47 protein-coding genes, 1 tRNA gene and 1 pseudogene (2 of these 49 running past the window's edge) are annotated in these 57671 nt (G+C 65.8%); 16 read left to right on the forward strand and 33 right to left on the reverse strand.

Features of this window, described 5'->3' with window-relative positions:
• The 6 genes in view from tssE to WT26_RS20065 are tightly spaced (at most 50 nt apart) and all read left to right on the forward strand, a layout consistent with a single transcriptional unit that may run on beyond the window.
• A protein-coding gene (gene tssE / locus WT26_RS20040; RefSeq protein WP_059538683.1) for a type VI secretion system baseplate subunit TssE crosses the window boundary here: on the forward strand, positions 1-177 show its 3' end. It extends 345 nt beyond the left edge of the window; 177 of the gene's 522 nt are visible here — the last part of the coding sequence; its start codon lies beyond the left edge, outside the window; the stop codon is at positions 175-177.
• Position 178: 1 nt separating this feature from the next.
• The gene (gene tssF / locus WT26_RS20045; protein WP_069273641.1) at positions 179-2059 is read left to right on the forward strand and encodes a type VI secretion system baseplate subunit TssF; all 1881 of its coding nucleotides are present in this window, start codon (positions 179-181) and stop codon (positions 2057-2059) included.
• Positions 2060-2062: 3 nt separating this feature from the next.
• Positions 2063-3124, forward strand: a complete 1062-nt coding sequence (tssG, locus tag WT26_RS20050) for a type VI secretion system baseplate subunit TssG (RefSeq protein ID WP_059538665.1) — start codon at positions 2063-2065, stop codon at positions 3122-3124.
• Positions 3121-4179, forward strand: a complete 1059-nt coding sequence (gene tssA, locus WT26_RS20055) for a type VI secretion system protein TssA (protein WP_059855811.1) — start codon at positions 3121-3123, stop codon at positions 4177-4179. Before tssG ends, tssA begins: the two co-directional genes overlap by 4 nt.
• Positions 4180-4229: 50 nt before the next feature.
• A complete protein-coding gene (locus WT26_RS20060) occupies positions 4230-5261 on the forward strand; it encodes a fimbrial protein (RefSeq protein ID WP_059724107.1) in 1032 nt (343 codons plus the stop codon).
• 30 nt (positions 5262-5291) lie between these two features.
• The gene (locus tag WT26_RS20065) at positions 5292-6644 is read left to right on the forward strand and encodes a GlcNAc-transferase family protein (protein WP_069270616.1); all 1353 of its coding nucleotides are present in this window, start codon (positions 5292-5294) and stop codon (positions 6642-6644) included.
• A 52-nt stretch (positions 6645-6696) separates the two neighbouring features.
• Here the strand turns inward: WT26_RS20065 and WT26_RS20070 are convergent, their stop codons facing one another.
• From WT26_RS20070 to WT26_RS35995, 19 genes are all read right to left on the reverse strand, one after another.
• Positions 6697-10149 (reverse strand): RHS repeat-associated core domain-containing protein, encoded by a 3453-nt coding sequence (locus WT26_RS20070; protein WP_069270617.1) that lies wholly within the window; start codon positions 10147-10149, stop codon positions 6697-6699.
• Between the two features lie 11 nt (positions 10150-10160).
• Complete coding sequence (locus tag WT26_RS35990; RefSeq protein WP_071767332.1) at positions 10161-10427, reverse strand: PAAR domain-containing protein; 267 nt, start codon at positions 10425-10427, stop codon at positions 10161-10163.
• Between the two features lie 87 nt (positions 10428-10514).
• Positions 10515-13709, reverse strand: a complete 3195-nt coding sequence (locus WT26_RS20075; RefSeq protein ID WP_080485684.1) for a type VI secretion system Vgr family protein — start codon at positions 13707-13709, stop codon at positions 10515-10517.
• 100 nt (positions 13710-13809) lie between these two features.
• Positions 13810-14373, reverse strand: a complete 564-nt coding sequence (locus WT26_RS20080; protein ID WP_060093306.1) for a hypothetical protein — start codon at positions 14371-14373, stop codon at positions 13810-13812.
• Positions 14354-15154, reverse strand: a complete 801-nt coding sequence (gene tagF / locus WT26_RS20085; protein WP_069270618.1) for a type VI secretion system-associated protein TagF — start codon at positions 15152-15154, stop codon at positions 14354-14356. Before tagF ends, WT26_RS20080 begins: the two co-directional genes overlap by 20 nt.
• Positions 15151-19059, reverse strand: a complete 3909-nt coding sequence (tssM, locus tag WT26_RS20090) for a type VI secretion system membrane subunit TssM (protein WP_069270619.1) — start codon at positions 19057-19059, stop codon at positions 15151-15153. Before tssM ends, tagF begins: the two co-directional genes overlap by 4 nt.
• A 14-nt stretch (positions 19060-19073) precedes the next feature.
• Positions 19074-20378, reverse strand: coding sequence for a type VI secretion system protein TssL, long form (gene tssL, locus WT26_RS20095; protein ID WP_069270620.1), 1305 nt, complete (start codon positions 20376-20378; stop codon positions 19074-19076).
• Complete coding sequence (gene tssK / locus WT26_RS20100; protein ID WP_069270621.1) at positions 20375-21724, reverse strand: type VI secretion system baseplate subunit TssK; 1350 nt, start codon at positions 21722-21724, stop codon at positions 20375-20377. The genes tssL and tssK overlap by 4 nt, the downstream gene beginning before the upstream one ends.
• A gap of 3 nt (positions 21725-21727) precedes the next feature.
• Positions 21728-22276: a type VI secretion system lipoprotein TssJ gene (gene tssJ / locus WT26_RS20105; protein WP_080485685.1), complete on the reverse strand. Its 549-nt coding sequence runs from the start codon at positions 22274-22276 to the stop codon at positions 21728-21730.
• 126 nt (positions 22277-22402) lie between these two features.
• Complete coding sequence (locus tag WT26_RS20110) at positions 22403-22885, reverse strand: Hcp family type VI secretion system effector (RefSeq protein ID WP_059527216.1); 483 nt, start codon at positions 22883-22885, stop codon at positions 22403-22405.
• A gap of 198 nt (positions 22886-23083) precedes the next feature.
• On the reverse strand, positions 23084-24583 hold the full coding sequence (gene tssC, locus WT26_RS20115) for a type VI secretion system contractile sheath large subunit (RefSeq protein WP_069273642.1): 1500 nt from the start codon (positions 24581-24583) through the stop codon (positions 23084-23086).
• A 47-nt stretch (positions 24584-24630) separates the two neighbouring features.
• Positions 24631-25170 (reverse strand): type VI secretion system contractile sheath small subunit, encoded by a 540-nt coding sequence (gene tssB, locus WT26_RS20120; protein WP_069273643.1) that lies wholly within the window; start codon positions 25168-25170, stop codon positions 24631-24633.
• Between the two features lie 357 nt (positions 25171-25527).
• Positions 25528-27180, reverse strand: a complete 1653-nt coding sequence (locus WT26_RS20125; protein ID WP_230461638.1) for an OmpA family protein — start codon at positions 27178-27180, stop codon at positions 25528-25530.
• Positions 27181-27182: 2 nt separating this feature from the next.
• Positions 27183-27872, reverse strand: a complete 690-nt coding sequence (locus WT26_RS20130) for a DotU family type IV/VI secretion system protein (RefSeq protein WP_080406096.1) — start codon at positions 27870-27872, stop codon at positions 27183-27185.
• Between the two features lie 34 nt (positions 27873-27906).
• Positions 27907-28479 (reverse strand): fimbrial protein, encoded by a 573-nt coding sequence (locus WT26_RS20135; protein ID WP_155123148.1) that lies wholly within the window; start codon positions 28477-28479, stop codon positions 27907-27909.
• A 29-nt stretch (positions 28480-28508) separates the two neighbouring features.
• Positions 28509-31298: a fimbria/pilus outer membrane usher protein gene (locus WT26_RS20140; RefSeq protein ID WP_069273644.1), complete on the reverse strand. Its 2790-nt coding sequence runs from the start codon at positions 31296-31298 to the stop codon at positions 28509-28511.
• A gap of 36 nt (positions 31299-31334) precedes the next feature.
• Entirely contained in the window at positions 31335-32066 is a 732-nt protein-coding gene (locus WT26_RS20145) for a fimbria/pilus periplasmic chaperone (RefSeq protein WP_088501992.1), read from the reverse strand.
• 90 nt (positions 32067-32156) lie between these two features.
• The gene (locus tag WT26_RS20150; protein ID WP_080408034.1) at positions 32157-32708 is read right to left on the reverse strand and encodes a fimbrial protein; all 552 of its coding nucleotides are present in this window, start codon (positions 32706-32708) and stop codon (positions 32157-32159) included.
• Between the two features lie 263 nt (positions 32709-32971).
• Positions 32972-33391, reverse strand: coding sequence for a hypothetical protein (locus tag WT26_RS35995; protein WP_155774669.1), 420 nt, complete (start codon positions 33389-33391; stop codon positions 32972-32974).
• Here WT26_RS35995 and metX point away from each other — a divergent pair.
• The 4 genes from metX (at position 33375) to WT26_RS20170 (ending at position 37697) form a co-directional block, all read left to right on the forward strand.
• Positions 33375-34520 (forward strand): homoserine O-succinyltransferase MetX, encoded by a 1146-nt coding sequence (metX, locus tag WT26_RS20155; RefSeq protein ID WP_059521076.1) that lies wholly within the window; start codon positions 33375-33377, stop codon positions 34518-34520. The two genes, WT26_RS35995 and metX, sit on opposite strands and share 17 nt — an antisense overlap.
• The gene (gene metW / locus WT26_RS20160; protein ID WP_059521077.1) at positions 34517-35125 is read left to right on the forward strand and encodes a methionine biosynthesis protein MetW; all 609 of its coding nucleotides are present in this window, start codon (positions 34517-34519) and stop codon (positions 35123-35125) included. The genes metX and metW overlap by 4 nt, the downstream gene beginning before the upstream one ends.
• A gap of 117 nt (positions 35126-35242) precedes the next feature.
• Entirely contained in the window at positions 35243-36664 is a 1422-nt protein-coding gene (locus tag WT26_RS20165) for an AmpG family muropeptide MFS transporter (protein WP_059521078.1), read from the forward strand.
• Positions 36654-37697, forward strand: coding sequence for a M48 family metallopeptidase (locus WT26_RS20170; protein WP_069273645.1), 1044 nt, complete (start codon positions 36654-36656; stop codon positions 37695-37697). The genes WT26_RS20165 and WT26_RS20170 overlap by 11 nt, the downstream gene beginning before the upstream one ends.
• 9 nt (positions 37698-37706) lie before the next feature.
• Here WT26_RS20170 and WT26_RS20175 read toward each other — a convergent pair whose 3' ends face one another.
• Positions 37707-38651, reverse strand: coding sequence for an AraC family transcriptional regulator (locus tag WT26_RS20175; protein WP_069273646.1), 945 nt, complete (start codon positions 38649-38651; stop codon positions 37707-37709).
• Between the two features lie 216 nt (positions 38652-38867).
• On the opposite strand from WT26_RS20175, the gene WT26_RS20180 reads away from it, so the two are divergent.
• The gene (locus WT26_RS20180; RefSeq protein WP_069273647.1) at positions 38868-39920 is read left to right on the forward strand and encodes an NAD(P)-dependent alcohol dehydrogenase; all 1053 of its coding nucleotides are present in this window, start codon (positions 38868-38870) and stop codon (positions 39918-39920) included.
• Positions 39921-39997: 77 nt separating this feature from the next.
• On the opposite strand, the gene WT26_RS20185 is transcribed toward WT26_RS20180, so the two are convergent.
• The 5 genes from WT26_RS20185 to gatC form a co-directional block, all read right to left on the reverse strand.
• Positions 39998-40771: an exodeoxyribonuclease III gene (locus WT26_RS20185; RefSeq protein WP_059521082.1), complete on the reverse strand. Its 774-nt coding sequence runs from the start codon at positions 40769-40771 to the stop codon at positions 39998-40000.
• Positions 40772-40811: 40 nt separating this feature from the next.
• On the reverse strand, positions 40812-41651 hold the full coding sequence (locus WT26_RS20190; protein WP_059521083.1) for a polyphosphate kinase 2 family protein: 840 nt from the start codon (positions 41649-41651) through the stop codon (positions 40812-40814).
• 117 nt (positions 41652-41768) lie between these two features.
• The gene (gene gatB, locus WT26_RS20195) at positions 41769-43244 is read right to left on the reverse strand and encodes an Asp-tRNA(Asn)/Glu-tRNA(Gln) amidotransferase subunit GatB (protein ID WP_059731952.1); all 1476 of its coding nucleotides are present in this window, start codon (positions 43242-43244) and stop codon (positions 41769-41771) included.
• A gap of 4 nt (positions 43245-43248) precedes the next feature.
• Positions 43249-44739, reverse strand: coding sequence for an Asp-tRNA(Asn)/Glu-tRNA(Gln) amidotransferase subunit GatA (gene gatA, locus WT26_RS20200; RefSeq protein WP_059731953.1), 1491 nt, complete (start codon positions 44737-44739; stop codon positions 43249-43251).
• 65 nt (positions 44740-44804) lie between these two features.
• On the reverse strand, positions 44805-45104 hold the full coding sequence (gene gatC, locus WT26_RS20205) for an Asp-tRNA(Asn)/Glu-tRNA(Gln) amidotransferase subunit GatC (RefSeq protein ID WP_059667172.1): 300 nt from the start codon (positions 45102-45104) through the stop codon (positions 44805-44807).
• Positions 45105-45471: 367 nt separating this feature from the next.
• On the opposite strand from gatC, the gene WT26_RS20210 reads away from it, so the two are divergent.
• From WT26_RS20210 to rodA, 5 genes are all read left to right on the forward strand, one after another.
• On the forward strand, positions 45472-46515 hold the full coding sequence (locus WT26_RS20210; RefSeq protein WP_004189550.1) for a rod shape-determining protein: 1044 nt from the start codon (positions 45472-45474) through the stop codon (positions 46513-46515).
• Positions 46516-46642: 127 nt separating this feature from the next.
• Positions 46643-47746 carry a rod shape-determining protein MreC gene (gene mreC / locus WT26_RS20215; protein ID WP_069273648.1) on the forward strand — a complete coding sequence of 368 codons (1104 nt, stop codon included), beginning with the start codon at positions 46643-46645 and terminating at the stop codon, positions 47744-47746.
• A complete protein-coding gene (gene mreD / locus WT26_RS20220; protein WP_009687274.1) occupies positions 47743-48255 on the forward strand; it encodes a rod shape-determining protein MreD in 513 nt (170 codons plus the stop codon). Before mreC ends, mreD begins: the two co-directional genes overlap by 4 nt.
• 91 nt (positions 48256-48346) lie before the next feature.
• Positions 48347-50644 (forward strand): penicillin-binding protein 2, encoded by a 2298-nt coding sequence (gene mrdA, locus WT26_RS20225; protein WP_069273649.1) that lies wholly within the window; start codon positions 48347-48349, stop codon positions 50642-50644.
• Positions 50645-50655: 11 nt separating this feature from the next.
• Positions 50656-51804, forward strand: coding sequence for a rod shape-determining protein RodA (gene rodA, locus WT26_RS20230; RefSeq protein ID WP_059521089.1), 1149 nt, complete (start codon positions 50656-50658; stop codon positions 51802-51804).
• 77 nt (positions 51805-51881) lie between these two features.
• Here the strand turns inward: rodA and WT26_RS20235 are convergent, their stop codons facing one another.
• From WT26_RS20235 to esaS, 8 genes and pseudogenes are all read right to left on the reverse strand, one after another.
• Positions 51882-52634: a tetratricopeptide repeat protein gene (locus WT26_RS20235; protein ID WP_069273650.1), complete on the reverse strand. Its 753-nt coding sequence runs from the start codon at positions 52632-52634 to the stop codon at positions 51882-51884.
• The gene (locus WT26_RS20240) at positions 52631-53416 is read right to left on the reverse strand and encodes an HpcH/HpaI aldolase family protein (RefSeq protein WP_069273651.1); all 786 of its coding nucleotides are present in this window, start codon (positions 53414-53416) and stop codon (positions 52631-52633) included. The genes WT26_RS20235 and WT26_RS20240 overlap by 4 nt, the downstream gene beginning before the upstream one ends.
• Positions 53417-53964: 548 nt before the next feature.
• On the reverse strand, positions 53965-54417 hold the full coding sequence (queD, locus tag WT26_RS20245; RefSeq protein ID WP_021163975.1) for a 6-carboxytetrahydropterin synthase QueD: 453 nt from the start codon (positions 54415-54417) through the stop codon (positions 53965-53967).
• Between the two features lie 18 nt (positions 54418-54435).
• Positions 54436-55068, reverse strand: a complete 633-nt coding sequence (queE, locus tag WT26_RS20250; protein WP_021163976.1) for a 7-carboxy-7-deazaguanine synthase — start codon at positions 55066-55068, stop codon at positions 54436-54438.
• A gap of 69 nt (positions 55069-55137) precedes the next feature.
• Positions 55138-55872 carry a 7-cyano-7-deazaguanine synthase QueC gene (queC, locus tag WT26_RS20255; protein ID WP_059521092.1) on the reverse strand — a complete coding sequence of 245 codons (735 nt, stop codon included), beginning with the start codon at positions 55870-55872 and terminating at the stop codon, positions 55138-55140.
• A 358-nt stretch (positions 55873-56230) separates the two neighbouring features.
• Positions 56231-56306: transfer RNA gene (locus WT26_RS20260), tRNA-Phe, on the reverse strand.
• 60 nt (positions 56307-56366) lie between these two features.
• A complete protein-coding gene (gene esaR / locus WT26_RS20265) occupies positions 56367-57068 on the reverse strand; it encodes a response regulator transcription factor EsaR (protein WP_021163978.1) in 702 nt (233 codons plus the stop codon).
• A pseudogene (gene esaS, locus WT26_RS20270) lies at positions 57069-57671 on the reverse strand (sensor histidine kinase EsaS) (it continues 1825 nt past the right edge of the window). It abuts the gene before it with no gap.

Here is a 57671-nt window from a genome sequence, read left to right on the forward strand (position 1 = left end):
TCGCTCGCGATCCGGCCCGTCGTCGGACGCGAAGCCGCCAGTTACAACAAGCTGATGTTCGAGATTCGCGGGCTGATGCAATGGTCGCCGTACCCACTCGAATTCCTGATCCAGAGCACCTTCGACATCGAAACGAACCAGGTAACGCTCGATCCGGGCGCTCGCATCGGACACTGACATGGATCCCAGATTTCTCGACCACTACAACCGCGAACTGACCTACATGCGGGAGCTGTCCGCGGAATTCGCCGCGCAGCACCCGAAGATCGCCCGCCGGCTCGGCATGCAAGACATCGAAATCGCCGATCCCTACGTGGAACGGATGATCGAGGCGTTCTGCTTCATGTCGGCTCGTACCCAGCTCAAGCTCGACGCGGAATTCCCGCGTTTCACGCAGCGCCTGCTCGAGGTCATCTACCCGAACTATGTCGCGCCGACTCCGTCGATGGCGGTGGCACGGCTGCGCCCGAGCCTGCGTGAAGGCAATTTCAGCAAGGGCTTCACGGTGCCGCGTCATAGCGTGCTGCGTTCGTCGATCCCGCCGGGAGAACAGACGGCCTGCGAGTTCCGCAGCGGTCATGAAATCACGCTGTGGCCGATCGAGATCGTCGACGCGAAGCTGACCGCCGTGCCGCCCGATCTTCCCGACCTCGAGCGCAGCCTGCTGCCGCACATGCGGCTGCGCGGCGCGCTGCGGTTGCGGCTGCGCACGGTCGGCGAGGTCAAGTTCTCGCAGATCACCGGGCTCGACCGGCTGCCGCTCTATATCGGCGGCGACGAACAGGTCGCGTCGCATCTGTTCGAATTGATCCATGCCGGCGGCGTCGCGTCGGTCGTGCGCGCGTATGGCGCCGCGCGGAGCGACTGCGCGGTCGTTGCGAAGAACCCGGTCGACTTCGAAGGCCTCCGTCCCGATCAGAGCCTGCTGCCGCTGATGTGGAATACGTTCCATGGACACAACCTGCTGCACGAATACTTCACCTGCAGGCAGCGCTTCTATTTCTTCGCGCTGACGCAGTTGCAGGCCGGCCTGTCGGCGATCGACGGCAAGGAAGCGGAAATCGTGCTGCTGCTGGACCGGCTGCCCGACGAACTGGTGACGCACGTCGATGCGTCGAGCTTCCAGTTGTTCTGCACGCCGATCATCAACCTGTTTCCCAGGCGCACCGACCGGATCGAGATCAACCGTGCGCTGACCGCGTTTCACCTCATCCCGGATCGCAGCCGGCCGCTCGACTACGAGGTCTTCTCGGTATCGCGCGTGTTCGGCCAGAAGGCGGAGTCGTCGAACGAAATCGCGTTCAACCCGCTGTATCAGACATTGCACAGCGACATCGGCAATTACGGCCGTTACTTCTCCATTCTGCGCGAACCCCGCACGACGTCGGCCAATGCGCGCAAATACGGTACGCGCAGCCAATACGTCGGCACCGAGGTGTTCGTCTCGCTCGTCGATCAGGCCGAGGCGCCGTACGCCGACTCGATCCGCTATCTGTCCGTCGACGCGTGGCTGACCAATCGCGACCTGCCGCGCCTGATTCCCCGTAACGGATTCAACGACCTCACGATGCAGGACTCGGTGCCGATCGAGGGCGTGAGCCTCGTGCATCCGCCGAGCACGCCCCGCGAGCCGTATGCGACGGGCGAAACCGCGTGGCGGCTGATTCGTCAGCTGAGTTTCAACTACATGCCGCTCGCGGAACTCGACCATCGCGACGGCGGCCAGGCACTGCGCAACATGCTGCGGCTCTTCGTCGGCACGAGCGAGCGCGAGCAGTGCACGCAGATCGAGAGCCTGGTCGGCGCGCGCACCGAACCGGTCGTGCGGCGCCTGCCCGGCCACGGCCTGCTCGTATATGGGCGAGGCGTCCGCTGCGAACTGACGGTCGACGAGACAGGATTCTCGGGCGTGAGCCCCTATCTTTTCGGTCTCGTGCTCGAGCAGTACCTGTCGCGCCACGTGTCGATCAACGTCTTTACGGAAACGGAGCTTCGCTCGATGCAGCGTGGTCTCGTGACGCGCTGGAAGCCGCGCATGGGCGGACGGGGAGCGGTATAGCCAATGGACATGTTCGATCCCGCTCCGATCAAGGATGGCTCGCCGCTGCACCCCGATGCGCTGCACATGTGGTTCGACCAGCACACGCCGTGGCAGGCGGGCTTCCTCAGCCTGCTGCGCACGATCAGCGCACGCGACACGACCATGCCGCTTCCCGGCACGGCCCGCCTGCCCAGGGAAGAGCCGTTCCGCGTCGGCCAGCAGCCGTCGATGGCGTTCGCGCCGCGCGAGGTCGCGGCACTCGACGTGCGGGGCGGCCGGCTCGACGTCCGGCTCTTCGGGCTCGGAATCTGGGGCCCGCAGGGCCCGCTGCCGCTTCACATGACGGAACTGGCGTACAGCCGGGCGGAAAGCCATCAGGACCAGACGCTCATCGCGTTCGCCAACCTGTTTCATCACCGTGCGCTCACGCTGTTCTACCGCGCGTGGGCATCGGCGCAGGCAACCGTCTCGCTCGACCGGCCGGAGCACGAGACCTTCTCGTTCTATGTCGCCAGCCTGATGGGCACCGATCCCGCCGAAGCGGCACGCACGCACCCGCCGCCGCACGCACGCTATGCGGCATCGGCACACCTGGTGCGCGAAGCGCGCAATCCGGATGGCCTCGCGTCGACGCTGTCCCATTACTTCGGCGTGCCGGTGGCGGTCGACGAATACGTGCCGCACTGGATTCAGATCGCCGGCCCGGAACGCTGCCTGCTCGGCGCGCCCGCGCCGTCGACCATCATGGGCGAGGGCGCGCTGCTGGGCGACATGATTCCCGATTGCCAGCACAAGTTCCGTCTCGTGATCGGGCCGCTCGATCTCGACCAGTACCTGCGCCTCACGCCCCACGGCGACGACCTGCCCACGCTGGTCGACTGGGTCCGCGCGTTCGTTGGCCTGGAATATGCGTGGGAGATCAAGCTGCTGGTCAAGCCGCGCGCGGCACCACCCGCGCGCGCCGACAGCTCGCATCGGCTCGGCTACTCGACCTGGCTCGGCGAATCCATGGACGACGAACCCGTCGTCGGAATGGTGTTCGAGCCCGAGCAATACTGCGATCAACTGGAGCATTCCGCATGAACGCCAATACCCCCGGCGCGGTGCTGCGCTACGCCGATCTCCTCGAGCCCGTTTCGGCCGACGCGCCGTGCGGCCCCGATCTCGAATACGATCCGGCTTTCGTGATGCTGCAAGCAGCCGTCATGCCGAGGACGGACGCGCAATACGGCGATTTCGTCGACGCCCCGCAACAGGCGAACTGGGCCGAGGCCGAGCGCGACTGCCGCGCGCTGCTGCTGCGCACGAAGGACATCCGGCTGCTTACGATCCTGATCCGCTGCCGCATCCGTCAAAGCGGCGCCGAAGGTCTGCGCGACGGCATCGCGCTGTTGCAGCAGATGCTCGAGCGCTACGGCGAGACATTGCATCCGATGCCGGTGTTCGACGGCGAGCGCGATCCGATCGTCTACTCGAACGCGATTGCCGCGCTGGCGGATGCCGACGCGGCGCTGGCGGACGCCCGCGATATCCCGCTGCCGAAAACCGCCGGCCTGCAGCTGCAGTTGCGCGACATCGAGAAAGCGTTCGCGGTCCCGCGCGCCAAAGATGCGCTCGCGCCGGAATCGGCGAGCCGGCTGCTGAGTGAATTGTGGAACCGGCGCGACCCGACGATCGTCGCGCTGGCGGACGCGCAACGCGCCGTCGCCGAGATCGCCGCGCGGATGCGCGACGCGTTGCAGGCCGATGCGCCGGATCTCGATGGCATCGTGAAGCTGCTGCAGCCTTTCGCACAAACGGCTCTCGACGCGGGCCGCACACCGGCCGCCACCGGTCCGTCCGATGCGCCAGCGGAACCGGCATCGGCGCCGGATGCAGCCGAAGGCGCGCCCGCCGAAACGGCGACGCGCGAGGCCGGCGTCCCGGCCCGGACGGCGCCCGACACTCGGCCGACGGATCGCTGGAGCGCGCTCGCGACGATTCAGGAGACGCGCCGGTGGTTCGAGCAAAACGAGCCGAGCAGCCCCGTCATCGTGCTGCTCCGGCAATCCGAACGCATGGTCGGCAAGCGCTTTTCGGAGCTTGCGGGTGTGATCCCCGCCGAGCTTCTCGCGCAATGGGACGCCATCGACATCTGAGCGCCGCCGATACGCCCGACCACGTTTCATTGACTTCACCACAGGGCCACATGATGAAAAGATACCGAGTTTTCCTAACCGCTGCCTGCCTGCTTGCCGCGTCGCCGGCCGTGCTGGCGTCGTGTCGGCCCATTACGGATGAGGAATTGATCCTTTGGAAGGATTTAGCAATGCCGAGCCAGCAACTGACGACGTTCAACGTCAGCTTCCCCGCCGGAACAGTCGACGTCGACCCCGATCTGCCGATCGGCAGCACGATCGTCACCGGCGAGTCGGCTCCCACGCCTGCTTTGATATTCATCTCCTGCAATCCACCGAGCGGGACGATCAACGTAGACTTCATGTCCAGTCCCACACTCTCGTCGCTCGGCAAGAATATTTACAAGACCGACGTGCCGGGCGTCGGGTTCCGGCTCAGTTACGTGCGCGCCAGCGGCAGCACCAGTGTCGTGCCTTATACGAACAACTGGAAGGAAAGTGAGATTAAACCCGGCACGCAACCCGTCAACTTCGGTGAAGGTGCGAAATACCGAATCGACCTGTTCAAGACCAGCAACGACATCCCGAGTTTCTCGACGGTAAGCTTCGGCCATCTCGCGAAAACTTACGGAGATGGCAACACCGGCGTGTCCGTAGCCAACATCTATGCCGGCGACGTGTCGCTCCGGGTGTTGCCGAGTTGTCGCGTCGACAGCAGCACGCTGAACGTCGACTTCGGCCAGTTCGGCCCCTACGACGTCTCGCAGACGACCGGCCCGACGCGGCCCGTGAGCTTCCAGGTGCTCTGCTCGGGCCCGACGCCCCCCGCATCGATCACCGCCACGCTGAGCGCGCCTCGGGATACGGACGATCCCTCCCTGATCCAGAACACGGGTGCCCAGCACCTCGCGATTCGCCTGCGTGACAAGACGACCGGCACCATACTCAAGCCCGGCGACGCGAGCAGCACGCTCGTTCTGACGCCGAATGGCGCAATGGCGTCCGACTTCGATCTCGAAGCCACGGTGCTGCGGGTCGGCAACCAGCCGCCCACCACGGGCAAGATCGATGCGACCTCGGTCATCACGCTCAGCATCCTCTAACGCATCCGCAACACCCGAAATATCGACACCATGGAACGCACCATTTTCGTCCAGATCGCCAGCTATCGCGATCCTCAGCTGATCCCGACGCTGCTCGACCTGATCGAGCGGGCCGTCCACCCCGACCGGCTGCGAATCGTCGTGTGCTGGCAGCATGCGCTGGACGAGGCCATCGGCACCTTCTTCGCCCACGGTTTCTCGCGTTGGCACGCGCGCTACGATGGCAGGTTCGCAACGCATACGCTCTTCTATCGAGACGCAACGATCGAGCTGATCGACGTGCCTCATCAGCAGTCCCAAGGCGCCTGCTGGGCGCGCAACCTGATCCAGCAGCAGTACCGGAACGAACGCTACACGCTGCAACTCGACTCTCACCACTACTTCGTCGACGCATGGGACGAACAGGCCATCTCGATGCTCGAATCGCTGCGTTCGCGCAGCGCGAAACCGCTCCTCACCACCTACCTGCCCGGATTCCAGCCCGGCAGCGGACGCGAAATGCTCGAGCATGCCCCGACCGGCCTGTATTTCCAGCGCTTTATGCCGGAAGGCGTGGTAACGATTCGTTCGGGGCTGCTCGACAACTGGCAAGCGTTGGAGGAGCCTGTCCCGAGCGCGTTCTACAGCGCCCACTTCGCTTTTGCCGACGGGCATTTCGCCGTGGACGTCCGGCACGATCCGGACTACTTCTTTCTGGGCGAGGAAATCTCGATCGCCGTTCGTGCGTTCACGCACGGCTACGATCTGTACTGCCCGCATCGCGTGCTCGCCTGGCACGAATACACGCGCGCCAGCCGCGCGAAGATATGGAACGACCACACACCCGAAGCGCAGGCAAGCGGCCTCGTCACCGAGAATTGGCAGGAGCGCAACGCCCGTTCGTATGAACGGAACCGAGCGCTTCTCGGGGTGGACGGCACGTCATGTGACGGTGTCGATTTCGGCCCCTACGGCCTTGGAACCGAGCGCACGCTCACACAATACGAAGCCTACGCGGGCATCAGCTTCGCCCACCGCGGCGTACGCCGGGAAACGCTCGACGGCCAGCCGCCGATGCCTGATGCGCGCGCCTGGGAATCCGCGGAAGAATGCAAGGCGATGCTGCTGCGAGCCCATGACTTTCGCGTCTGGGCGCATCAAAGCCGGTTCACGGATATCCTGCCGCAACTCGATCATTTTCGAATGAGCGCACATGCGCAGGACGGGACGGTGATGCACGGCAAAACGCTCGATGCCGCCCAGTTTCAAAAGAACATCAAGAGCGAGTGGTTCGACATGCACCTGTACTTCGCATCCGAATTCGAACAAGTTCCCACCCGTTACAAGATCGAATTGTTCGACCGTGACGGGACGCTGCTGCGCGAATTCGAGCGATCGATCTAGCGCCGGCGCGAGATACCGGGGGCGACCCGCCCCCTTCAACACTTCGTCCTGTCTATCGGTCCAGCCATGCGAGCCATCCGCCGCAAGACATGACATCGAGTTCATCGACCTCGCCCGTCAACCGCCTCAACGGATCGATCGTGCCGCTTTTGCATGACGCGCCGTCGACGTCCGCCTTCGGCCGCGTCAGCGAAACGGCACGGCCGGTCGGATTCGCGACGCTCAACGGATTCGACACATAGCGATACGGACTCACGCCCGCGGGTGCGGAACGGTCCGGACTGAGATAACGGCCCGTGTCGGGGTCATAGTAGCGGCGGCCATTCAGGTGAAGCCCGGTCTCGTCGTCCAGGTACTGCCCCGCGAACCGCAACGGCTGCCGTACCTGCGTCGCCAACTGGGTCCACGGCATCACGTGCCCCCACACCTTGTAGCGCCCGCTCCAGACGAGCTTGCCCGACTCGTCGGTCAACGCGACCGCCGTGCCGGCAAGATCGGTCTGGAAGTGATACACATGCATCGCGTGAAACGTGCCGTCTTCCTTGCGTTGCTGATCGATGCACGCGAGCGGCGCGTAACCGACGACACCGTCCCGTGCCGGCTGGTACAGATAAGTCCGGACGCTCGCGTTCGTCGCTTCCTGCGCGAGACGCTCGCCTTGCCAGACGAATCGCGTAACCTCGGCGTTACCATCCGGCCACCGTGCCCCTCCCGTTTGCGGCTGCCCGACCGATTTACCGACACGGCGTCCCAGCGCATCGTAGCGGTAACGCACCACGCAACGCCGCCCCTGCACGCTCATCAGCCGGCCGTCTGCGTCCCACGTGAACGTCTGTTCGTCGGCCGCGCTGCGCTTGGCAACGACCTGCCCCCATGCGTCGTATTCGTAGCGATATCCTCGATATTCGCGCAGCCGATGGTCGGGATAGGTGGCGAGCTGCCATCCGACCTGCGGCGTATCGAGCAGGTTGCCTGCGGCATCCCACGTGAAGTACTCGATGCCGAGTTCGTCCGATACGGCCCTCAGCAGGCAGCCGCGACGATCGTAATCGTAATGGGTGCGGCCGCCATAGCGATCGTCGACCTGCACGAGATTGTCGGCCGGGCTGTAGCGAAACTCCCGCCAGAATTCAACTTCGCCTGGCAGCATCTCATTGTCGGGCGTCCGGATCACCGTCATTGAAAACCAGCGCTCGAGCCAGGCGCCCGCATAAACGGAACGCAGGTAAAGTTCCCCCTGGGAGCGCAACAGTTGACGCGTCGTCGCATCGTAACTGAACGCGGCGACGCCGCGAATCTCGTCGCCGCTGCTCAGCCCCGTGAGCACGACTGCGCCGGCATCGTCACGCTCCGTCTTCACGACGTGCCCGTCCGGCAGCGTCACGGCGACGAGCCGCCCTGCCGCATCGTACGCGTAGTGCAGGGCACCGTGCATGCCGTGCTCCGCCGTCAAATGCCCGGCTGAATCGTATTCGAAGCGGAGTGTGTCGGGCTCCACGCCGATCGCCGCCCCTGCTTCCGTCGGCAGGCAGTTGATCATCCCCAGCAGACCGTCTCGCACATACGTGTAGCGATAGCGCACATGCTCGGTGTCGCGGCCGACGATGCGTCCAAGCGCATCGCTGGCGAAGGTTTCAATGCGCGTCTGCTCGCCCGACGTCGACGTGATCTGCGCCAAATCACCCGATGCTGCATAGCTGAACGACCGCGTCACACCGTCCGCATCGACGATCGACGTCAACCGCGCGAGCGGGTCCCAGGTCAGGCGTTGAATCCCGCCGTTGCCGGCGACGGTGCGAATCCTCCGGCCGTGTGCATCGAATTCGTGCACGGTGGCGTTCCCTTCCTCGTCCACCGCGCGCACCACGCATCCGTACTGGTCGCGATGCCAGTGCCGCGCCTGCCCGTCGCAGCCGATCGACGTGGTCAACTGGCCCGCGGCGTTCCAGATTCGCCGCTCCTGCCTGCCGTCCGGCAGGGTGATGATCAACGGCTGCCCGAGCAAGTCCGGCTCGATACGCGTCACGGCCCCGAGTGGATCGGTGATTTCCACGACGTGCCCGTTGGAATCACGACGACATGTCACCGTGCGACCGGCGGCATCGGTCCGTTTCGACACAAGCCCGCGCCCGTCGCATTCAAGCGTGACGGCGCCACGCTGCTCGTGCGTGTCGGTCCGGACCTGTACGCCATCCTGTTCCGCATACGTAATCTGCGTGATGCCGTCGGACGGCGACTGGAACTGGGTCGGCCGCAACTCATCGTCCCGACGCCACAGCCACGACCGGCCGTCTTTCAGGCGAATGCTCATCGGCTCACGTGTCGCGAACGCGTAGGTCGTCGATCGCTCGCCGCCCAACGGCGCCTCCTCGCGGGTCGGCCGCCCCAGTTCGTCGTTGACGGCACGCACCCGACACTCACCCGGCAACGTCAGCTCGGTCGGCCATCCCGCACCGTCGTACTGGAACGCATACCGCCGTCCGTCGAAATCGACGCATGCGAGCACATTGCCGCGCGCATCGTACTGCCAGTGTGCCGTATGACCGAACACGTCGGTCGCCTGCGCGCTTCGTTCGGACAGTTCGTACGTGCAGCGCTCGCGCGCTCCGCGGCATGTCGTGCGTTCGATCACGCGCGACGTCCCGCCGATCGTCTGCCACGTGTAGCGCACGGTCTGCCGAAGCGGCCCGGTCTCCTCGACCATGCGACCGTTCTCGTCGTACGCAAAGCCTCGCACCAGGTCGCCGAGCCGGTTGCGCACCTCAGCGAGCCGGCCGCGCTCGTCATAGGCGTAGCGAACGAGAAAGCCCGTCGGTCCACCATCAACGCATTCGATGCCGGTCAAGCGCGCCCCGTCGCGATCGTAGTGCATCCGCAATTCATGGCCGCACGTTCCCCTCATGCGCAGCAGACGACCCGCGTCGTCCCAGATGCAGCCGACCCGGCGGCGGCCCAGATCCTCGACATACTTGACGCGTGCGACGCCATCTTCGTCGAATTCCCCGAACACGCTGTAATGCGGAACGAGATCGGCGACCACGATCCGGTCGTCCGCCAACCGGGCCACGTGAAGCTGCTCCGACGACACGATGCACTGGCTGCCGCGTTCAGGCATCGGCAGCGACACGATCCGGCCCTGCCCGTCGACGTAATCGAGCCGGCCGTCGTCCCGGCGCAGCAACGTCGCCTCCCAGCTGGTCCGCCAACCGATCCCGAGTATGCCCTCGACAGACAGCGCACTCGAATAAAACCTCGCCCAGCCGATCGGCAAGCGGCCGGGCAACATGAAATCCACCTCGTTTCGTGGCAGGCAGACCTTGCTGCCCGAGACCATGTCGACCGACTCGCACAGTAGGCCCGACAACGCCCGCACGACTCCGTAGCGGCCGGCCAGATCGCCCGGCTGCTCCCAATGACGATCGATGCGAGGCGGGGCATCGAGCGATTCCAGTACCGTGCCCTGCAACCCGGCAAGCACGCCGCCCAATCCTCCAATTCCACTCATTCCAACTCCCGTTACCCGCCGATGAACACGTCGCCCGATCCCGACGCGATCGGGGCGCCGCAGGACGTGCAGCATGCGACGAAAGCCGCCGCCGATCCGTTGATGAATACGGATCCCGAACCGACGACGACCGCTTGGGCCGAACAGTGAACGCCGCATACCGCGACGCAGCCGACATAGACGGCCGATATGCCGTTGGTGAAGACGTCACCCGAACCGGTCACGATCGCTCCGCCATGGCCTATCGCGTCACCGACTCTGGCTGCCGGATTGCTCATGGTGAATTTTCTCCCAGTAAAACCAATAACCCTGTTGCCGCCGCGCCCGTAAGGGGCGCGGCGGCACACGACTCAGGACCACCGAATCTAAAATTCCGACGGCTCCGGCGACTCGCTCGGCGGCGGCGGTTCGCTTGGCGGCGGCGGTTCGCTTGGCGGCGGTGCTTCGCTCGGCGGCGGCGCTTCGCTCGGCGGTGGCGCTTCGCTTGGCGGCGGCGCTTCGCTCGGCGGCGGCGCTTCGCTCGGCGGCGGCGCTTCGCTCGGCGGCGGTGCTTCGCTCGGCGGCGGTGCTTCGCTCGGCGGCGGCGCTTCGCTCGGCGGCGGCGCTTCGCTTGGCGGCGGCGCTTCGCTTGGCGGCGGCGCTTCGCTTGGCGGCGGCGCTTCGCTTGGCGGCGGCGCTTCGCTTGGCGGCGGCGCTTCGCTCGGCGGTGGCGCTTCGCTCGGCGGTGGCGCTTCGCTCGGCGGCGGCGCTTCGCTTGGCGGCGGCGCTTCGCTCGGCGGCGGTGCTTCGCTTGGCGGCGGCGCTTCGCTTGGCGGCGGTGCTTCGCTTGGCGGCGGCGTTTCGCTCGGCGGCGGTGCTTCGCTCGGCGGCGGCGCTTCGCTCGGCGGCGGTGCTTCGCTTGGCGGCGGTGCTTCGCTTGGCGGCGGTGCTTCGCTCGGCGGCGGCGCTTCGCTCGGCGGCGGCGTTTCGCTCGGCGGCGGTGCTTCGCTCGGCGGCGGCGCTTCGCTCGGCGGCGGCGCTTCGCTCGGCGGCGGCGCTTCGCTCGGCGGCGGTGCTTCGCTCGGCGGCGGCGCTTCGCTCGGCGGCGGCGGTTCGCTCGGCGGCGGCGTTTCGCTCGGCGGCGGCGCTTCGCTTGGCGGCGGCGTTTCGCTCGGCGGCGGCGCTTCGCTTGGCGGCGGCGTTTCGCTCGGCGGCGGTGCTTCACTTGGCGGCGGCGCTTCGCTCGGCGGCGGCGCTTCGCTTGGCGGCGGCGCTTCGCTTGGCGGCGGCGCTTCGCTCGGCGGCGGCGCTTCGCTCGGCGGCGGCGTTTCGCTCGGCGGCGGTGCTTCGCTCGGCGGTGGTGCTTCGCTCAACGGCGGCGGTTCGCTCAACGGCGGCGGTTCAACCGACGGCGGCGGCGGCTGAACGGTCGGCGGCGGCGGCGGCGGCGGCAAAATCGGCTTGGTGACCCTCAGGAAGAAAGACGGCAACGGAATCGGCGGAATTGCACCACCACCGCCACCGCCACCCGCACCTGCACCATCACCGCATCCGGGATTCAACTGCAGCGGCGAACCCTGAACCACGACCTCGTCACTGCCGACGATCCGGATCTTCGTACCGACCAGCTTGATCGTGCCGTCGGCCGTCATATTGATGGCCGATGCACCGCACACGATGGAGAGCGCGCCACCGACGTTCAACGCATACGCGCCGCCAACCGACGTCGACATCGCACCACCCACCGCGATCGCATATGCGCCGCCGACGTTCAGCGCGCACGCGCCACCGATCATCGTCGACTCGGCGCCGCCTACCGCGTAGCTGGCGGCTCCGCCCACGATGCTGCTGAACATGCCGCCCACCGCGCGGGTGTGCGTCAGCCCCACGCCGATCGAGAAATTCACGCCGACGGTATGCGACTCGTTGTTCTTCGTCAGGCGGTTCATGTCCCGCTCCGCCTGCATGTGGAATTCCTCGGCGCCCAGCTTGTCCTCGAAGCGAATGCCGCTGTAGTTTTCCCGACCACCCGTGATCGTCTTGCTCTTGAAGCCGCTCTTCGTCGCCTCCTTGGGCAGATCCCACGGCGGCGGCGTCATGGTGTTGTACAGGCTGCCGAGAATCAGCGGGCGATCGGGGTCGCCGTTCATGAAGCCGACGATCACTTCCTGCCCGATCCGCGGGATGTAGATGCCGCCGAAATTCACGCCGGCCCACGCCTGGCTGACGCGCACCCAGCACGAATCCGTCGCATCGTTGCGCGCGTACCGGTCCCACAGGAAGCGCACCTTCACGCGGCCGAACTCGTCGGTCCACACTTCGTGCCCGGGCGGGCCGACGACGATCGCCGACTGCGGGCCGCTCGTGGTCGGCTTCGGTGTCTCGCGCGGCATCCGGAACACTTCGCTCGTCGGCTGCACGATCAGCTCGTTATTGCACTCGTACCGATAACCGCTGCCGGATTCGTCGGCGATTTCGGTCAGCATCAACGCCGCTTCGATGATCAGGTACTCGCGATTGGCTTCCTCGTGCTTGTGTTTCGTCAGTGTGAAAGTCTGGCCGCACGCGACACCGCGCACATTGCCCTTGCCGAACGCACGCGTGCCGGGCGCGCGGCGCTCTTCCATCCGGACCCGGCTGATGAGGTCGCCATGCTTGCTGTCCGTGTAGTCGCCCGGCCACTCGAAAAGCTCGCCCTCACCCCAGTTCGTCTCGCGCGGCTGGTGATTCGACGTGACGAGCAACGCCCTGGGCCGCGTGAAATCGAAGTCGTCGACCACCACGCGCCCCGGCCGCAGCGATTCGTCCGTCGAGAAATAATTCAGATACTCGATGTCGATCTTGCCGCCTTCCGGGTGATGCCGGATTTCGTGATACGCGGCGCTGGGCGAGCGGCGATGCGCGCCGATGTGATCGCACAGCACGAGCCGGTGCTTGCCGTCGGAGTGCTCGAAGAACCAGTAGATCCCCCACTCCTCCATCAGACGCTGGATGAAATCGAAATCCGTCTCGCCGTACTGCACCTGAAACGCCCGCGGCTCGTTGCGCGTGCTCTCGCCTTGCACCGTGTACTTGTCGACGTCCAGCCGCTTGTCGACAGGGTACGGATAATCGCTCAGCACGGTATCGATGATCTCGACCACCGTCTTGTCCTGAAAGATCTTGTAGTCGCTCGTCAGCGTTGCAAGCCAGAGCCACGGCCGCAACACGATCCGGTAAACGTTGTAGCGCCCCTCGGTACGCAGGAACCCGGCTTTCACGACGAGACCGCTGATTTCCCGCCCACCGGCGCCGACGCCGCCCTCTGCTCCCGTACCGATGCCATCCAGCTGCACGCTGACGGTCATCTCCGTTCCGATCATCGCCTTCAGATCGAGATTCGCGCTGGTCGACAGCGGAACGTGAAAATCATCCGGCGTGCGCAACAGCAGCTCGTACGTATAGAGCTTCCCAAGGTGTTCGTCACCGCGAAGCGACAGGAACCGGAGCGCTGGCTGGCCGAGCAGCTGCGGCATCGCATCGCTGCGGATCGCCACCGTGCGCTCCTGATTGATCCGTCCTTCCGAAGAGTTCATTGACATGCGGTCCTTTCGCTCCTACTCACCCCAAACAAACAAGCGCGCCCCCGCGCTTCGCCCTCAACGTCGACGTTCGGCGTCGTCGTGACGCCCCCGACCGGGATCATGTGCCGGCCGCGCGCGCCGGATACCGTACGCGCACCGTCGCGCGCTTGAGCAGCACGTCGATCAGCAAGTCGGCGCCGATACTCGTCGCTGCATCGCGCAGATAGCTCGCGGCCAGCTCGAGATCGCTCGCCTCGCGCGCATCGATGACCTTCCGCCCGAATGCAACGACACGCCGCATGCCGTAGACGGCGCGAGCATCCGGAACCGGCGGCGCCCCGTCCACCGGATCGATGCCGACGACCCATCCGACCGGCGTGGCGTGCACGCCCAGCCACTCGCCCAGCATGCTCGCGATCGTCGCCAGATTGCCGCTGCCGCACAGCGCCGCCACCTTCGCGTCGTCCACGCCCCGCAGCTGCCATGCGGCCAGCCACAACGCGCGCTCGAGCTTCCTGATGTGCGGCATTCGGCGAAAAGCGACCAGCTCGCGGTATTCGCGATGCCGGCTGCGCAAGGTCGTGCAATTCGAAGCAATCGCCCGTTCGAGTGCCCGCGTGCACATTTCGTGCTCGCTCGGCAGCTTGTCGAACGTGTACGTATCAGCGTCCCGTATGTTCATGCATCTGCCCCTGCTCGAAATCGACGGTACGGCGGCGCCCGTCCGCATCCGATTTCAGTTCGTCGACATCGAAACCCGCGCCCGCTTCGCATCCCGGCGCGCCGGCGATCCGCAAGCAATCGACGTAGCCGCCGCGGTCGTCCTGCTGCCAGAACCATCCGCCGTCGCCACGCGCCGCGCATTGGGGCCATTCCGCCCATGGCGCGACGGGCACGCCGGTCAGCACCAGCGCCGGATCGGCGCCGCGCTCCGCCGGCAACGCGTCTTCGGTCGCCGGCAGCGCGGCCGCCTTCCGGCCGCGGCCGCTCAGGAGACGCCACGCGAACGCGTGATCTGCGCTCCATATCTCGTCCAGTTGCGCATGCAACGACACGACGGACGTATCCGCACCCGTTTGCCGCGCACGCGGCGGCACGTGCATCGCCAGCAGTCGAGCCATCCGGAACAGCACGCCGCGAGGCTCGCTCAGCCGGCGCCCCAGCCAGCGACGCGGCACGGTGCAGCAGACGATGCACGGATGCCGCCGTCCAGCCCGATCGCACGAACCGGCCATGACGCCGACGACGTGGCGCCCGTCGCCGAACGGCGAGCATGCGGGCGCAAGCACGAAGCTCCACGGCAACGCATGCGACTCGCGTTCGCCGGACAGCCGCGCGAGCAGATCGGGATGGCGCTCGAGCCAGTGCTGCCATTGAAGGACCTGCGTGACGGTCGTCCGGTGGCGAATCTGCTCGCCACACGCGGGGAGCCGTCCCCATAGCGCAGGCAGGCCAGGCGTCACGCAAGACCTCCCGGACAATGAAAGCCCGTCAGCAGGTTGCTCGTCAGCGGATTCAACTGACCGCTCGTCATCAACTCGAGCGCCGCGTGCCTGCCATCGAAATCGAAAGCCAATGTCAGGCGGCTGGCCGAAGCGGTACCGGTCAGCCGGCCTCGCTCGATCAAGCGGAACAGCGCCCACGGCCCCGTCGCGACGATCGTCGACGTATCCGGCCGGATTGCCGGCTTCGCCGCGACTTCGGCCATCGCGCCGCCGCGCGGCCCGGGCCAGCTCAGCGCGAACGGCGTGACGGGGCCATGCACGTAACGTTGCGTCTGACCGTCAACGTCGATCAGCAATTCGGTGATCTCGGGATCGATGGACGCCACCTTGGCGTCCATCTTCCAGGCCATCCGCTTGGCACCCTGATCGCGGAAGAACACTTCGCGGATCGCGGACGCGCGTTCGAACGGCTCGAGGCTCGGCCCCTTGATCGGCGGCATGCCGGGGCTCAGCGACTTGTAGCGCCACGGCTTGGCGTTCGTGTCGACGTAGCTCGCCAGCGATTTCTGGAAGAATTCGTCGAATACGCCGCCCGCCGCGAACATCCGGTTGAAGTCCTCGACGTCGACTTCCTGGCTGCTGCGCACGAACGGATATTTCCCGTCGATCGTGCGCCGGCAGCTTTGCCCGACGCTCGTATCGACCTGCATCGCGAGCAGCCCGCCGACCTCCTGCCCGACCTTGTCCGCGACCTGCGTCGCGATGCCGCCGAGCACGAGCCTCAACGGCGCCGGCAGCTTTTCTGCCTCCGTCTGCAACGTCGTGCCGATATCGAGCGCGGGCGGCATGCTGTTGGCCGACAACGCGTTGCTCGCGACGACCAGACGCGTGTACTGCTCGTTGATCAGCGTCAGGATCGCGTCGAGCTGCAATGCCTTGCCGCCCGCCGCGATGGGCGTATCCGTCATCGCCGGACCGCTGCCGGTGTCGGCCTGGCCGGTCGTGACCTCGCGCAGCGCCGCGAAGCGGTTGTCGACGAATTCCTTCTCGAGCCGCTGCTCCGGCCGCTGCGCGGCCATCTTCCGGGCCTCGAGCGCCGCGGTCCTCGCCGCGGAGGATTTGCGGCCCACCGCCGTCAGCGCGAGATCGTTCAGCGAGGACGGCTCCTGCACATCGACGACCGATAGCGACGTTTCCCGGACCACCGCGCGCGCCAGCCGCACCAGCGGCGAATCCGGCGCGGCGAGCGCGCGCAGCGTCGCCTGATCGAGCGCCAGCGTGCCGTCCCGGCCGTTCTCGCCGCTCGTGGCCGGTCGAATGTCCGCGAGAAACTGCTGCCAATAGTTTCCGTAATCGATCAGGTACTGGCGGCGAATGTCGTCGGCCAGCGACGATCTCGCCGCCACGACGCGCATGCCCTGTATCGATGCCGTCAGGTCGGAACGCTTGCCGGCGCGCCCCATGACCCAACCGTCGTCGTCCTGCGCACGCGCGAGGAATTCGGGCAGGCGCTGGTTGAACAACGCGTGGTACCCGTCATACGTGTAGAGTCCCGGCACGCCCTGCTCGAAGCGCGATCCGTCCACCAGCTTGAAAAGCGATGCGCCCTGCAGCCCGAGCGCCTGCGCAAGCGTGAAATTTTCCGGCGCCTCTTTCTCCATCGCGCCGATCGCCCGCTCGTAAAGCCGCTTCGGCGCCGGGTTCTGGCTCAGGAAGAGGCGCGCCCGCTGCACGAGTGCGGCGTCCTGGGCCACGGTCGGCTTGACGGGGCGATCTTCGATGAACAGCGCATCCAGATGCCGCACCATCAGGTTGCGCCCGCCCATCGCCGCCGCACTGTCGGAACGCTCCCAGTCGCGCAACACCCACGTTCTCACCGCCTTCGCATCGTAGCGATCATCGTCGTACAACATCAGGTAGATGGTCAGCGTCCGGTAGACATCGTCCGCGTTTTGCGCATTGATCTGCGTGCTCAATTCGCTTTCCGCGCGCCGCACGATCTGAGGCAGCAAGGTCTGCTTCAGCAGGCTCAAGTAGGTGGTATCCGATGCCTTGACGATAGCCGGAACGACATAGAGGCCGTAGCGGTACGCACCACCCGGCGCGTCGAGATCGAGGTCGCCGTATCGCGGCAGGTCCCGTGAGCCGTCCAGCAGACCGCCGATCGCGGCCGCCTTCGGCGACTTGTTGTAGGCGGCGGCCCGCGCGGCGAGCGCCGTCGTCTTGCCGGAGATCGCGGTCAGATAGTTCCGATTGTTGTCGTAGCTCACCGTGAGCGAGAACACGAGCCATACGAACAGGGTCGCGGTGAGCAGATGACCGGCCCAGCGCATCGCTCTGAAGCGAATCTCCCACTTCAGGTCTGCGCGGACCAGATGCGCTTCCGGCACGATCACATGCTGGAACACGTTGCGCAGGAAGAAACTGCGATGCCCCGATACCAGGCCCTCGCCGCGCACCTGCGCAGCCGCGTCGCTGTTCGTGCGCATGCGCGCCAGCTTGCGCCTCAGACGCTGCAGCACCGTCTCGCGATCCGCGGCAATCACCTGATCCGTCTGCTCGGCGCTCGTGAAATACACGCCTCGCAGCGTATTCTGCAACTGCACGTCGTCGTAGCGGGAGTCGAGGAATACGAGATCGAGCAGATCCGTGACCAGCGTCGACAGGCTGCGGAATTCCTGCGCCAGCGGGTACAGCCGCTTGCGGCGATCCCCTTCGTATTCCTCCAGAAAGCGGTTGTTCAGGCCGGCGTCGATCCGCGCTTCGAGCAGCGTCAGCTCGTGCGCGCAGTGGCGCCGCAGCCCGTCGACACTCGCCGCGCCGGACTCGTCGCAGGGCAACGTGAACCCCCATATCTGCGTACGCCCTTCCGCAGTCAGCGACTGGAAATACTCGGTGAAGCCCGGCAGCAAATCCAGTTTCGTCACGAACACGTATACCGGGAAGCGAATCCCGAGTTGCTGGCGCAGTTCGCCGAGCCGGGCACGCAAGCTCGCGGCGAGCACGGTGCGTTCGGCGTCCGACCGGTTGACCAGATCGGCGGCGCTGACCGCCAGGATCGCGCCGTTGAGCGGCGCCCGCGGCCGATGCTTGCGCAACTGGCCGAGCAGTTCCTTCCATTCCGCCGCGTTGACAGCCGTAGCCGACTCGTCCTGCGGATCGTCCTGCTCGACATAGCGGCCCGCGGTGTCGATCAGCACCGCTTCGTTCGCAAACCACCATTCGCAGTTCGCGGTGCTTGCGATGCCGTGCGCGGACACCGCGCCCATCTGCTCGGTCAGCGGGAATTGCAGGCCTGAACCCAGGATCGCGGTCGTCTTGCCGGCCCCCGGCGTGCCCACCATCATGTACCACGGCAACCCGTACAGATGCCGGTCGACCTCGAGCAGGCGACGCCACCCCAGCGTGCCGCCACGCAGGCGCTTCAACTGCGCGATCGCCTTGGACACCACCATGGCGACCGCGCGCACCTCGTCGCGACCGGCTTCGACCGGCCTGTCGCCTTTCGGCTGGAGGAAGCGCTTCAGCAGCGCATCGTTCGACCGCAGTGCCTGCCACAACGTGTAGAGGCCGTAGACCATGTAGCAGAAAGCGATCGTCGCGATCAGCAGGACGCGCACCCAGATCGGCTCGACCGGATGATGGCCGCCCAGCCCGAACAACGGCCCCACGTGCCAGAGCGCGACGCAGAGCGCGATCACCCAGATCGGGCTCAGCGGCCATCTCAGCAGGCGCAAGACGAGCAAGCCCACGAGCAGCGCGATCACGATCAAGCGGATCGCGACGCCGGCAAACGGATGCAATTCGCCGAACGCGAATAGCGGGCCCAGGAACCAGACCGCGACGCACACCAGCAAAACCGCCACGCACGCCAGCATCCGCCACGAGAAAAACCATCGGAAAAGACGTTTCAAATAAGACATGCTGAATTCCGGTGCTACAGCGTGACCATGATTTCGACGCGGCGGTTGAGCGCCCGGCCGGCCACCGTGGCGTTGTCGCCAACCGGCTGGGAGTCGCCCTTGCCGAGCGCGCGGATCCGATCCGCCGGCGTACCGTCCCGCTGAAGGATTTGCGCGACGTACGCGGCGCGCTTTTCCGACAGCACGAGGTTGTTCGGGAAAGCCGCGCTGCGGATCGGCTGATTGTCCGTATGCCCGCTCACGAGCACGTTTCCGCCGACGCGCGCGACTTCGCGCGCAACCTTGTTCAGGATCGGCTCGATCTCCGGCAACACCGTGCTCTGGCCCGACGCGAACATCGAATCGCCCTTGAACACGACGAGACTGCGCCTGTCATCCTCGTCGACGGTCAGCAGACCGCGCGCGATCTCGTCCCTCAACAGGTGCGACAGCCGCAGACGCTGCGGCGCAGACGCGAGTCGTTCCTTGCCGATCTCGAGAATCCGCGTTTCCAGTGCATAGCGCTGGGACAGCAGGTTGTACTGGTAGAACACGAACAGCGCGAACAGCGCGAGCACCGCGCAGGCTGCGGAGGCCCAGACCGGCACGCTGCGCAACAACGGCAGCCTGCCGGGCGGAGCGCCCCGCCAGTGCGGCGACAGTTCGGGCTGAAGCGCGTCGCGTGCGCCGGTGATGAGCGTCCACAACCGCTGGCGAATCTGTTCCAGATAGCGACGCCCGTCGGCCACCACGCTGTAGCGCCCCTCGAATCCGAGACCGAGCACGCGATACAGGATTTCGAGGATATCGACGTACTCCTGAGGATCGGTCGCCATCCGGCCGATCAGCAGGAAGAACTTCTCGCCGCCGTCGACTTCACCCTCGAACGTGATCAGCAGGCTTTGCTCCGCCCATACGCCGCCCCCGCCCCAGCTGGTGCGGTTGGCTGCCTCGTCGAGCGCGGTGCACAGGCAATAGCGAACGACCGCCATGTGCTTCCACGGCAGATCGGCCTTGTCGCACAACTTCTGGAACAGGCTGACCTCGCGCACGAGCAGGGTTCGCAAGCTGCCGACCGCCTCGGACGTATCGAGCGCGGCAGGCATGTCGGCGAGCATCCGGAGCAGCGGCCGCGCCGCTTCGAGCAGCGGATTGCTCGCCGCGAGCACCTCGTCGAGACGTTGCTGGATATCGACGACCGCGTCGAACTCACCGATGTCGATCGGCTGACGTGGGGCTCCCTTTTCATGGCCGGCGCGCTCCTTCTGCGGCTCGGGTAACGTCCCGGAATCGCTCGCGAGAAAATCGAACGCGTCTTTGTCGAACGTAGCCGAGTTCATTTATGGCGAACTCCCCACAGTTCGAGCTTCAGTTCGGGGAAGTGGCCGGCGATGTGCATCGCGAGCCCGCCCTGTTGGGCGATCTGCTCCCAGAACGGCCCACTGCGCGACAACTCGTAGTAAATGTAGTTCGAATTGAACGGAATCTGTCGCGGCGGCACCGGCAGCGGCACCATCGTGAGCCCCGGCAGATGCGAACGGATCAGCTCGGGCAGACGCTGCGGCTGGCTGATCTTCGTCTGTGACGCGAATTGCTGCTGGAGCACGTCCGGCGACATCTGCGCGCCGACCGCGAGCACGAGACTCGAATAGCCCGAGAGTTCGGCCGGCATCACCGCGGCGACACGGATCCCGTGCGGCTGTTCGGTGAGCGGAATCGGCTGCGCACCACGTATCAGCACCTGGTTGAGCAGGTAATGGACTTCCTCGACGAGCGGCCGGATGCTCGCATACAGCTGCGCATGATCGTAGCCGGGCGTCGGCAACGGACGACGGGTCTGCGGACGGACGAACGTCGACAGTTCGCCGGCCATCATTGCAAGCTCTCGATAGAACTCCACGGGCGGCGTCTCGCGAATCCGGCAGATATGCGCGAGCAGCGGCTCATAGCGATTCAATACCTGCAGCAGCAGGTAATCGGCCACTTCCGCCGCTGCGCCCGCGCGTCCGTCGCTGCCCGACAGGCGGGTGGCAAGCGCATCGGCGCGCAGCTTCGCCAGGCCATGGAGCTGTGTCGCCCAGTCTCGCAGCAGCGGATCGGCGCCGTACTGGCTGACCGGCGGAATGTGATCGGTATCGTGCAGCGACACCGAGCCGTCCGCGCGCAATGCCTTGATGCGCGTCAGCGCGATGCCGATCCACGACTGCGTCAATTCCTTCTCGGGCAGAAGCCGCAGGCGCAAGTTCGCCAATTGCACGGGCTTGGGCCCCTGGCCGATCGTGTTGCTGTCCCGCAGCTCGTTTTCGAAAGCCAGGTAACGGGCAAGCGAGGCCGTCTGCTCGCGAAACACGGTCTCCTCGGTATTGGGCAGACGCAGCGGGACAGCCAGATAGATCACCTGGTTCTGGTGCTCGGGCGCGATCGTCAGCGGCGGCGGCGGCGGTGCATGCGCCGGCACGTCGAACGGCGTACCGTCAGGAAACACGCCGGTCCCGCTCTTGAACACCAGCTTGCCGAACGCCAGCGACTCGTGATCGATCTCGAACTGGCTGAATCCCCAGAAAAAAGGGCTGAGCGGCGCGGAGCGCTTGTGCGCGAAATGTTCGAAATAGCGCTCTTGCTGCTGAAACAGCTGTGGAAGCAGGAAAAGGCCTTCGCTCCACACGACCTTGTTATGCCAACTCATGAGTCAATCCAATTCAGTAACAAGAACGGCCCGCTGGCCGACATCCACGTTCAATTTGATTTTCGTGCGCGCCGTCAGCACCCGGAGCCACGCTTCGTCCGGCGGAGGCGGCAAGCGGTAAGCCCCGCGCCACACCGATTTTCCGAGTTCGCGGTATCCCGCCAGCACGCCGATCGCCGTCGTCGCGGCATTCAGGCGCCGACGAATGTCCCGGACGTCTCCCGGACGGAGCACGAACTCGTCGATCACGATTGCGTCTTCGCCCAGCACCTTCTTGCTGTCGCTTTGCAGTGAGAAGAAATCGGCGTTGTCGAACGTGTACGCCGACTTCAACTCATAGATCCGCACCATGATCGGCGCAGGGCGCCCCAGCTCGTCCGGATTGACGCCGTCGCTCACCTTGATCTTCAGATCGAGCGACGCCTGCTCCTTTCGGGACGGCATACCTCCACACGCAGCCTGCGACAGACATGACAGCCCGAGCGCGATGCGTTTGATCGCATCACGGCGTGTCTGGCGCGTCTTCGTGCCGAACGGAAATCGAAAAACCATATGGAAGACCCTGTCGTACCCGAAGCAGCCTTTGACCAGGGCCCCGCGCATTGCGCAAACGCCCTCGTCAAAGGCCCGTGGTTCCGCCGGTGCCGGCGGAACCACCGAAACTACGGGCGTGAGTGCTTAAGCAGCGTTCTTCTTGATGTCGAACGTCGCCGTGATTGCGCCACCGCTGCCGCCCTGCGCGTTCTGCACCACGTATTCCTGCTTGAGGCGCGAGAACGACAGACGGACGATCTCGCGAGGACGCGACTCGTCGGCTGCGACGCCCGACGGGCTCACCTGCGTCACCAGCACGTCGTTCATCGTCAGCAGGATGTACTCGAGCGGATTCCCACCTGCCTTACGCACCGTGAGCTTCGCTTCGTCGATGTGCTTGCCCAGCAGACAGTACTGAATCAGGTTCGGGCTCGCCCGGTCGATGAAATGCTCGAATTGCAGATCGTCCACCGTAGCCTTGCCTGCGCCACCGCCCGAGCCGAGGTGCATGTTCGATTGCTGGCTTACGTTCCACGACCAGCTCAAGACCTCGATTTCGTTCTGGTGAGTGGCATCCTTGGATTCACCGTCGATACCGTTGATCTTGAGGAAAATATCGTGTGCCATGGCATCACTCCTTACGTCTTGGTTAAATTTCTAGTACTGCTAATCGATGGATCAGAAATATCTATGATGCATCTGACCACCACGCCACCGGCATGCCATCACGCCGGGATTTCCGGGAACGCCGGCCTCCTCGAGGCGATGTCGGTGCGCCTGACGGGTTTGCCGTTCAGCAGCCGGCCACCGCAGTCGCGCGTACGGTCAAGCAGCGGCCTTGACCGACGGAAGCTTCGCGACGAGACGCAGCGACACCGTCAGACCTTCCAGCTGGAAATGCGGACGGAGGAAGAACTTGGCCTGGTAGTAGCCGGGGTTGCCCTCGACTTCTTCCACGACCACCTCGGCAGCGGCAAGCGGACGACGCGCCTTGGTTTCCTGGGACGAGTTGGCAGGATCGGCGTCGACGTAATACATGATCCATTCGTTGAGCCACTGCTGCATTTCGTCGCGTTCCTTGAACGAGCCGATCTTGTCGCGCACGATGCACTTCAGATAGTGCGCAAAGCGCGAGCACGCGAACAGATATGGCAGGCGCGCGGAAAGGTTCGCGTTCGCCGTCGCGTCCGGATCGTAGTACTCGGCAGGCTTTTGCAGCGACTGCGCGCCGATGAACGCCGCATAGTCGGTGTTCTTGCGGTGGATCAGCGGGATGAAACCGTTCTTCGACAGTTCGGCCTCGCGACGATCCGAAATCGCGATCTCGGTGGGGCACTTCATGTCGATCCCGCCGTCGTCCGTCGGGAACGTATGGCACGGCAGGTTTTCGACGACGCCGCCGCTCTCGACGCCGCGAATCAGCGTGCACCAGCCGTAGTGCTTGAACGAGCGGTTGATGTTGACCGCCATCGCGTAGGCCGCGTTCGCCCACGTGTACTTGGCGTGATTCGATCCGTCGGTCGATTCCTCGAAATCGAATTCATCGACGGGATTGGTGCGGATGCCGTACGGCAGGCGCGCGAGGAAGCGCGGCATCGCAAGGCCGACGTAGCGCGAGTCTTCCGAGTTGCGCAGCGAGTTCCAGGGTGCGTACTCCAGATTCTGCGTAAAGATCTTCGTCAGATCGCGCGGGTTGGCCAGCTCCTGCCACGACTCCATCTGCAGCACGGACGGCGACGCACCCGTGATGAACGGAGCATGCGCCGCTGCGGCGACCTTGCCGATCGACGCCAGCAGATCGACGTCCGGCGGCGTGTGGTCGAAATAGTAGTCGGCGACGAGACAGCCGTAAGGCTCACCGCCCAGCTGCCCGTATTCCTCTTCGTAGATCTGCTTGAAGAACGGGCTCTGATCCCACGCCACGCCCTTGTATCGCTTCATTGTTCGGCGCAGATCCTCCTTCGACACGTCCATGAAGCGGATTTTCAGCTTCTCGTCGGTTTCCGTGTTCGTCACGAGGTGATGCAATCCGCGCCACGCGCTTTCCAGCTTCTGAAAATCGTCGTGATGCAGGATCAGGTTGATCTGTTCCGACAGTTTGCGATCGATCTCGCCAATGATCGCCTCGATGCTCTTGTAGGCGTCGTCCGACATCGTCACCGAATTCGCCAGCGCCTGTTCGGCCAGCGTCTTGACGGCGGACTCCACCGCTTCGCGCGCCTGCTCCGTCTTGGGCTTGAACTCGCGCGACAACAGCGCGTTGAAATCCGATTGGGCGCCGAGCTGCGCCTCGGCAGCGCGCGCCTGCGATTCACGTACAGCCATTTTCTTCCTTTGCACCAGTGTTAGATCGTGGTTTGCCGCCCGGGGCCTCATTGCTGCTCTTGCGGCTCCAGAGCGTCCGTCTTCCGCACTTCAGGCTTCGGCGCCTTCGCAAGCGCGCTCAGCAGCGCCGGGTCCTGCAGCAACTGGGTGACGAGCGCCTCCGCGCCCGACTTGCCGTCCATGTACGTCTGCAGATTCGCGAGCTGCGTGCGCGCGTCGAGCAGCTGCGACAGCGCGTCGACATTTTTCGCAATGGCTGCCGGCGAAAAATCGTCCATGCTCTCGAACGTGATGTCGACCATCAACTGACCGTCGCCGGACAGCGTATTCGGCACCGAAAACGCAACCCGCGGCTTCATCGCCTTCATGCGCTCGTCGAAGTTGTCGATATCGATGTTGTAAAACTTGCGGTCGCCGACAGCCGGAAGCGACTCCAGCGGCTTTCCGGACAGGTCGGCAAGCACGCCCATCACGAACGGCAGCTCGACCTTCTTCTCCGAGCCATACACTTCGACGTCGTATTCGATCTGCACGCGCGGCGCACGATTGCGCGCGATGAACTTCTGTGCACTGTTGGATATAGCCATAAGCTCTCCAGCGGGATTCCGATTAGGTAAAAATCAATGAGCGAATGCTCGCCCGTTTCGCCTCGTCAGCGTAAACCGCGCCGATATTACGGTACTCGGCATCATCTTTATATAGGAACAGTACTAAGTTTTACGGCAAAAAATAACGAGATAGGCATCGGCTTAGTAAAAGTTCTAAAAAATGCGCCACCTGTCTTAAAATGACGACCACTTTTCTCAATGGAGATAAATTTATATTCGGATAAGTCGTGAGATTTCCGCACGTGGACCATCGAAATGCAGCCAGCGCGGCCACGCAAAACAGATAGGCAGCCACGACGACATCGCGACGCGCTCTGCCAACGCGTCGCGACGTCGTCAATGACGCACGCGATCCGGAATCAGGGAAATGTCGACGCGCCGGTTCAGCGCCCGGCCAGCCTCACTGCGGTTGTCCGCGATCGGGCGGATGTCGCCCATTCCCTGGATCGCGAAACGAGTGACCGGCAATCCGCCTACGGTGACCAGCCAATCGCGGATCGCACGCGCCCGCGCTTCGGATAGCTGAAGATTTGCCTCGGGCGATCCTTCGCTGTCCGCATGCCCCTCGATCAGCACACGCTGGTCCGGATTCACCCGGATCAGCCGCAGCACATGCGCCAGTTCGCGATGCGCGCTCTCCGGGGAAAACGTCGCCTTGCCGCTCGCAAACAGAGAAAGGCTATCGATCCGCGCAGTCGTAAGCGGCGGTTGGTAAGCCGCCAGCGCGGCGTCGAGGCGGGCCGACAACGCACGCCCCGGATACAACCCCCAGCCCGCTCCGAACGGCGCGCCGTCGCGCAAGTTGCGCACCACTTCGTCGCGAGCCTCGCGCACCCGCTCGAACGAGTCGATCTTCGCGGTGATCCGGTCGCCTGGCGTGCTCCAGTATGTAGACAAGTCGCCCGCGATACGCTCGACGATTCGGTAATTCACCCAACCTGACATCGCCACCGCCACGATCAGCGCCACCACGCTCGACAGCAGGACGTGCGACGCGAGCGGCCATTCCCCGCCGGTCGGCGGCGGCGCGGCGTGCCGCCCGGCAACACGCGTCGACGCATGGACGAGCGGCGGCGGGAGCGGCCCCGCCACCGGCTTCGTGACGCCCGGCTGCAGGCCGGTTCTGGCGATCAGCCAGCGCGTCCACGCGCCCGGTCTGATCGGCGTATGGCCGACGTCCGCCAGCGACACGCCCTGCAGCGCGAACGGCGGCGTATTCGCGAGCGCGGAGATCAACGACAGCAACGCGGCCTCGTCGAGCCATTCGAACACCGAGAGTCCAAGCGCGCTCCGGACCACAGCGCCCGTTTGCCGCGACGACGCCAGTTGACGACGAATCGCCGGCAGCCGATCGTAAAGCCGGATCGACTCGTCGAGGCGCGGCACGCCGACGTCGAGCGGATCGCCAAACCACTGCACCTGTGTCGCGGCGTCCTCGCCAGGTCCCAGACATGCATACACGGCAACATGACAAGGCAACACACATTCGGGATGGCAGTACGCTGCCTGCAGCGCGATCCGCCATTGCACGAACTCACGGCGCAGCACGCTTTCGTCATCGCCCTCCGGCACCACGGGCAGCAACGCGGCGTCAGGGAAGCGGCCCCGCGACGCCTTTACCTGGGCCATGACGTCGTTCAGCCGCTCCGGCGTATCGGCCAGCAGCCACACCGCCCGATCGTCGCGCCTGAGCGTCGTCCGCCCGCCATCGCGCGGAAACAGTCCGGCGGCATACGGCCCGACGACGACGATCACCGCGAGTTCGTGCGTGACGCTCCCGATCGCATCGGTGGACTCGGCGGAACTCGAAACCGCGTGCGCCGCGCGCCGTCGCTCATGCCAGCCGGCGACGCAAACGGCCGACGCGACTGCCAGCGCGACGAACGTCGCGATCAGCCAATCCGCCAGCCCGGCGAGCACCCACGCACCGCCGGTCACGACGACCGGCATCACGATCCAGACCAGCCCGGTCTCCCGCATCGAACGCATGTTCACGGCCGCGCCTCCTCGCCGTTCCGCGCAACGCGCGGTCCCGAATCGGGCAAGCGCTCCACCGCGCGCTGCAACGAGACGTCGCATCCGATCCACACGGCCGCCAGCAGCACCACCGCGGGAAGCATCCGGCGAAGTGGTGGCCATGCGCGCGTCGCAACCGCGGCGACAGCTCGCTGCGTCGACGGTTCGCCCGCCGCACCGGACGCGTCCGGATCGAGCTGTGACGCCACGGGACGCGCCGCACTGACATGCTGCCGATAAGCGTCGTGTTCGAGCGGCAGCCAGAGATCGAGCAGCGTCGCATACATGTCCTGCAATTGCGGCTTCGAACGCGGCCCGTTCAGCAGCGCCTCGATTCGCGCCCGAACCCGGTCCGCGCCGCTGCTCACACGATGAAAACGGAACAGCATCGTCTCGCGCATCCATTCGTCCCGCCTGCCCGCCGGCAGATGGCGCAACGTCACCTCGTCCAGCAGCGCGCATTGCGCGATGCCGACGTCACGCACGACGTCGTTTGCGCAACCGTCGTCGCGCATCGCCTGATCGAGCCGCTCGACGAGCCCGATGCAACGCGCACGCCAGACGTGGATTTCCGGTATCGACGCGCCCTGCACAAGCAACGCAACATGAAGCACGGTCTCTTGAAGCGACGCACGCAACGCTGCGCCTGAACTATCGAATTTCATCTGGAAAACGGTAAAGCGTGTCGGCGCAATGCCGTCACGGCATTTGGATCACGAAGGTCGCATACGTGCGCACCTTGCCGGCAGTCGTCGCGCCGGTCGCGTAATACTGAGCACCAAACGGAACAGGCGTCGTGGTTGATGCATCGAGGTCCACCGTCTTCATCGTCGCCGCGTTGCCGACCTGAATCGGCGATCCGTCGCCGTTCAACAGCTGGATCTGAACTCCCTTCGCGCTTGCCGGATCGGTCGGGTCCTCGACGTCGAGATTGCCGTTCGCGTTCGTCGCGGCGCCCCGCTGAAAGTAGACGCGGACCGCCTGGATGCTGCCGTCGCAGCGCAACGGAATGGTGAACGCCGTGGAGCCCGCCGTCTGTCCCGGCGACGTCAGCGATGACGTCGAAATCCGCGGCAATTTGACCGTCTGATTTTCCTGGCCGTTCACGATCGTGCACGTCACCGAGTTATAGGAACCCTGGAACTTGACCGTGACGGTGGGATTGCCCGCCCCCCAAGCTGCACTCCCCGGCCAAGCGAACATCGCGGCCGCGACGCCCAATGCGATGCACCCGATCCACTTCGATGCCTGCGTTCGTATCGTTCTGTCCATTAGCTCTGCCTCACTTTGATGCAGGCGCGTCATTGCATCGCCGTCGTGCCGCAGCGTAATCGCACGCGCGTCGCCATCTTGATCTTCTCCGCGCCCGCCGGTACGGCAGGCACCACATAGGGCAATCTGCACTGGTCGGCGGCCCCGATTCCCCACTTCGCGGTCAGTTCGCCGGAGCCTTCCAGCCCGCGCAGGAATGCCATGCCGCCCTGGCCAACGCCACCGATCGACTTTCCCGCGCCATCGAACAACTGGGTACCCATCGGTAGCGGCGAGCCGTCCTGCCTCTCCATCGCCGCGAACACCGGCCGGCCGCGCACCGTGCTCATCTTCACGAAAACGACCGAGTTGTTGCGTGGCACGACTTCCTCGCTCGTGTTCCCGAGTTCGACGTCGTCAGGGAGACGGGACGGGTCGATCTCGACCGTGTTGACGCGATACGGCGTGAGCGAAGGAATCACCGCAAAGCCGAAACGATCGATCGATGCCCCTTGCCCATTGACGATCTGTCCGCCCGTCGCGCCCTTCGCTTCGATCAGCGCCGCCGCCTGACCAAGCGGCGGGCTCAGCGTGACCCCTCCTCGATGCACGATCATCGCGCCGTTCGCGCCGAACGACGCCTGACGCATCCGGTTGCTGAGCGATGCGTTCGCTCGGTAGGTGCCGACAGACGACCGGTAAGTACCATAGCCGCCGAACGAAGAGAGACGGTCGGCGTCGCCGACGATGCGTGATGCGTTGACCCCGTAGCTGAACGGCGCAATGGTTCCCTTGCTGCCGGACAGGTCCATCTGAACGGCGCTGTTGCCGCGCGAATCGCGCGAAGCCGAGGTAGTCAGCGAATTGAAGATGCTGCTCCGCGTAGACGTCTGCTTGCCGAGCGGAATCGACAGGTTGACACCGACCTGGGTGACCGTCCGGTCGCCGTCGTTACGGGCGCGCTGCGCGTACACTGAATACGACATGCGCCGGAATGTGCTGTTGAAGCCGACCTGATACTGCAGGTCCCGCCCCCGCTCGCCGCCCCAGTAGTCCTGCGAACTACCGGTAATGTAGATCGCACTGCGATCGCCCAGCCGCTGGTTGACGTTAACCTGAAAGCGCGTACGAGCCCGATAGTTGTACTGACCAATTGAACCATTCCAATCTTTGCGCGCATTCACCGCGTCCTGGAGATTGAAGAAGTTCGACGTCGAATAGCGGTACGCGGCCACCGAAAAATTGGTTCCGGTCGACGTCATCATCTTGCTGTAGGTCACACGGGAGCTGACGCCATGGTACGTGCGCCGGCCGGGCACACTCGTGTGGGCGGACGTGACGTCGAAAGCAAATGCGCCGACCGACGTATTGAACGCCATGCCGAACAGGCCGGAACCGTAGCCGGCCGACGTCAACACACCGGCATAGGCGGTGACGAGGTTCGTGATGCCGCGCTGGTAAGTCAACTGGGCGACCCAGGGCTTCGTATCGGAAAAACCGTCCCGGTACTGCCCGACAGTGACATTGAAGCGGTGCCGACCGGGCCGCAACAGTTGCGGAACGGCGGCGAACGGCACCGAAAAGCGCCGCACGCGCCCGTCCGATTCCGTAACCGTCACCTCGAGGTCCCCGCCGTAGCCGGTGGCGGGCAGATCGTTGAACTCGAACGGCCCCGGTGAAACGGTCTCTTCATAGACCGTGTTGCCGCCCTGCCGCACGACCACCCGCGCGTTGGTGTCCGCAACACCGCGAATCGTCGGCGCATAGGCCTGCAGCGAATTCGGCAGCATGCGGTCGTCGCTCGACAGCTGGGCACCGCGCACGCTGAAGGAATCGAAGATATCGCCGCTCGTGAAGCTGTCGCCGAGCACGATCTGGCTGCGCAGCGCCGTGATGTCCCGCTGAACGAAGGTTTCGAGGCTACGCCAGGATACGCCCTGCCCGCGGCTCGCCCAGTTCAGCGTCGAACGGTGGCGAAAACGCCACGGACCGACATTCACGCCCGACTGCAGGCCGGTATACAGGCTGCTGAAGTTGTGCCCGTAAAAGTTGCTCTCGCTCGTGTACCCGTTGACGTTGTATTGCAGCAGCCCGACGTTGATCCCCTCGTCCCAGCGCGACGGATCGACGTAGCCTTGGACCGTCTTGCTCATCGCGGTCTGCGGAATCGTCAGATCGATCTTCAGATCCGCGCTATTGAACGAATACGTCGCGTCGGGTATCGCTTCGCGGAGCGCCAGGCAGGCTTCCGGCCCAGGCTCATGCGCAGCCGTGGCGCCGTCATCGCTTTCCGGCTTCGGTTGCCGAAGCCGGCTCGCGACCTTGTCGCCGTCGACACCGAACTGCGTGAGCATCGCGAGCGAGAAGCATGGCATGGCGACGTCGCTGCCAGGCACCGCGCGGAACAGCACGTCGTGACGCCCGCGTCCTTTGCCGTTGACGCTCACATCGACAGCGTAATTGCCCGGCTCGACCGGATTACCCTTCGCGAAACGCGACAGATCGACGCCGCTGCCGGCGAACAGCCGAGGGTTGAACGCCACCACAGCGGGATCCGTCGCCGTACGAGCCGCCACGTGCATCACCGGCTCCGTCGTGGCGCGAGCCGCCATGTACATCGCCGGCTCCGTCGTCGCGCGGGCCGCCATGTGCATCACCGGCTCCGCCCCCGCCTGTTGCTCGGCGTCGAGCCAGTCCAGCTCCGCCGCGCAAGCGTCGTCGCCAAGCAAGCCCATGCCAAACGCCAGACTGACCGCCAAAGCCACCCGCCGGCGGCGAAAGACGCTCAGATCGACATCGTGAACACCGCCAAGCGCGATATTTTTTGCTGCTCGAACCACTCTTCGATCCTCATCGTTTCCGACACAGTCGGCCGGTTATTCTGCTGTGGCCGAACCTGCCACCTCCGCGCCGTAATCGTTGAGTAGCTTGTAAGAAATCGCGCCTCGCGCGAGCGTGCTACGCGTACCCGGCTGCTGCGTAAACGACACGTGGCCGAACGGTGCCACCATGGACGGGTCGAACTGGATTTCCTTGTCACCAGCCTTCAATGCCACACGGCTGAACGACACGTAATAGGGCGACGGATTGTCGACGCGCAGGACGCTCTGCCCTTTGCCGTCGTGCACGACCTTCCACTTCAGCAACTCGCCCGAAGGCCCGTCCTGAAGCGCGGCCGGCCGGAAAAACAGCTTGATGCGCGTGCGAAAGGCAAGCTGCAGCAGATTCGTGTCTTCGGCATTCGTCGGCTGCGGCGGAATTTCCTGCACGTTGAGCCAGAACACCGATTCGCGATCCGTCGGCAGATTCGTGCCCGTGTACATGATGCGTAACGTCTGCCCCTTTTTCGGCTCGACGCGGAACACCGGCGGCGTCAGCACGAACGGCACCTTGATCTGATCAGGATTGGCATCCGAATCACCGTCGTCGATCCACGACTGCACCAGCACGGGCGCCGTCTCGATGTTCGTCAATCGCACGTTGACTTCACGACTCTGCTCCGGGTACACGACCCGCGTACCCGTGATCACGATCGCCGCCTGGGCCGACAGCGCCATCGCGCCCAACGCCAAAGCTGCCGCGATGCCCTTCCATTTCCACAACCGCACGCAAACCTCCTTGATCGTTCGTCGCGCGAACTCCGGAGGCTTTGCAGCGAAGCCTCCGGAGCCCGCTTGCGGGCTACTTGCGACTCGGGATCACAGATAGGCGAGCGTGAAGCGAGCGAAGGTATTCACCTTACCCGCCGTGGTCTGGCCGGTCGCGAAGTACTGGCCGCCGTAGAGCAGCGTCGCGCCACGGTCGGTGCCCGCACCCGTCACATCGTAGTAGTGGCCGGTCGCACCAGCCCGAATGCCCGTACCGTCGCTGTTCACCAGCTGAACGACGACGTTCTTTGCTGCCACCTTGTCATCCGTGATCAGGTTCTTGAGATAGCCGGTATCCGGATCCATGTTGGTCATCTCGAAGTGGGCAGCGACCTTGTTCACGTCGGGCGCGCAATTCGACACGCCAATCTCGAATGACGTCGAGCCGGCCGTATCGCCACGCTTCGCCAGATCGACCGTCGAGATCTTCGGCAGCTCCACTTTCTTGTCCTCATCCCCAGCCTTGACCGAACACGTGCTCGCGGTCAGCTCGCCGTTGAATGTCACCTTGCCTTGCGTAACGGCGGTCTGCGCGAATGCGGTCGATGCCGCCATCGAACCCAGCAGTGCCGCAGTAAAGATACTCAATGCTTTCTTGCTCACTTGACTCTCCTACTCGAATAAAAAGTACACCGACCTCGTCGGTCAGGTCCGCGAGACGCCGCACCGCCCATGCATGCCGCGCTTATCTCGTTCAGTTGAACCCGGGAGAAATGCTATCGACACTATTTCTTCGGAGATATAGGACAAGTTCAAATTTGAAAGAACTCTTGTCTCCCGCATATGGCAAATCCGAGATAAGCGCATCTGATTCGCCCGGATAACGAACTTTCAATTCCTCCAATTAACAATTCATTCAACACTTGTTAAATCGATGTAACGATTTCCTTTTCACCTGATAGAGACAGATGATCATGAAAAGGAAAACTGTCTGCGCCTGTTCGCACGACGTACCAGCCGCCAGCAATAGCCTCCCCATCCGCCCCCGGCGCGGCAGGCCCGGACGCACCGACCGAGGGATGCGCCGCCCGGCGGCGGATTTCCGCTATACTTGGCGCCAGCAGCCGGCCCTCCACGGGCGGCCGGTCTGCACGACGCGCCGATTTGCTGACTCGATTGCGGGCGCGCGAACCGGCCGGGGTCTTGATTTTTCGTTGCCCCGGCGGTTCACTACAAATGCGGCTAAAGAGGTCGTCAGCCGCGCATCTTCGACTCCGCGCCTCGCCGACACCATTTAGCCGCCCAGTCATAAGGCATAAGGCGGAACGAATGGAATCGATCGGCATCGTCGCTCCACAGACCATGCATTTCGCCGAACCGCTGCGCTTGCAAAGCGGCAGCGTGATCGGCAACTATCAGCTCGTCGTCGAGACGTACGGCGAGCTGAACGCCGCGCGTTCGAACGCAGTGCTCGTCTGCCACGCGCTCAACGCGTCGCATCACGTCGCCGGCGTCTACGCGGACGATCCGCGCAGCACCGGCTGGTGGGACAACATGGTCGGGCCCGGCAAGCCGCTCGACACCAACCGCTTCTTCGTGATCGGCGTGAACAACCTCGGCTCGTGCTTCGGCTCGACCGGCCCGATGAGCATCGACCCGTCGACCGGCAAGCCCTATGGCGCGAGCTTTCCGGTCGTCACCGTCGAGGACTGGGTGCACGCACAGGCGCGCGTCGCCGACGCGTTCGGTATCGAGCGCTTCGCCGCGGTGATGGGCGGCAGCCTCGGCGGCATGCAGGCGCTCGCGTGGAGCCTGATGTATCCGGAGCGCGTCGCGCACTGCATCGACATCGCGTCGACGCCGAAGCTGTCCGCGCAGAACATCGCATTCAACGAGGTCGCGCGCTCGGCGATCCTGTCCGATCCCGACTTCCACGGCGGCGACTACTACGCGCACGGCGTGAAACCGAAGCGCGGCCTGCGCGTCGCGCGGATGATCGGCCACATCACGTACCTGTCCGACGACGACATGGCCGAGAAATTCGGCCGCGCGCTGCGCCGCGCGGACGGCGCGCTCGACGCGTACAATTTCAGCTTCGACGTCGAGTTCGAAGTCGAGTCGTACCTGCGCTACCAGGGCGACAAGTTCGCCGACTACTTCGACGCGAACACCTACCTGCTGATCACGCGCGCGCTCGACTACTTCGATCCGGCCAAGGCGTTCGACGGCAACCTGACGGCCGCGCTCGCGCATACGCAGGCGAAATACCTGATCGCGAGCTTCTCGACCGACTGGCGCTTCGCACCGGCACGCTCGCGCGAGATCGTGAAGGCGCTGCTCGACAACAAGCGCACGGTCAGCTACGCGGAAATCGACGCGCCGCACGGCCACGACGCGTTCCTGCTCGACGACGCGCGCTATCACAACCTGCTCCGCGCGTATTACGAACGAATCGCCATCGAGGTGGGTGTATGAACCAGCAAGCGCTGAATTCCCTGTCCGCGCGCGCGGATTTCCGCACGATCGCCCGCTGGGTCGAGCCGCGCTCGACCGTGCTCGACCTCGGCTGCGGCGACGGCTCGCTGCTCGCACTGCTGATGGAAGAACTGGACGTCACCGGTTACGGCATCGAACTGAACGACGCGGGCGTGCTCGCGAGCGCGAAGAACGGCATCAACGTGATCCAGCAGAATCTCGAGGACGGCCTGCGGCTGTTCGAAGACCACAGCTTCGACATCGCGATCCTGTCGCAAACCTTGCAGACGATCCACCAGACGGCCGCGATCCTGCGCGAAACGGTGCGCGTCGGCCGCGAGTGCATCGTGTCGTTCCCGAACTTCGGCTACTGGTCGCACCGGCTGTCGGTGCTGCACGGCCGGATGCCCGTGTCGAAATCGCTGCCCTACCAGTGGCACAACACGCCGAACGTGCGGGTGCTGACGATCAAGGATTTCGAGGCTCTCGCGCCCGAAGTCGGCGTCACGATCCTCGACCGCGTCGTGCTGCACGAAGGCCAGCCGATTCGATGGGGAGCGAACTGGCGTGGTAGTCTTGCTGTCTACCGCGTCAAGCGCAGCTGAGCCGGAGCGCCGTTGACAGGCGGCACGGCCGGTCAAGGCACGGCCGTCAGGCCGCGCCGCGCGGGCCGCTCCCGCGCGCTGCCGCCGCAATCCGCCAACGCTACCCAGTTTCCGTCCATGTCGAAATCGCCACACGAGGCGCCCGCACTCACCGCTCACGAGGATCACCCTGGCTGGCGAGCCTATCTGAACACGCACATGCTGATCTGCGTGTTCCTGGGCTTCACGTCGGGCCTGCCCCTGTTCACGCTGGTCTACCTCGTGCAGGCATGGCTGCGCTCGGAAGGCGTGAACCTGAAGGAAATCGGCCTGTTCGCGCTGATCCAGTTCCCGTATACGTGGAAGTTCCTGTGGGCGCCGCTGATGGACCGCTACATCCCGCGCCTGCCCGGCTGGCGGCCGGGCCGCCGGCGCGGCTGGATGCTGCTCACGCAGGTGCTGGTCGCGGGCGCGATCGCCGCGCTCGGCTTCGTGTCGCCGCGCGACTCGATCTGGACAGTCGCCGCGCTCACCACGCTCGTCGCGTTCTTCGGCGCGAGTTCCGACATCGTGATCGACGCCTACCGCCGCGAGCTGCTGCGCGACACCGAGCAGGGCCTCGGCAACGCGGTGCACGTGAACGCGTACAAGCTCGCCGCGCTGATCCCCGGTTCGCTCGCGCTGATCCTGTCCGACCACATGCCGTGGGACGCCGTGTTCGCGCTCACCGGCGCGTTCATGCTGCCGGGCATCCTGATGACGCTGCTGGTGCGCGAACCCGAGGTGGTCGGCGCGCCGCCGCGCAACCTGCGCGACGCGATCGTGCTGCCGTTCCGCGAATTCATCCAGCGCGACGGCTGGGCCGGCGCGCTGCTCGTCATCGCGTTCATCTTCCTGTTCAAGATCGGCGACACGATGGCCACCACGCTGTCGACGTCGTTCTTCCTCGACATCGGCTTCTCGCGCACCGAGATCGGCATCGTCGCGAAAACCACCGCGCTCGTCGCGAGCGTCGCCGGCGGCATCATCGGCGGCATCTGGCTCGTGAAGATCGGCATCGGCCGCGGGCTGTGGGTCTTCGGCGCGCTGCAGATGGTGTCGACGCTCGGCTTCGCGTGGCTTGCCCAGGTCGGCCCCGGCTCGCCGGTGCTCGCGGTGCTCTACGACTTCACGGTCGCGGCCAGCCATGCGCTCGCGTCGTTCCTGTCGATCTTCGGCTTCGAGGTCACGCCGCATCTGAGCCCGATGACCGTCGCGCTCGCGCTCGTCTACGGCTTCGAAACCTTCACGACCGGCCTGACGATGGCCGCGTTCGTCGCGTACATCGCGAGCACGACCGACCCGCGCTATACGGCCACGCAGTTCGCGCTGTTCACGAGCCTCGCGTCGGTGCCGCGCACGCTCGCGTCGGCCGCGAGCGGCTTCATCGTCGCGAAGATCGGCTGGTTCGACTACTTCATCGTGTGCACCGCGCTCGCGATTCCCGGCATGCTGCTGCTGTTCAGGATCGCACCGTGGAACGGCGCCGCACGCAACGGCGAGGCCAGCCGTGCGCAGTGACCGCCTGCACCGCCTCGCGCACCTGGCCGCCTCGCTGAGCGTCGGCATCGCGGCGCTCGGCCCGCACGTCGCGCACGCAGGCGACACCGGTTCCGCGGCGGCGCCCGGCTCGGCGCCGTCGGCCACGCCCGCGCCGTCGGCCAACCCGTCCGCGACCGCCGAGCCCGCGCAGCCGACCGGCGCCGCCGCGTCGACGAAGGCTTATACGCCGACACCGCAGCAGGTCCGCTACGGCAATGCGATCGCGTTCCGCACGCTGATCCCGTCGCCGCTGCTCGAGCAGCTCACCGCGAACGAATACGCGCAGATCGTGCAGGCGGCCGCCGACAGCAACCGCCTGCTGCCCGCGAACCAGCCGCGCGTGAAACGCCTGCGCGCGATCGTCGCGAAGCTCGCGCCGTATTCGGTGAAGTGGAACGATCGCGTGAAGAACTGGGCGTGGGACGTGAACGTGATCCGCTCGCGCGACATCCGCCTGACCTGCCTGCCGGGCGGCAAGGTGCTCGTATATGGCGGCATGCTCGACCGCGTCCGCCTGAATGACGACGAGTTCGGCGTACTGCTCGCGCACGGCATCGCACACGCGCTGCGCGAACATGCACGCAGCAACTTCAGCGCGGCATCGCAAACTTCGCTGCGCGCCGCCGCGCTGCCGCCGCTGTTCGGCGTCGGCGATCCGCTGCCCCAGGCGCTGAACCTCGGCGAGCGCCTGCAGTCGCTCCACTACGACCCGACCGACGAGACCGAGGCCGACGTGATCGGCGGCGACATCGCCGCCCGCGCGGGCTTCGATCCGCGCGCGGCGATCACGCTGTGGGACAAGCTCGCGGTCGCGACGCGCGCGAACAAGGCAACGGGCTTCATCTACACGCACCCGTACAGCACCGCGCGGCGCCAGGATCTGCTGAACCGGCTGCCGGACCTGATGCCGCTGTACGCGAAGGCGGTCGGCAAGCACGTCGATACGCTGCCCGACTACGCGGGCATCAGCGCGCAGCGGCGCAAGGTCGTGCGGCGCGGCGCCACCGGGTGACGCCGGACGCTACGCGTCCGTATCGGCCACCGCCGGGCGAACCCCGAGTTCGCGCATCCAGCGCACTTCGTCACCGGGGCTGCGGCCGAACAGCCGCTTGAACTCGCGGCTGAACTGCGACGCGCTCGCGTAGCCGACGCGCGCGGCCGCCGCACCGGCACCGACGCCGTCCTGCACCATCATCAGCCGCGCCTGGTGCAGGCGCGCGGCCTTCACGTACTGCATCGGCGACGTCGCCGTCACGTGCTTGAACTGCGCGTGGAACACCGCGAGGCTCATCCCGGCCTCGCGCGCCAGAGTCTCGACATCGAGATCGGTCTTCAGCTCCGCATGGATGCGCCGCAACGCCTTCGCGATGCGGCCGAAGTGATGCTGCTGCACGAGCGCCGCGCGGATCGCGTCGCCCTGCGCGCCCGTCAGCACGCGATACGCGATCTCGCGCATGATCGCGGGGCCCAGCACGCGCGTGTCGTGCGGCGAAGCCAGCGCTTCGAGCAGCCGCACCACCGCGTCGGCCAGCGTCGCGTCGAGCGGCGTCGAGTAGACGCCAAGCGGCTCGCTCGCGGCCGCGCCGAGCGTTTCGTCGAGCAGGATCGCGAGTTCGGCGATCACCGCGAGATCGACGCGGATCGAGATCGCGAGAAACGGCTCGTCCGCGCTCGCGAAGGTCTCGCATTCGAACGGCAGCGGCACCGACAGCACCAGGTACTGCTGCGCGTCGTACACGAACGAGCGTTCACCGAGATAACCGAGCTTGCGCCCCTGGCACACGACGACGATGCTCGGCTCGTACAGCACTGGCATGCGCGGCGCGGGACGGCTCACGCGGATGAAGCGCACGCCTTCCATATCCGCATGCGTAAAGCCCTCGTTCGGCGCGAGGCGCGTGTGCAGCTCGACCATGCGGCGCTGCACACGCTCGCCCGTGTCGGCGAAAAGGGGCTCGAAGCTCATCGACACAATCCTGGACGGCAAGAGAAACAGGCTTGCAATGTAGCACTTTGGCGCTTTTTTAGCGGGGTGTTGGCCGCACTTCGAGAGAAATAGGCAAATCTTCCAGACCTTCGTGTATTTCATCGCGGCGCCGCGCTCCTTACGATGACGTCCTGCCTCGCCGCGCCGCCACATGGCGCGACGGCAGTGACTTTTGCCGAACAAGGAGCCCATCGCATGAGCACTACCTATGCCTACGCGGCGACCGATTCCCAGTCGCCGCTCGCCCCGTTCGAATTCCAGCGTCGCGCGCTGCGCGACCTCGACGTCCAGATCGACGTCCTCTATTGCGGCGTCTGCCACTCGGACCTGCACCAGGCGCGCAACGAATGGCGCAACACGATCTACCCGGTCGTGCCGGGCCATGAAATCGTCGGCCGCGTGACCGCGACCGGCCCGCAGGTCACGCGCTTCAAGGTCGGCGAGCTGGTCGGCGTCGGCTGTCTCGTCGATTCGTGCCGCACCTGCCCGAGCTGCGCCGACGGCCTCGAGCAATATTGCGAGAACGGCTTCGTCGGCACCTACAACGGCCAGGATCGCGTGACGGGCGACGTCACGTACGGCGGCTACTCGACGCAGCTCGTCGTCGACGAGGCGTTCGTGCTGCGCGTGCCCGAGACGCTCGACCCGGCCGGCGCCGCGCCGCTGCTGTGCGCGGGGATCACGACCTACTCGCCGCTGCGGCAGTGGAACGTCGGCCCCGGCAAGAAGGTCGGCATCGTCGGGCTCGGCGGCCTCGGCCACATGGGCGTGAAGCTGGCGCGCGCGATGGGCGCGCACGTCGTGCTGTTCACCACGTCGCCGTCGAAGATCGAGGACGGCAAGCGCGTCGGCGCGCACGAAGTCGTGATCTCGAAGGACGACGCGCAGATGAACGCGCACCTGAACAGCTTCGACTTCATCCTGAACACCGTCGCCGCGCAGCACGACCTGAACCCGTTCCTGCACCTGCTGAAGCGCGACGGCACGATGACGCTCGTCGGCGCGCCGGAGCACGACCATCCGTCGCCGCAGGTGTTCAACCTGATCTTCAAGCGCCGCCGCCTCGCGGGCTCGCTGATCGGCGGAATCGCGGAAACGCAGGAAATGCTCGACTTCTGCGCGGAGCACGGGATCACGTCGGATATCGAGACGATTCCGATGCAGCAGATCAACGCCGCTTACGAGCGGATGCTGAAGAGCGACGTGAAGTACCGGTTCGTGATCGACATGGCGTCGATGAAGGCGTAAGCAGCAAGCGGCAAACAAAACGGGCTGCATTTCGCAGCCCGTTTTGCATCCGACGCCCGCGCCACGCGCGGCGCGCATCACTTCTTGTAGTCGTAGTCCACCGTCAGCGGCGCGTGGTCGCTGAACTTGATGTCCTTGAAGATCGACGTGCTTTTCGCGGTGCCGGCCACACCCGGCGTCGCGATCTGGTAATCGATCCGCCACCCGACGTTCTTCGCATACGCCTGGCCGCGGTTGCTCCACCACGTGTACTGCTCGGCGCGCGGGTCGAGCGTGCGGAACACGTCGACGTAGCCGACATCGTCGAACAGCTTCGTGAGCCACTCGCGCTCTTCCGGCAGGCAGCCCGAGTTCTTCTGGTTGCTCTTCCAGTTCTTGATGTCGATTTCCTTGTGGACGATGTTCACGTCGCCGCACAGGATCACCTCGCGCTTCTTCTTGAGCTCGGCGAGGTGCGGCATGAACTCGTCCATGAAGCGGTACTTCGCCTGCTGGCGTTCTTCGCCGCTCGAGCCGGACGGCACGTACACCGACACGACCGACAGCTTGCCGTAGCGCGCCTCGACATAGCGACCCTCGGCATCGAATTCGCTGCTGCCGAAGCCGATGATCACGTCGTCGGGCTCGCGGCGGCTGTATACGCCCGCGCCGCTGTAGCCCTTCTTCTCGGCGTGGTGGAAATAACTCTTGAAGCCATGCGGCTCGACGAATTCGGCCGGCAGGTCGTCGGCCGAGACCTTGATTTCCTGCACGCACACGCAATCGGCGTTCTGTTCGCCGAGCCACTCGAAGAAGCCCTTCTTCGCGGCGGAGCGGATGCCGTTCAGGTTGGCGGTAATCACTCGCATCATGTCGGATTCCGTTCGGTTCGATGTTTTACAGGGGGGCAGCTTAACGGATCTTCACGCCTTCGAGTTCGGGCTTCGGCGGCGGGAATTCCAGCTTCATGTCGGTCATCGTGCGCAGCAGCAGCTCGGCGATCATCACGTTGCGGTGCGTCTTCGAGTTCGCCGGGATCACGTACCACGGCGCATGCTCGGCCGACGTCGCGGCAAGCGCGTCGCGGTACGCGGACTGGTACGCGTCCCAGTGCTTGCGCGCGTCGAGATCGGAGATGTCGAACTTCCAGTGCTTGGCCGGATCGTCGATGCGCGCCTGCAGCCGCTCGCGCTGCTCGTCCTTCGAGATGTGCAGGAAGCACTTGACGATCGTCGTGCCGTTCTCGACCAGCATCGTCTCGAAATCGCGGATCTGCCGGTAGCGACGCTCGCATTCCTTCGCGTCGATCAGGTCGAGCACGCGCGGCACGAGCACGTCTTCATAGTGGCTGCGGTTGAAGATCGCGAGCTCGCCCGCGGCCGGCACCTGCGCGTGCACGCGCCACAGGAAGTCGTGTGCGGCCTCGATCGGCGTCGGCGCCTTGAACGACACGACGCGCAGGCCGAGCGGGTCGACCTCGCGGAACACCGCGCGCACGGTGCCGTCCTTGCCGCTGGTATCCATCCCCTGCAGCACGAGCAGCACACGCTTCTTCTGCTGCGTGTGCAGGCGCTCCTGCTGCACGTCGAGCTCGGTCGACACGGCCGACAGCCGTTCGCGGTCGGCGTCCTTCGAACCGGACGAGAACGGCTTCGCGGCCGGGTCGAACGCATCGAGCTTGAATGCTGCGGCTTCCTTCTCGCGCGTGCTGTACGGCACGCGGAAATCGTCGAGCGACGGTTGTTTCGCCATTCGTTCCTCCGTTGGACGCTGTGGTGCATACGATAACGCACCCGTCAACGAAACGGGCCGCGCCGAACTGGTTCGGGGCGGCCCGTCGTCAAGCGCGGTTCAGGCGCGCGCGCATGCTCAGCCGAGCTTCTTCTTCAGCAGTTCGTTGACCTGCTGCGGATTGGCCTTGCCCTTGGTCGCCTTCATCGCCTGGCCGATCAGCGCGTTGAACGCCTTTTCCTTGCCCGCGCGGAATTCCTCGACCGACTTCGCGTTCGCCGCGAGCACTTCGTCGATGATCGCTTCCAGCGCGCCGGTGTCGGAGATCTGCTTCAGGCCCTTCGCGTCGATGATGCGGTCGGCCGCGCCTTCGTCGGTCGCCTTCTCGTCCCAGATCGTCGCGAAGATTTCCTTCGCGATCTTGTTCGAGATCGTGCCGTCGGCGATGCGCTGCAGCACGAGCGCGAGCTGCGCGGCCGACACGGGGATCGCGTCGATCTCGATGCCGTCGCGGTTCAGCTGCGACGACACGTCGCCCATCAGCCAGTTCGCGGCGATCTTCGCGTTCGCGGCGCCGGCCTTCGCGACCACGGACTCGAAGTACGCGGCCATCGCCTTGCTCGACGTCAGCACGCCCGCGTCGTACGCGGACACGCCGTACTGCTCGGCGAAGCGCTGCTGCATCGCGGCCGGCAGCTCGGGCATCCCGGACTGCACGCGCTCGATCCAGTCCTGGCCGATCACGAGCGGCATCAGGTCGGGGTCGGGGAAGTAGCGGTAGTCGTGCGCGTCTTCCTTGCTGCGCATCGAGCGCGTCTCGCGCTTGTCCGGATCGTACAGGCGCGTTTCCTGCACGACTTCGCCGCCGTCCTCGATCAGCTCGATCTGGCGACGCACTTCGTAGTTGATCGCTTCCTCGAGGAACCGGAACGAGTTCAGGTTCTTGATTTCCGCGCGCGTGCCGAACTTCTCCTGGCCGACCGGTCGCACCGACACGTTCGCGTCGCAGCGGAACGAGCCTTCCTGCATGTTGCCGTCGCAGATGCCGAGCCACACGACGAGCCCGTGCAGCGCCTTCGCATAGGCCACGGCCTCGGCCGCGCTGCGCATTTCCGGCTCGGTGACGATCTCGAGCAGCGGCGTGCCCGCGCGGTTCAGGTCGATCCCGGTCATCCCGGCGAAGTCTTCATGCAGCGACTTGCCCGCGTCTTCCTCGAGGTGCGCGCGGGTCAGGTTGACGGTTTTCTCGTACGCTTCCTTGCCGGCCTTTTCGTTGGCGGGCACCTGGATCGTGATCTGGCCGCCCTGCACGACCGGAATCTCGTACTGGCTGATCTGATAACCCTTCGGCAGATCGGGGTAGAAATAATTCTTGCGCGCGAAGATGCTGCGCGGCGCGATGGTCGAGCCGATCGCGAGGCCGAAGCGGATCGCGCGCTCGACCGCGCCGCGGTTCAGCACCGGCAGCACGCCCGGCAGCGCCAGGTCGACCGGGCACGCCTGCGTGTTCGGCTCGGCGCCGAACTGCGTCGACGCGCCCGAGAAAATCTTCGAGACGGTCGACAGTTGCGCGTGCGTCTCGAGACCGATAACGACTTCCCACTGAGTAGCCATATGCTTACACCCCTGCCGGTACTTGCTTGTGCCAGTCGGTCGCGCGCTGGAACGCGTCGGCGACCTGCAGCATCCGGGCTTCGTTGAAATAGTTGCCGATGATCTGCAGACCGACCGGGCGCTTCGCGTTCGCGCCGGCGCCGAAGCCGCACGGCACGCTCATGCCGGGCAGGCCCGCGAGGCTCACCGACAGCGTGTAGATATCCGCGAGATACATCTGCACCGGATCGTCGCCCTTCGAGCCGAGATCCCATGCGACCGTCGGCGACGCCGGGCCCATGATCACGTCGCAGGACTTGAACGCTTCCTGGAAATCGTTCGCGATGATGCGGCGGATCTTCTGCGCCTGCAGGTAGTACGCGTCGTAGTAGCCGTGCGACAGCACGTACGTGCCGACCAGGATCCGGCGCTTCACCTCGGGGCCGAAGCCTTCCGCGCGCGACTTCTTGTACATGTCGAGCAGGTCGCCGTATTGCGCGGCGCGGTGGCCGAAACGCACGCCGTCGAAGCGCGACAGGTTCGACGATGCCTCGGCCGGCGCGATCACGTAATACACGGGGATCGACAGCTCCGTCTTCGGCAGCGACACCGGCACGAGCGTCGCGCCGAGCGCTTCATACTGCTTCAGTGCCGCGTCGATCGTCGCGCGTACGTCGTCGGCCAGGCCGGCGCCGAAATACTCGTTCGGCAAGCCGATGCGCAGGCCGGCGAGCGGCTTGCCCGCGTCGTTGCCGGCCGCCCACGGCTGGCCGAGGTGGCGCGTGAAGTCTTCGTCGTCGCGCTCGAGGCTCGTCGAGTCACGCTCGTCGAAGCCGGCCATCGCGTTCAGCAGCAGCGCGCAGTCGGACGCGCTCTGCGCCATCGGGCCGCCCTGGTCGAGCGACGACGCGAACGCGATCATCCCGTAGCGCGACACGCGGCCGTAGGTCGGCTTGATGCCCGTCACGCCCGCGAACGACGCGGGCTGGCGGATCGAGCCGCCGGTGTCGGTGCCGGTTGCCGCCGGCGCGAGGCGCGCGGCGACGGCGGCCGAACTGCCGCCCGAGCTGCCGCCCGGCACCGCGTTCGTGTCCCACGGGTTCTTCACCGCGCCGAACGCGGAATTCTCGTTGGACGAGCCCATCGCGAACTCGTCCATGTTGGTCTTGCCGAGCGTGACCATGCCGGCCGCCTGCAGGCGGGCGACGACGGTCGCGTCGAACGGGCTCTCGTAATTCGCGAGCATCTTCGAGCCGGCGGTCGAGCGCCAACCGCGCGTGACGAAGACGTCCTTGTGCGCGATCGGCAGGCCGGTCAGCGCGCCGCCCGCGCCGCGCGCGAGTTCGGCGTCGGCGGCTTTCGCCTGCGCGAGGGTGAGGTCGGCGTCGACGTGGACGAACGCGTTCAGGTCGCGCGCGGCGTCGATCCGTTTCAGATAGTGCTGCGCGAGCTCGACGGCCGAGCATTCCTTGGCGGCGAGCGCGGCGCGCAGTTCGGTCAGGCTTTTTGCGTGCATTGAGTGGTTTTCCTGGGAATTCTGGGTGGCGCGCGGCGCTGGCCGGCGCGCTTGTCGTCGAATGCTTACTCGATCACCTTCGGCACGAGATAGAGGCCGTCCTGGACGGCCGGCGCCGGACGCTGGTTGTCGTCGCGATCGACGACTTCCGTCACGGCGTCGTCGCGCAGGCGCTGCGCGACTTCCTGGATCTGTTCGATCGGGTGGGCGAGCGGCGCGATGCCGGCGGTGTCGACCGCCTGCATCTGCTCGACGAGGCCGAAGAGATCATTGAGCTGGCCGAGCATGTGCTCGGCGTCGGCGTCGGCCATTTCGAGTCGCGCCAGGTGCGCGATGCGTTTCACATCGGTCAGGGTCAGGGCCATGCGATCACCGGAAAAACAAGACTGCGCAATGCATCGAAAGCAGCACTGCGGCGGGGGGTTGGAGGGTGCGATCCCACCCTCAAAAATCGGGGCCGAAGCGGCAAAAATACCGCCCGTTTCGATTCAAATACCGTGAAATTATAAGGTATCATTACGCGTTCGACCCAAACCCGGCAGCCTTTTCCCGCACCGTTTCGCCCCGCTTCGGCAACCCGTGCGTGCTTCGTGCGATCCCCGGTAGACATCACTCGCAGCTTCGTGCGCCGCGGCGGCCGCTTCCGCCACGCTTCCCGAGGCTGTTATTTTTTCCGCTGCCGCCCTCAGCGCTCGCTATGCAGGGCCGGCCCAGAGCGAAACAGGATTCTGAATGTTCGGTTTTTTGCGCAGCTACTTCTCCAACGATCTCGCGATCGACCTCGGCACCGCAAACACCCTGATCTACATGCGCGGCAAGGGCATCGTGCTCGATGAGCCGTCCGTCGTGTCGATCCGCCAGGAAGGCGGCCCCAACGGCAAGAAGACGATCCAGGCGGTCGGCAAGGAAGCCAAGCAGATGCTCGGCAAGGTGCCGGGCAACATCGAGGCGATCCGCCCGATGAAGGACGGCGTGATCGCCGACTTCACCGTCACCGAGCAGATGATCAAGCAGTTCATCAAGACGGCCCACGAGTCGCGCATGTTCTCGCCGTCGCCGCGCATCATCATCTGCGTGCCGTGCGGCTCGACCCAGGTCGAGCGCCGCGCGATCAAGGAAGCCGCGCACGGCGCCGGCGCATCGCAGGTCTACCTGATCGAGGAGCCGATGGCGGCCGCGATCGGCGCGGGCCTGCCGGTGTCGGAAGCCACCGGCTCGATGGTCGTCGACATCGGCGGCGGCACGACGGAAGTCGGCGTGATCTCGCTCGGCGGCATCGTCTACAAGGGCTCGGTGCGCGTCGGCGGCGACAAGTTCGACGAGGCGATCGTCAACTACATCCGCCGCAACTACGGGATGCTGATCGGCGAGCAGACCGCCGAGGCGATCAAGAAGGAAATCGGCTCCGCGTTCCCGGGCTCCGAAGTCAAGGAAATGGAAGTGAAGGGCCGCAACCTGTCGGAAGGCATTCCGCGCAGCTTCACGATCTCCAGCAACGAAATCCTCGAAGCGCTGACCGATCCGCTGAACCAGATCGTGTCGTCGGTGAAGATCGCGCTCGAACAGACGCCGCCGGAACTCGGCGCCGACATCGCCGAACGCGGGATGATGCTGACGGGCGGCGGCGCGCTGCTGCGCGACCTCGATCGCCTGCTCGCGGAAGAAACCGGCCTGCCGGTGCTCGTCGCGGAAGATCCGCTCACCTGCGTCGTGCGCGGTTCGGGCATGGCGCTCGAGCGCATGGACAAGCTGGGCAGCATCTTCTCGTACGAGTGATCGTCTAGGCAGTCTTTCCTGACATGACGCACCCGCGGCGTGGCCGGCTCGCTCATTCAGAACGAACCGCCGCGCCGTTTGCGCGTCTGAGCTTCATTTAACCGATCATTCGCGCCCGGCGCCGACCATGGAATACAGTCCGCCGCCCCTCTTCAAGCAAGGCCCGCCCGCGCTCGCGCGGCTCATCTTTTTCGTCGCCGTCGCGATCGCACTGCTGGTGTCGGACGCGCGCTTCAACACGCTCGAAATCGTCCGCGGCGTGCTCGGCACCGTGCTCTATCCGCTGCAGCGCGTCGCGCTCGTGCCGCGCGACCTGTTCATGGGCGCGGCCGACATCGCCGTCACCGGCGCGTCGTTGCGCCACGACAACGACGATCTCCGCAAGCGCAACCTTCAGCTGTCCACGCAGGCCAACCAGGCCGCTGTGCTCGCGCAGGAGAACGCGCACCTGCGCGCCGTGCTCGAGCTGCGCCAGCACATCGCGACGCAATCGACGCCGGCCGAGATCCAGTACGACACGAGCGATCCGTTCACGCAGAAGATCGTGATCGGCCAGGGTTCGCAGCAGGGCATCCAGAACGGCGCGCCCGTCGTCAGCGAGAACGGCGTGGTCGGCCAGGTCACGCGCGTGTTCCCGCTGCAGTCCGAGGTCACGCTGGTCACCGACCGCGATCTCGCGATTCCCGTGCAGGTGCTGCGCACCGGCCTGCGCAGCGTGATCTACGGCACGCCGAAGGGCGATTCGCTCGACCTGCGCTTCGTGCCGACGAGCGCGGATCTCGTCGTCGGCGACGAGCTCGTCACCAGCGGCCTCGACGGCGTCTATCCGCCCGGCTTGCCGGTCGCGAAGGTCGTACGCGTCGACAAGCTCGCCGATACCGCATTCGCGCGCGTGACCTGCGCGCCGATCGCCGCCGTGCGCGGCGCGCGCCAGATGCTCGTGCTGCATTACCAGAACGACATCCCGCCGCGCCCGGCCGAGCCCGATCCGGCCGCCGACAAGAACGCGAAGGGCGGCAAGAAGGCCGCGAAGGGCGCCGCCAAGGGCGAAAAGGGTGACAAAGGCGACAAGGCGGCCGACGCGGGCGCGAAGCCGGCGGCCGGCGCCGCGGCCCAGCCCGGCGCGACGCCCGCGCCGGCTGCGCCCGCCGCCCCCGCGGCCCCAGCCGCAACGGCCAAGCCCGCCGCGCCCGCGAAGCCCGCGGCCGGGCAACCAGGAGCCCAGCGATGAATCGCCCGCAATACATCCTGCAGCCGGTCAATCCGTACTTCATCGTCTTCAGCCTCGCCGCCGCGTTCCTGCTGAACCTGATGCCGTGGGGCCGCCTGCCCGGCGTGCCCGACTTCGTCGCGCTCGTGCTGCTGTTCTGGAACATCCACCAGCCGCGCAAGGTCGGGATGGGTGTCGCGTTCGCGCTCGGCATCCTGATGGACGTGCATGACGCGGGGCTGCTCGGCGAGCATGCGCTCGCCTATACGCTGCTGTCGTACGGCGCGATCACGATCCACCGTCGCGTGCTGTGGATGCCGATCGGCGTGCAGGTGCTGTACGTCACGCCGCTGCTGGTCGTCGCGCAGCTCGTTCCGTTCGTGATCCGCCTCGTGATGGGCGCCGCGTTCCCGGGCTGGCGCTATCTGGTCGACGGCTTCGTCGAGGCCGCGCTGTGGCCGATCGCGAGCCACCTGCTGCTGATGCCGCAACGCCGCCCGGTCGATCCGGACGATACGCGCCCCATCTGAGCCGCAGCCGCGCCGCCAGGACCTGCCTTGAACCCCCGCCGCCCTTTCGCCCGCCGGACTTTCGCGCGCGGCTCCGCTCGCCCCTGACCGCATGACCGAATTCAACGACACCCAACAGCAGCTCTCGAAGTTCCGCCTGCGCGTCGCGGCGGCAGGCGTGTTCGTGTTCGTCTGCTTCGGGCTGCTCGCGAGCCGCTTCTTCTACCTGCAGTTGATGCAGCACGGCAAATACGCGCTGCAGGCCGAGGAAAACCGCATCTCGGTTGCACCGATCGTGCCGAACCGCGGGATCATCACCGACCGCAACGGCGTGATCCTCGCGAAGAACTATTCGGCCTATACGCTCGAGATCACGCCGTCGAAGCTCGACGACACGCTCGAGAACACGATCGACAAGCTGTCCGAGATCATCCCGATCGACGCGCGCGACCGCCGCCGCTTCAAGAAGCTGCAGGAAGACTCGAAGAACTTCGAGAGCCTGCCGATCCGCACCCGGCTCACCGACGAGGAAGTCGCGCGTTTCACCGCGCAGCGCTTCCGCTTCCCCGGCGTCGACGTGCGGGCGCGGCTGTTCCGCCAATATCCGCTCGGCACGACGGCCGCGCACGTGATCGGCTACATCGGCCGGATCTCGAAGCGCGACCAGGATCGCATCGACGCGATGAGCGACGACAACGACAGCGACCAGGAAAACTACGATCCGCGCCGCGACGCGAACAACTACAAGGGCACCGACTACATCGGCAAGATCGGCGTCGAGCAGAGCTACGAAACCGAGCTGCACGGGCTGACGGGCTTCGAGGAAGTCGAGGTGACGGCCGGCGGCCGGCCGGTGCGCACGCTGTCTCGCACGCAGGCGACGCCCGGCAACAACCTCGTGCTGTCGCTCGACATCGGGCTGCAGCAGGTCGCCGAGCAGGCGTTCGCCGGCAAGCGCGGCGCGCTGGTCGCGATCGAGCCGAAGACGGGCGACGTGCTCGCGTTCGTGTCGTCGCCGAGCTTCGACCCGAACTCGTTCGTCGACGGCATCGACCAGCAGACCTGGGACGAGCTGAACAACTCGACCGACAAGCCGCTGCTGAACCGCCCGCTGCACGGCACCTACCCGCCCGGCTCGACGTACAAGCCGTTCATGGCACTCGCCGGGCTGACGCTCGGCAAGCGCACGCCGGGCTGGGGTTTCCAGGATCCCGGCTACTTCACGTTCGGCGGCCACACGTTCCGCAACGACGTGCGCTCGGGCCAGGGCTGGGTCGACATGAACAAGGCGATCATGGTGTCGAACGACACCTACTTCTACATGCTCGCGCGCGACCTCGGCGTGAACTCGATCGCGAACTTCATGAAGCCGTTCGGCTTCGGCCAGATCACCGGGATCGACATCCAGGGCGAGGCGCGCGGGATCCTGCCGTCGACCGACTGGAAGAAGAAGGCGTTCAAGAAGGCCGCGCAGCAGAAGTGGTTCGACGGCGAGACGATCAGCCTCGGGATCGGCCAGGGCTACAACTCGTTCACGATCCTGCAGCTCGCGCACGCGACCGCGACGCTCGCGAACAACGGCGTCGTGATGAAACCTCACCTGGTGAAGGAAGTCGAGGACCCGATCACGCGCGGGCGCCGCCTGACCGTGCCGAAGGAAAGCGAAGTGATCCCGCTCAAGCAGGCCGACATCGACGTCGTGAAGCGCGGGATGGAGAACGTGATCGAGAACCCGTCCGGCACCGCGTACAAGGTGTTCCGCGGCGCGCCGTACCTCGCCGCCGGCAAGACCGGCACCGCGCAGGTGTTCTCGCTGCAAGGCTCCAACTACAAGGGTCACCTGCTCGCCGAGCACCTGCGCGACCACGCGCTGTTCATCGCGTACGCGCCGGTCGACCATCCGCAGATCGCCATCGCGCTGGTCGTCGAGAACGGCGGCTGGGGGGCGCAGGCCGCGGGCCCGATCGCGCGCCGCGTGCTCGACTTCTACCTCGTCGATCGCCAGAACCCGCAGAACGAGGCTGCGGCCGTGGCGGCCGCGGCGTCGGCGACCGAACCCGTCAACGCGCCGGTGATCGGCGACGCGTCGAAGGCCGTCACCGTCGCGGCCGGCTTCACGGCGCTGCCGCAGCCGGTCGTGCCGAGCGCGGCCAGTGCGGCGGAAGCGGCGTCGGGCGCATCGGCGCCGGGCGCGAATCCCGCATCGGGCGCGAACGCCGCCGAGCTTTCCGCGCCCGTCACGGCAAGCGCCGCGGCGCCGGCCGCCGCGAGCATGCCGCCGTTCCGGCGCATGCCGCATCGGCCGCACAAGCCGGCCGGCGAAGCGCAGCCGCTCGCCGCCGCGCCACGCAACGACAACCACCGTGCAGCGCCCGCCGCGAAGGCGGCGGACGCCGGCACCGCTCATTAACGGAGAAAGGCATGCAATTCGACAAGCGCGCCTGGCTCGACAAGATCAAGCAGATGTTCGCGGGCTTCGACCGCCCGCTCGCCCTCATCGTGTTCCTGCTGCTGTGCGTCGGCATCGTCACGCTGTACAGCGCGAGCATCGACATGCCGGGCCGCGTCGAGGATCAGCTGCGCAACATCCTGCTCACGTTCGTGCTGATGTGGGTGATCGCCAACATCCCGCCGACCACGCTGATGCGTTTCGCGGTCCCGCTCTACACGTTCGGGGTCGCGCTATTGATCGCGGTCGCGCTGTTCGGGATGACCAAGAAGGGCGCGAAGCGCTGGCTGAACGTCGGCGTCGTGATCCAGCCGTCGGAGATCCTCAAGATCGCGACCCCGCTGATGCTCGCGTGGTACTACCAGCGCCGCGAAGGCGGGCTGCGCTGGTACGACTTCGTCGCCGCGTTCGGGATCCTGATGGTGCCGGTCGGCCTGATCGCCAAGCAGCCCGACCTCGGCACCGGCCTGCTCGTGTTCGCGGCCGGCTTCTTCGTGATCTACCTCGCCGGCCTGTCGTTCAAGCTGATCGTGCCGGTGCTCGTCGCGGGCGTGATCGCGGTCGGCTCGATCGCCGTGTTCGAAGAACGCATCTGCCAGCCCGAAGTGCAGTGGCCGCTGATGCACGATTACCAGAAGCACCGCGTGTGCACGCTGCTCGACCCGACTTCCGACCCGCTCGGCAAGGGCTTCCACACGATCCAGGCCGTGATCGCGATCGGCTCGGGCGGCGTGCTCGGCAAGGGCTACCTGAAAGGCACGCAGGCGCACCTCGAGTTCATTCCGGAGAAGCACACCGACTTCATCTTCGCGGTGTTCTCCGAGGAATGGGGGCTCGTCGGCGGGCTCGTGCTGCTGACGCTTTACATGGCGCTGATCGCACGCGGGCTCTACATCGCCGCGCAGGGCGCGACGCTGTTCGGCCGTCTGCTCGCGGGCTCGCTCACGCTCGCGTTCTTCGTCTATGCGTTCGTCAACATCGGGATGGTGAGCGGCGTGCTGCCGGTCGTCGGCGTGCCGCTGCCGTTCATGAGTTACGGCGGTACGGCGCTCACGACGCTCGGCATCGCGATCGGGATGATCATGAGCGTCGGGCGGCAGCGGCGGTTGATGAAGAGCTGACCCGCGCGGAAAATCAACCCGAAGCGGCGCATCATGCGCCGCTTTGTCATTGCAGCGGCGCCTCGTGCGCCGCTTCGTCATTGCGGCGGCGCCGCGCCGGCACCGCCGCCGCTCGCCGGACCCTGCGCCTTCACGCGTTCGCTGAGCTCCTTGAATTTCAGCCCGGCCGTCTCGTCGCCCTGCGCGGCCGCCGCCGCGTAATACGCCCGCGCGATGTTCAGGTTCTGCGCGACGCCGTCGCCGCCGCGCTCGTAGAACGACGCGGTCACGTACTGCGCGGTCGGCTCGCCCGCGTCGGCGGCCTGCTTGTACCACGCGAACGCCTGCCGGTTGTCGCGCGGCGTGCCGCGCCCGTCGAGGAACTGGTTCGCGAGCGACAGCTCGGCCTGCACGTGCCCCTGCTTCGCCGCGCGCAGGAACCAGCGGTGCGCTTCGGCCGGATTGCGCGCGACGAACTCGCCGTCGTCGAACATCCGGCCGTACACGTATTGCGCATGCGACATGTTCGCCTCGGCCGCGCGCTTCAGCCAGCGCAACCCTTCGTCGACGTTCGCGGTCACGCCTTCGCCCGTCAGCAGCATCATCGCGTAGTTGAATTGCGCGAGACGATCGCCGCGCTCGGCCGCGTCGCGGAACTGCACCAGCGCCGCCCGGAAATTGCCCGCGTTGTAATCGGCGATCGCGGACTCCGTCTCGCGCGCCGGCTCCGGCTGCGCTCGCGCGCCCTGCGCGAACGCCGCGCCGCAGACGGCCCACAGGCCGAGCGCCGCGCCGCCCGCCCGCAGCGCGCGCGCGCAGTTGCGGCGACACGCGCCGGCGCTTGCGCTCATGACCGTACCTCCTGCAGCGCCTGCCGCGTGGCGCGCAACAGCCAGCTGACGTCGGCCGACAGCGAAATGACCCGGTAGCCGGCGTCACGGTATTGCCGCGCCGCGGCAGTATCGCCCGCGAAGATGCCGACCGCGACGCCGGCCTGCCGGCCGGCCGCGAGCACGCGCGCCATCGCGGTTTCGACGTCCGGGTGGCGGATATCGCCGAGATGCCCGAGGCTCGCCGCGAGATCGGCCGGGCCAACGAACAGGCAGTCGACACCGGGCAGCGCCGCAATCCGCTCGACTTCGTCGACGCCGCGCGCCGATTCGATCTGCACGATCACCGCGACCTGCGCGTTCGCCGTCTGCACGTAATCGCGACGCATCCCGAATGCCGCCGCGCGCACCATGCCCGCGACACCGCGCAGCCCGTCCGGCGATTCGGGCGACGGATAGCGCGTCAGCCGCACCGCGTGCGCGGCGTCTTCCACGGTTTCGATGTTCGGAAACATCAGCGTGCGCGCGCCGGCATCGAGCGCGCGCTTCACGAGCCACGGCTCGCGCGCCGGTACGCGGACGACGGGTTCGCTCGGCAGATGGGCGGCCGCGATCGCGCGCAACTGCGATGCAACATCGCGGCTGTCGTTCGGCGCGTGCTCCATGTCGATGCAGAGCCAGTCGTAACCGGCATGCGCGAGCGCTTCCGCGGCCGAGTCGCTGCCGAGCGACAGCCACAGGCCGTACAGCGGATCGTCGCCGTCGCGCAGGCGTTGTTTGAGGGAATTGGTGAGCGTGCTCATCGATACGGCCTCCTAGACGGAACGGCAATCGAACGGGACAAGCAACGGGCGGGACGGGGCGCGACGCGCCGGGCTGCGCCGGCGGAACCGTTCAGCGGCGGCGCAGGCGCAGAAACGCCGACGCGTTTTCCGGCGCCACGCAACGATCATAGCGCGGCACGCGGCGGAATGTGGGAAGGAGCGGAACGGCTAGGGCCTGTTCACGCTAATAACGGGCTTGCGCTGGCCGCCAGAAGGGCCGAGCGCGAGGAATGCGACGCAGCGAATACTGGACGTATTCGCAAGGAGCATGACGCGGCGATCGGCCCTTCTGGCGGCCAGCCCCACAAATGATTTTCAAAAATCAGGGGAACGTGCCTTTCCGCCCGCATTGCGGCGTCGTGCGTCGCTTGTTTGGCACGGCCAAACGGCGCTCCTTACTCCTTGCACTGCGACCGGCAAGGCACGTTCGCAAGCCCGTTATTAGCGTGAACAGGCCCTAGGGGATTACCGCCATGGACCGCGGCGGCAGTCCGCGCCGACCGGGCGGCGCTGCCGCGCCGGGAAGCTCAGCGGCCGGGCTGGCGCTCGACGTCGGCCCAGCAGTTCGGCGTTTCGTACAGGCGCACGCGCTCGAGCCGCAGGTTCACGCCGTAGTGCGCGTCGTACACGTTCGCGAGGATGTCGAACGCGATCGCCGCGAGGTTCTCGACGGTCGGGATCCGGTCGATCACGACCGTCTTGTGGTCGGCCATCTGCTCGAGGAACGAGCGCACGACCTCGTCGCGGGCGTAGACCAGGAACGCGTGGTCCCACTTGCCGACCAGGTGCTCCATCGCGAGCGCCTTCACGTCGGCGAAATCCATCACCATGCCGCGGTCGGGCGCCCCCTCGGTATCGACGAGATCGCCGCGCAGCGTGACTTCGAGCACGTAGCGATGACCATGCAGGTTCCGGCACTGGCTGCGGTGATCGGGAATGCGGTGGCCCGCGTCGAATTCGAGTTTTCGGGTAATCAGCACGATGTCAAAAGCCGTGGCTCAGGGAATGTTCAGATATTTGTGGGTCTGCATCGACAGCCGCCACTGCGGATGACGCTTGCACCAGTCGATCGCGAGCTTCGTATTCAGGTCGCGCGACGGACCGTCCATCGGCTGGACGAGGAAATACTCGAAGTCGAGCTTCGCGTAGTCGGCCAGCCGCTGGTTGTCCTGCGGGATCACGACCTTCAGTTCGTTGCCCTTCGTGACCACGAGCGGCGCGTCGGCCTTCGGGCTCACGCAGATCCAGTCGATCGATTCGAGCACCGGCAGCGAACCGTTGGTCTCGATCGCGATCTCGAAGCCGGCCGCGTGCAATGCGTCGACGAGCGGCTGGTCGAGTTGCAGCATCGGCTCGCCGCCCGTGCAGACGACGAAGCGGTGCGCCTCGCCCTCCGGCCACAGGCCGGCGATCGTCGCGACGAGCGCTTCGGCGTCCTTGAACTTGCCGCCGTTCTCGCCGTCGGTGCCGACGAAGTCGGTATCGCAGAAGCGGCACACGGCCTCCGCACGATCCTCTTCGCGGCCCGACCACAGGTTGCAGCCGGCGAACCGGCAGAACACGGCCGGCCGGCCCGCGTTCGCGCCCTCGCCCTGCAACGTGTAGAAAATTTCCTTGACCGCGTAAGTCATCGTGCTTCGTCCGGCTCGCGCCGCTCGTTGTCGATCAGTTCATCATTGTGCGCCGCCGGCGCGCGGGCGTCACAGCGGCGCTTCGGTCACCCGCTCGCCCTTCAGGTAAGCCTCGTAGCCGCGCTTGCGCAGCTTGCAGGCGGGGCATTCGCCGCAGCCGAAGCCCCATTCGTGCAATTCCGCGCGCTCGCCCACGTAGCACGTGTGCGTCTCGACGCGGATCAGTTCGACGAGCGCTTCGCCGCCGAGCTGCTCGGCGAGCTGCCACGTCTGCGCCTTGTCGAGCCACATCAGCGGCGTCTCGAGCACCATGCGCGTGTCCATCCCGAGGTTCAGCGCGACCTGCAGCGCCTTCATCGTGTCGTCGCGGCAATCGGGGTAGCCCGAGAAGTCGGTCTCGCACATTCCGCCGACCAGCACACGCAGCCCGCGACGATAGGCGATCGCCGCGGCGATCGTCATGAACATCAGGTTGCGGCCGGGCACGAACGTATTCGGCAGGCCGTTCGCGGCCGTCTCGATCTCGATCGTGCGCGTCATCGCGGTATCGCTGATCGCGCCGAGCACCGACAGGTCGATCATGTGATCGTCGCCGAGCCGGTCCGACCATGCAGGAAAATCGCGCTTCAGTGCTTCGCGCACGCCTTCGCGACATTCGAGCTCGACACGGTGGCGCTGGCCGTAATCGAAGCCGAGCGTCTCGACCGTCTGGTAGCGTTCCAGCGCCCAGGCCACGCACGTGGCCGAGTCCTGCCCGCCGGAAAACAACACGAGCGCGCCGTCTTTAGCGTCTGTCCGAATCACCGTGATACTCCGTGAATGTGTAGGCTCGCGTCGCGCTGCGCCCCGGGGCCGGCTGCCGCCGGGCGGCCCGACGCGTGCCGGCCTGGGCCGGCTCGACCAGTATAGGCAGCGCAATCGGCCGCGAACGCGGCGGAGCGCTTATACCGCCCATCGCGCGGCATCGTTGCCGCGCGCCACGGCGACGCCACGCTGGCAGCCTGCCGTGCGCATGAAGCGATGCGCTAAGTTATTGAGCGGACACGGATTTTATCATGCCCTCACCAATACTGCCGGGCACGCGCGCCCCACGAACCCATCACGCAAACCCCACCACAAACGAAAAACCCCAAGAACCTTCCGATTCTTGGGGTTTTAATTCTGGTGGCCTGGGACGGAATCGAACCATCGACACGCGGATTTTCAATCCGCTGCTCTACCAACTGAGCTACCGGGCCAACGAAGAATGAAAGTATATCGAGCTATCCGTACCTGAGCAAGTGTTTTCGCAAAATATTTTATACGGCGCCTTCGGACGGCTTCTTGCCGAGCTCGACACCGAGCTGCTTGAGCTTGCGATACAGGTGCGTGCGCTCGAGGCCCGTCTTCTCCGCGACGCGCGTCATGCTGCCGTTCTCGCGCGCGAGGTGATATTCGAAGTACGCGCGCTCGAACGCATCGCGCGCTTCGCGCAGCGGGATGTCGAACGGGATCGCGGCCGTCTGGCCCGCGAGGCCGAGTGCCGAAGCCATGTCGTCGCCGAGCGTCGGCAGCGCGGCCGCGGATGCGACCGCCGCGGGCCCCGCCGCCTGCCCCGCACCGGCCTTCGCCGCCGCGTTCGCGGACACCGGCGCCGCACCGCGTGCGAGGCCGTGCTCGACGGACTTCAGCAGCTTCTGCAGCGCGATGGGCTTCTCGAGGAAATCGAGCGCGCCGATCTTCGTCGCCTCGACGGCCGTATCGATCGTCGCGTGCCCGGACATCATGATCACGGGCATCGTCAGCAGCCCCTGCGCCGCCCACTCCTTGAGCAACGTCACGCCGTCGGTATCCGGCATCCAGATATCGAGCAGCACGAGATCGGGCGCCTGATTCAACCGGTATTCCCGCGCGGCCTGCGCGTTCTCCGCCGCCTCGACGACATGTCCTTCGTCGCTGAGGATCTCCGAGAGCAATTCCCGGATGCCCATTTCATCATCTACCACCAGGATGGTTGCCATTTACGCTGCCTTTGTCTGCTCACTTGCTTTTGTCTTGGCGGGAACCGTCCCGTCCTGCACGCCCTGTACGCCATGCCCGGCGTCCGGCGCATCGCTCGCCATCTGCAGGAACAGGATCGACACCTGCGCACCCTCGACGGTCTCGCCGTGCATGCGGTTGCGCAGATCGATCCGCGCACCGTGCTCATCGACGATTTTCTTGACCGTAGCCAACCCCAGCCCCGTGCCCTTCGCCTTCGTCGTCACATAAGGCTCGAACGCGCGGGTCAGGATGCGCGCCGGAAAACCGGGCCCGTTGTCGGACACGGTAAGACGTACCGCGACGCGCGTTTTGCCCTCGGCGTCGGGATCGCCATATTCTACTGTCTTGGTTTCGATCAACACACGCGGATGCGCCCGACTCCGCGACCGAATCCTGCGCATTCTGCAGCAGGTTGTGAATCACCTGGCGCAGTTGCGTCGCGTCGCCGCGAATCACCGGCAGCGACGACGGCGCGAGCTCGGCGACGATCGCGCTCTTGCCTTCGCCCACCCCGTACAGCCCGAGCACCTCGCTCGCCAGTTCGTTCAGCTGCAGGTTCGCGAGCACCGCCGGCGGCGTGC

This window comes from Burkholderia cepacia, from assembly GCF_001718835.1.
GTDB classification, from domain to species: domain Bacteria; phylum Pseudomonadota; class Gammaproteobacteria; order Burkholderiales; family Burkholderiaceae; genus Burkholderia; species Burkholderia cepacia_F.

Bases quoted from the DNA above. Each gene is read 5' to 3' on its own strand.
- WT26_RS20165 (WP_059521078.1), top strand. From the start codon at position 35,243: ATGTCGAAATCGCCACACGAGGCGCCCGCACTCACCGCTCACGAGGAT.
- tssB (WP_069273643.1), bottom strand. From the start codon at position 25,170: ATGGCTATATCCAACAGTGCACAGAAGTTCATCGCGCGCAATCGTGCG.
- WT26_RS20190 (WP_059521083.1), bottom strand. From the start codon at position 41,651: ATGGCGAAACAACCGTCGCTCGACGATTTCCGCGTGCCGTACAGCACG.
- esaR (WP_021163978.1), bottom strand. From the start codon at position 57,068: ATGGCAACCATCCTGGTGGTAGATGATGAAATGGGCATCCGGGAATTG.
- WT26_RS20210 (WP_004189550.1), top strand. From the start codon at position 45,472: ATGTTCGGTTTTTTGCGCAGCTACTTCTCCAACGATCTCGCGATCGAC.
- WT26_RS20125 (WP_230461638.1), bottom strand. From the start codon at position 27,180: ATGCGTTCGATGCGGGAGACCGGGCTGGTCTGGATCGTGATGCCGGTC.
- mrdA (WP_069273649.1), top strand. From the start codon at position 48,347: ATGACCGAATTCAACGACACCCAACAGCAGCTCTCGAAGTTCCGCCTG.
- WT26_RS20075 (WP_080485684.1), bottom strand. From the start codon at position 13,709: ATGTCAATGAACTCTTCGGAAGGACGGATCAATCAGGAGCGCACGGTG.
- mreC (WP_069273648.1), top strand. From the start codon at position 46,643: ATGGAATACAGTCCGCCGCCCCTCTTCAAGCAAGGCCCGCCCGCGCTC.
- WT26_RS20235 (WP_069273650.1), bottom strand. From the start codon at position 52,634: ATGAGCGCAAGCGCCGGCGCGTGTCGCCGCAACTGCGCGCGCGCGCTG.
- WT26_RS20240 (WP_069273651.1), bottom strand. From the start codon at position 53,416: ATGAGCACGCTCACCAATTCCCTCAAACAACGCCTGCGCGACGGCGAC.
- WT26_RS20185 (WP_059521082.1), bottom strand. From the start codon at position 40,771: ATGATGCGAGTGATTACCGCCAACCTGAACGGCATCCGCTCCGCCGCG.
- WT26_RS20175 (WP_069273646.1), bottom strand. From the start codon at position 38,651: ATGAGCTTCGAGCCCCTTTTCGCCGACACGGGCGAGCGTGTGCAGCGC.
- gatC (WP_059667172.1), bottom strand. From the start codon at position 45,104: ATGGCCCTGACCCTGACCGATGTGAAACGCATCGCGCACCTGGCGCGA.
- metX (WP_059521076.1), top strand. From the start codon at position 33,375: ATGGAATCGATCGGCATCGTCGCTCCACAGACCATGCATTTCGCCGAA.
- WT26_RS20180 (WP_069273647.1), top strand. From the start codon at position 38,868: ATGAGCACTACCTATGCCTACGCGGCGACCGATTCCCAGTCGCCGCTC.
- WT26_RS20135 (WP_155123148.1), bottom strand. From the start codon at position 28,479: ATGGACAGAACGATACGAACGCAGGCATCGAAGTGGATCGGGTGCATC.
- WT26_RS35990 (WP_071767332.1), bottom strand. From the start codon at position 10,427: ATGAGCAATCCGGCAGCCAGAGTCGGTGACGCGATAGGCCATGGCGGA.
- WT26_RS20065 (WP_069270616.1), top strand. From the start codon at position 5,292: ATGGAACGCACCATTTTCGTCCAGATCGCCAGCTATCGCGATCCTCAG.
- tssA (WP_059855811.1), top strand. From the start codon at position 3,121: ATGAACGCCAATACCCCCGGCGCGGTGCTGCGCTACGCCGATCTCCTC.
- WT26_RS20110 (WP_059527216.1), bottom strand. From the start codon at position 22,885: ATGGCACACGATATTTTCCTCAAGATCAACGGTATCGACGGTGAATCC.
- tssK (WP_069270621.1), bottom strand. From the start codon at position 21,724: ATGAGTTGGCATAACAAGGTCGTGTGGAGCGAAGGCCTTTTCCTGCTT.
- WT26_RS20130 (WP_080406096.1), bottom strand. From the start codon at position 27,872: ATGAAATTCGATAGTTCAGGCGCAGCGTTGCGTGCGTCGCTTCAAGAG.
- queE (WP_021163976.1), bottom strand. From the start codon at position 55,068: ATGACTTACGCGGTCAAGGAAATTTTCTACACGTTGCAGGGCGAGGGC.
- metW (WP_059521077.1), top strand. From the start codon at position 34,517: ATGAACCAGCAAGCGCTGAATTCCCTGTCCGCGCGCGCGGATTTCCGC.
- tssF (WP_069273641.1), top strand. From the start codon at position 179: ATGGATCCCAGATTTCTCGACCACTACAACCGCGAACTGACCTACATG.
- tssC (WP_069273642.1), bottom strand. From the start codon at position 24,583: ATGGCTGTACGTGAATCGCAGGCGCGCGCTGCCGAGGCGCAGCTCGGC.
- WT26_RS35995 (WP_155774669.1), bottom strand. From the start codon at position 33,391: ATGCCGATCGATTCCATTCGTTCCGCCTTATGCCTTATGACTGGGCGG.
- gatB (WP_059731952.1), bottom strand. From the start codon at position 43,244: ATGGCTACTCAGTGGGAAGTCGTTATCGGTCTCGAGACGCACGCGCAA.
- rodA (WP_059521089.1), top strand. From the start codon at position 50,656: ATGCAATTCGACAAGCGCGCCTGGCTCGACAAGATCAAGCAGATGTTC.
- gatA (WP_059731953.1), bottom strand. From the start codon at position 44,739: ATGCACGCAAAAAGCCTGACCGAACTGCGCGCCGCGCTCGCCGCCAAG.
- WT26_RS20080 (WP_060093306.1), bottom strand. From the start codon at position 14,373: ATGAACATACGGGACGCTGATACGTACACGTTCGACAAGCTGCCGAGC.
- tssL (WP_069270620.1), bottom strand. From the start codon at position 20,378: ATGAACTCGGCTACGTTCGACAAAGACGCGTTCGATTTTCTCGCGAGC.
- WT26_RS20070 (WP_069270617.1), bottom strand. From the start codon at position 10,149: ATGAGTGGAATTGGAGGATTGGGCGGCGTGCTTGCCGGGTTGCAGGGC.
- tssJ (WP_080485685.1), bottom strand. From the start codon at position 22,276: ATGGTTTTTCGATTTCCGTTCGGCACGAAGACGCGCCAGACACGCCGT.
- tssG (WP_059538665.1), top strand. From the start codon at position 2,063: ATGGACATGTTCGATCCCGCTCCGATCAAGGATGGCTCGCCGCTGCAC.
- mreD (WP_009687274.1), top strand. From the start codon at position 47,743: ATGAATCGCCCGCAATACATCCTGCAGCCGGTCAATCCGTACTTCATC.
- tssM (WP_069270619.1), bottom strand. From the start codon at position 19,059: ATGTCTTATTTGAAACGTCTTTTCCGATGGTTTTTCTCGTGGCGGATG.
- WT26_RS20060 (WP_059724107.1), top strand. From the start codon at position 4,230: ATGATGAAAAGATACCGAGTTTTCCTAACCGCTGCCTGCCTGCTTGCC.